Annotated in this window: 52 protein-coding genes and 1 tRNA gene (2 of these 53 cut by a window edge); 24 read left to right on the forward strand and 29 right to left on the reverse strand. The window is 62.2% G+C overall.

Going from position 1 to position 56,513, the window contains the following annotated elements; translation table 11 throughout:
* Positions 1-755: the end of an aminotransferase class III-fold pyridoxal phosphate-dependent enzyme gene (locus tag PXK07_RS13150; RefSeq protein WP_274848779.1), read on the forward strand. Its footprint begins 2,248 nt before the window's first position; 755 of the gene's 3,003 nt are visible here — the last part of the coding sequence; its start codon lies beyond the left edge, outside the window; it ends in the stop codon at positions 753-755.
* A gap of 77 nt (positions 756-832) precedes the next feature.
* On the opposite strand, the gene PXK07_RS13155 is transcribed toward PXK07_RS13150, so the two are convergent.
* A complete protein-coding gene (locus PXK07_RS13155; protein ID WP_274848780.1) occupies positions 833-1,015 on the reverse strand; it encodes a hypothetical protein in 183 nt (60 codons plus the stop codon).
* A 138-nt stretch (positions 1,016-1,153) separates the two neighbouring features.
* Positions 1,154-1,768, reverse strand: coding sequence for a L,D-transpeptidase (locus PXK07_RS13160; RefSeq protein WP_274848781.1), 615 nt, complete (start codon positions 1,766-1,768; stop codon positions 1,154-1,156).
* A gap of 168 nt (positions 1,769-1,936) precedes the next feature.
* Here PXK07_RS13160 and PXK07_RS13165 point away from each other — a divergent pair, with 168 nt between their 5' ends.
* Positions 1,937-2,434, forward strand: a complete 498-nt coding sequence (locus PXK07_RS13165; RefSeq protein ID WP_274848782.1) for a CAP domain-containing protein — start codon at positions 1,937-1,939, stop codon at positions 2,432-2,434.
* A gap of 47 nt (positions 2,435-2,481) precedes the next feature.
* On the opposite strand, the gene PXK07_RS13170 is transcribed toward PXK07_RS13165, so the two are convergent.
* The 8 genes from PXK07_RS13170 to hslO form a co-directional block, all read right to left on the reverse strand.
* Complete coding sequence (locus PXK07_RS13170; RefSeq protein WP_274848783.1) at positions 2,482-3,000, reverse strand: L,D-transpeptidase family protein; 519 nt, start codon at positions 2,998-3,000, stop codon at positions 2,482-2,484.
* 62 nt (positions 3,001-3,062) lie between these two features.
* Positions 3,063-3,848 carry an ion transporter gene (locus PXK07_RS13175; RefSeq protein ID WP_274848784.1) on the reverse strand — a complete coding sequence of 262 codons (786 nt, stop codon included), beginning with the start codon at positions 3,846-3,848 and terminating at the stop codon, positions 3,063-3,065.
* 30 nt (positions 3,849-3,878) lie between these two features.
* A complete protein-coding gene (locus tag PXK07_RS13180) occupies positions 3,879-5,126 on the reverse strand; it encodes a class I SAM-dependent RNA methyltransferase (protein WP_274848785.1) in 1,248 nt (415 codons plus the stop codon).
* Positions 5,127-5,195: 69 nt separating this feature from the next.
* Positions 5,196-7,052, reverse strand: coding sequence for an ABC transporter ATP-binding protein (locus PXK07_RS13185; protein WP_274848786.1), 1,857 nt, complete (start codon positions 7,050-7,052; stop codon positions 5,196-5,198).
* On the reverse strand, positions 7,046-8,890 hold the full coding sequence (locus PXK07_RS13190) for an ABC transporter ATP-binding protein (RefSeq protein WP_274848787.1): 1,845 nt from the start codon (positions 8,888-8,890) through the stop codon (positions 7,046-7,048). Before PXK07_RS13190 ends, PXK07_RS13185 begins: the two co-directional genes overlap by 7 nt.
* A 216-nt stretch (positions 8,891-9,106) precedes the next feature.
* Positions 9,107-10,270 (reverse strand): CCA tRNA nucleotidyltransferase, encoded by a 1,164-nt coding sequence (locus PXK07_RS13195; RefSeq protein WP_274848788.1) that lies wholly within the window; start codon positions 10,268-10,270, stop codon positions 9,107-9,109.
* Positions 10,270-10,881, reverse strand: coding sequence for a CoA pyrophosphatase (locus PXK07_RS13200; RefSeq protein WP_274848789.1), 612 nt, complete (start codon positions 10,879-10,881; stop codon positions 10,270-10,272). The genes PXK07_RS13195 and PXK07_RS13200 overlap by 1 nt, the downstream gene beginning before the upstream one ends.
* 26 nt (positions 10,882-10,907) lie before the next feature.
* Positions 10,908-11,891 carry an Hsp33 family molecular chaperone HslO gene (gene hslO / locus PXK07_RS13205; RefSeq protein ID WP_274848791.1) on the reverse strand — a complete coding sequence of 328 codons (984 nt, stop codon included), beginning with the start codon at positions 11,889-11,891 and terminating at the stop codon, positions 10,908-10,910.
* Positions 11,892-11,967: 76 nt separating this feature from the next.
* On the opposite strand from hslO, the gene PXK07_RS13210 reads away from it, so the two are divergent.
* Positions 11,968-12,405 (forward strand): NUDIX hydrolase, encoded by a 438-nt coding sequence (locus PXK07_RS13210; RefSeq protein WP_274848792.1) that lies wholly within the window; start codon positions 11,968-11,970, stop codon positions 12,403-12,405.
* Positions 12,406-12,721: 316 nt separating this feature from the next.
* Here PXK07_RS13210 and PXK07_RS13215 read toward each other — a convergent pair whose 3' ends face one another.
* On the reverse strand, positions 12,722-13,954 hold the full coding sequence (locus tag PXK07_RS13215; RefSeq protein WP_446728385.1) for a PP2C family protein-serine/threonine phosphatase: 1,233 nt from the start codon (positions 13,952-13,954) through the stop codon (positions 12,722-12,724).
* A 212-nt stretch (positions 13,955-14,166) separates the two neighbouring features.
* Between PXK07_RS13215 and PXK07_RS13220 the strand changes: the two genes are divergently transcribed.
* Positions 14,167-14,490, forward strand: a complete 324-nt coding sequence (locus PXK07_RS13220; protein ID WP_274848794.1) for an Hpt domain-containing protein — start codon at positions 14,167-14,169, stop codon at positions 14,488-14,490.
* 30 nt (positions 14,491-14,520) lie between these two features.
* Here the strand turns inward: PXK07_RS13220 and ilvA are convergent, their stop codons facing one another.
* Both ilvA and PXK07_RS13230 read right to left on the reverse strand, forming a co-directional pair.
* A complete protein-coding gene (gene ilvA / locus PXK07_RS13225; protein WP_274848795.1) occupies positions 14,521-15,759 on the reverse strand; it encodes a threonine ammonia-lyase IlvA in 1,239 nt (412 codons plus the stop codon).
* 71 nt (positions 15,760-15,830) lie between these two features.
* Positions 15,831-16,571, reverse strand: coding sequence for a hypothetical protein (locus PXK07_RS13230; protein ID WP_274848796.1), 741 nt, complete (start codon positions 16,569-16,571; stop codon positions 15,831-15,833).
* Positions 16,572-16,709: 138 nt separating this feature from the next.
* Between PXK07_RS13230 and PXK07_RS13235 the strand changes: the two genes are divergently transcribed.
* The 3 genes from PXK07_RS13235 to PXK07_RS13245 all read left to right on the forward strand — a co-directional run bounded on the left by PXK07_RS13235 (position 16,710) and on the right by PXK07_RS13245 (position 18,762).
* Positions 16,710-17,936 carry an argininosuccinate synthase gene (locus tag PXK07_RS13235; protein WP_192964801.1) on the forward strand — a complete coding sequence of 409 codons (1,227 nt, stop codon included), beginning with the start codon at positions 16,710-16,712 and terminating at the stop codon, positions 17,934-17,936.
* On the forward strand, positions 17,933-18,397 hold the full coding sequence (locus PXK07_RS13240) for a DUF1810 domain-containing protein (protein WP_274848797.1): 465 nt from the start codon (positions 17,933-17,935) through the stop codon (positions 18,395-18,397). The genes PXK07_RS13235 and PXK07_RS13240 overlap by 4 nt, the downstream gene beginning before the upstream one ends.
* A gap of 80 nt (positions 18,398-18,477) precedes the next feature.
* Positions 18,478-18,762: an SCP2 sterol-binding domain-containing protein gene (locus PXK07_RS13245; protein ID WP_274848798.1), complete on the forward strand. Its 285-nt coding sequence runs from the start codon at positions 18,478-18,480 to the stop codon at positions 18,760-18,762.
* Between the two features lie 22 nt (positions 18,763-18,784).
* Here the strand turns inward: PXK07_RS13245 and PXK07_RS13250 are convergent, their stop codons facing one another.
* A complete protein-coding gene (locus tag PXK07_RS13250) occupies positions 18,785-19,498 on the reverse strand; it encodes a sulfotransferase-like domain-containing protein (RefSeq protein WP_274848799.1) in 714 nt (237 codons plus the stop codon).
* Positions 19,498-20,406 (reverse strand): D-amino acid aminotransferase, encoded by a 909-nt coding sequence (locus PXK07_RS13255; protein WP_274848800.1) that lies wholly within the window; start codon positions 20,404-20,406, stop codon positions 19,498-19,500. The genes PXK07_RS13250 and PXK07_RS13255 overlap by 1 nt, the downstream gene beginning before the upstream one ends.
* Positions 20,407-20,549: 143 nt before the next feature.
* Here PXK07_RS13255 and msrA point away from each other — a divergent pair, with 143 nt between their 5' ends.
* The 6 genes from msrA (at position 20,550) to PXK07_RS13285 (ending at position 28,834) form a co-directional block, all read left to right on the forward strand.
* Positions 20,550-21,215 (forward strand): peptide-methionine (S)-S-oxide reductase MsrA, encoded by a 666-nt coding sequence (gene msrA / locus PXK07_RS13260; protein ID WP_274848801.1) that lies wholly within the window; start codon positions 20,550-20,552, stop codon positions 21,213-21,215.
* Positions 21,216-21,576: 361 nt separating this feature from the next.
* The gene (locus PXK07_RS13265) at positions 21,577-23,943 is read left to right on the forward strand and encodes a putative bifunctional diguanylate cyclase/phosphodiesterase (RefSeq protein ID WP_274848802.1); all 2,367 of its coding nucleotides are present in this window, start codon (positions 21,577-21,579) and stop codon (positions 23,941-23,943) included.
* A gap of 273 nt (positions 23,944-24,216) precedes the next feature.
* Positions 24,217-24,981, forward strand: a complete 765-nt coding sequence (locus PXK07_RS13270) for an energy-coupling factor ABC transporter ATP-binding protein (RefSeq protein WP_274848803.1) — start codon at positions 24,217-24,219, stop codon at positions 24,979-24,981.
* Entirely contained in the window at positions 24,956-25,555 is a 600-nt protein-coding gene (locus PXK07_RS13275; RefSeq protein ID WP_274848804.1) for an energy-coupling factor transporter transmembrane component T family protein, read from the forward strand. The genes PXK07_RS13270 and PXK07_RS13275 overlap by 26 nt, the downstream gene beginning before the upstream one ends.
* A 50-nt stretch (positions 25,556-25,605) precedes the next feature.
* On the forward strand, positions 25,606-26,154 hold the full coding sequence (locus tag PXK07_RS13280) for a biotin transporter BioY (protein WP_274848805.1): 549 nt from the start codon (positions 25,606-25,608) through the stop codon (positions 26,152-26,154).
* 343 nt (positions 26,155-26,497) lie between these two features.
* The gene (locus PXK07_RS13285) at positions 26,498-28,834 is read left to right on the forward strand and encodes a CHASE3 domain-containing protein (RefSeq protein ID WP_274848806.1); all 2,337 of its coding nucleotides are present in this window, start codon (positions 26,498-26,500) and stop codon (positions 28,832-28,834) included.
* 72 nt (positions 28,835-28,906) lie between these two features.
* Here the strand turns inward: PXK07_RS13285 and PXK07_RS13290 are convergent.
* Positions 28,907-28,993 (reverse strand) — tRNA-Leu (locus tag PXK07_RS13290).
* Positions 28,994-29,234: 241 nt separating this feature from the next.
* Between PXK07_RS13290 and PXK07_RS13295 the strand changes: the two genes are divergently transcribed.
* The gene (locus PXK07_RS13295; protein ID WP_274848807.1) at positions 29,235-30,224 is read left to right on the forward strand and encodes a complex I NDUFA9 subunit family protein; all 990 of its coding nucleotides are present in this window, start codon (positions 29,235-29,237) and stop codon (positions 30,222-30,224) included.
* A gap of 145 nt (positions 30,225-30,369) precedes the next feature.
* Here PXK07_RS13295 and PXK07_RS13300 read toward each other — a convergent pair whose 3' ends face one another.
* The 3 genes from PXK07_RS13300 to PXK07_RS13310 form a co-directional block, all read right to left on the reverse strand.
* Positions 30,370-32,532 (reverse strand): TonB-dependent receptor, encoded by a 2,163-nt coding sequence (locus PXK07_RS13300; RefSeq protein ID WP_274848808.1) that lies wholly within the window; start codon positions 32,530-32,532, stop codon positions 30,370-30,372.
* 42 nt (positions 32,533-32,574) lie between these two features.
* Complete coding sequence (locus PXK07_RS13305) at positions 32,575-33,849, reverse strand: MFS transporter (RefSeq protein WP_274848809.1); 1,275 nt, start codon at positions 33,847-33,849, stop codon at positions 32,575-32,577.
* Between the two features lie 246 nt (positions 33,850-34,095).
* Positions 34,096-34,755 carry a TetR/AcrR family transcriptional regulator gene (locus PXK07_RS13310; protein ID WP_274848838.1) on the reverse strand — a complete coding sequence of 220 codons (660 nt, stop codon included), beginning with the start codon at positions 34,753-34,755 and terminating at the stop codon, positions 34,096-34,098.
* Between the two features lie 228 nt (positions 34,756-34,983).
* Here PXK07_RS13310 and PXK07_RS13315 point away from each other — a divergent pair, with 228 nt between their 5' ends.
* Entirely contained in the window at positions 34,984-36,258 is a 1,275-nt protein-coding gene (locus PXK07_RS13315) for an NAD(P)/FAD-dependent oxidoreductase (RefSeq protein ID WP_274848810.1), read from the forward strand.
* Between the two features lie 44 nt (positions 36,259-36,302).
* On the opposite strand, the gene PXK07_RS13320 is transcribed toward PXK07_RS13315, so the two are convergent.
* Entirely contained in the window at positions 36,303-37,373 is a 1,071-nt protein-coding gene (locus PXK07_RS13320; RefSeq protein ID WP_274848811.1) for a zinc ABC transporter substrate-binding protein, read from the reverse strand.
* 124 nt (positions 37,374-37,497) lie between these two features.
* Here PXK07_RS13320 and PXK07_RS13325 point away from each other — a divergent pair, with 124 nt between their 5' ends.
* The 4 genes from PXK07_RS13325 to PXK07_RS13340 all read left to right on the forward strand — a co-directional run bounded on the left by PXK07_RS13325 (position 37,498) and on the right by PXK07_RS13340 (position 40,528).
* Positions 37,498-37,980, forward strand: a complete 483-nt coding sequence (locus PXK07_RS13325) for a Fur family transcriptional regulator (protein ID WP_274848812.1) — start codon at positions 37,498-37,500, stop codon at positions 37,978-37,980.
* On the forward strand, positions 37,977-38,741 hold the full coding sequence (locus tag PXK07_RS13330; protein ID WP_274848814.1) for an ATP-binding cassette domain-containing protein: 765 nt from the start codon (positions 37,977-37,979) through the stop codon (positions 38,739-38,741). The genes PXK07_RS13325 and PXK07_RS13330 overlap by 4 nt, the downstream gene beginning before the upstream one ends.
* Positions 38,741-39,550, forward strand: a complete 810-nt coding sequence (locus PXK07_RS13335; protein ID WP_274848839.1) for a metal ABC transporter permease — start codon at positions 38,741-38,743, stop codon at positions 39,548-39,550. Before PXK07_RS13330 ends, PXK07_RS13335 begins: the two co-directional genes overlap by 1 nt.
* 66 nt (positions 39,551-39,616) lie before the next feature.
* Positions 39,617-40,528, forward strand: a complete 912-nt coding sequence (locus tag PXK07_RS13340; protein ID WP_274848815.1) for a MurR/RpiR family transcriptional regulator — start codon at positions 39,617-39,619, stop codon at positions 40,526-40,528.
* Here the strand turns inward: PXK07_RS13340 and PXK07_RS13345 are convergent.
* The 3 genes from PXK07_RS13345 to PXK07_RS13355 are packed head-to-tail and all read right to left on the reverse strand — an operon-like array spanning position 40,525 to position 43,957.
* Entirely contained in the window at positions 40,525-42,117 is a 1,593-nt protein-coding gene (locus PXK07_RS13345; RefSeq protein WP_274848816.1) for a 5-guanidino-2-oxopentanoate decarboxylase, read from the reverse strand. The two genes, PXK07_RS13340 and PXK07_RS13345, sit on opposite strands and share 4 nt — an antisense overlap.
* On the reverse strand, positions 42,114-43,301 hold the full coding sequence (locus PXK07_RS13350) for a pyridoxal phosphate-dependent aminotransferase (protein ID WP_274848840.1): 1,188 nt from the start codon (positions 43,299-43,301) through the stop codon (positions 42,114-42,116). Before PXK07_RS13350 ends, PXK07_RS13345 begins: the two co-directional genes overlap by 4 nt.
* A 2-nt stretch (positions 43,302-43,303) precedes the next feature.
* On the reverse strand, positions 43,304-43,957 hold the full coding sequence (locus tag PXK07_RS13355; protein WP_274848817.1) for a TetR family transcriptional regulator C-terminal domain-containing protein: 654 nt from the start codon (positions 43,955-43,957) through the stop codon (positions 43,304-43,306).
* A 266-nt stretch (positions 43,958-44,223) separates the two neighbouring features.
* On the opposite strand from PXK07_RS13355, the gene PXK07_RS13360 reads away from it, so the two are divergent.
* Entirely contained in the window at positions 44,224-45,276 is a 1,053-nt protein-coding gene (locus PXK07_RS13360) for a homocysteine S-methyltransferase family protein (protein ID WP_274848818.1), read from the forward strand.
* Entirely contained in the window at positions 45,273-47,999 is a 2,727-nt protein-coding gene (metH, locus tag PXK07_RS13365; protein ID WP_274848819.1) for a methionine synthase, read from the forward strand. The genes PXK07_RS13360 and metH overlap by 4 nt, the downstream gene beginning before the upstream one ends.
* A gap of 6 nt (positions 48,000-48,005) precedes the next feature.
* Here the strand turns inward: metH and modC are convergent, their stop codons facing one another.
* The 6 genes from modC to PXK07_RS13395 all read right to left on the reverse strand — a co-directional run bounded on the left by modC (position 48,006) and on the right by PXK07_RS13395 (position 54,796).
* Positions 48,006-49,103 carry a molybdenum ABC transporter ATP-binding protein gene (gene modC / locus PXK07_RS13370; RefSeq protein WP_446728393.1) on the reverse strand — a complete coding sequence of 366 codons (1,098 nt, stop codon included), beginning with the start codon at positions 49,101-49,103 and terminating at the stop codon, positions 48,006-48,008.
* On the reverse strand, positions 49,100-49,792 hold the full coding sequence (gene modB / locus PXK07_RS13375) for a molybdate ABC transporter permease subunit (protein ID WP_274848820.1): 693 nt from the start codon (positions 49,790-49,792) through the stop codon (positions 49,100-49,102). The genes modC and modB overlap by 4 nt, the downstream gene beginning before the upstream one ends.
* Before the next feature lie 7 nt (positions 49,793-49,799).
* Positions 49,800-50,582: a molybdate ABC transporter substrate-binding protein gene (gene modA / locus PXK07_RS13380; RefSeq protein WP_274848821.1), complete on the reverse strand. Its 783-nt coding sequence runs from the start codon at positions 50,580-50,582 to the stop codon at positions 49,800-49,802.
* Between the two features lie 199 nt (positions 50,583-50,781).
* The gene (locus tag PXK07_RS13385) at positions 50,782-51,345 is read right to left on the reverse strand and encodes a chemotaxis protein CheD (RefSeq protein ID WP_274861583.1); all 564 of its coding nucleotides are present in this window, start codon (positions 51,343-51,345) and stop codon (positions 50,782-50,784) included.
* 29 nt (positions 51,346-51,374) lie between these two features.
* On the reverse strand, positions 51,375-52,313 hold the full coding sequence (locus tag PXK07_RS13390; RefSeq protein WP_274848823.1) for a CheB methylesterase domain-containing protein: 939 nt from the start codon (positions 52,311-52,313) through the stop codon (positions 51,375-51,377).
* A 152-nt stretch (positions 52,314-52,465) separates the two neighbouring features.
* Positions 52,466-54,796, reverse strand: coding sequence for a methyl-accepting chemotaxis protein (locus PXK07_RS13395; RefSeq protein WP_274848824.1), 2,331 nt, complete (start codon positions 54,794-54,796; stop codon positions 52,466-52,468).
* Positions 54,797-55,218: 422 nt separating this feature from the next.
* Between PXK07_RS13395 and PXK07_RS13400 the strand changes: the two genes are divergently transcribed.
* The 3 genes in view from PXK07_RS13400 to PXK07_RS13410 are tightly spaced (at most 1 nt apart) and all read left to right on the forward strand, a layout consistent with a single transcriptional unit that may run on beyond the window.
* Complete coding sequence (locus tag PXK07_RS13400) at positions 55,219-55,506, forward strand: STAS domain-containing protein (RefSeq protein ID WP_274848825.1); 288 nt, start codon at positions 55,219-55,221, stop codon at positions 55,504-55,506.
* Positions 55,503-55,877: a response regulator gene (locus PXK07_RS13405; protein WP_274848826.1), complete on the forward strand. Its 375-nt coding sequence runs from the start codon at positions 55,503-55,505 to the stop codon at positions 55,875-55,877. Before PXK07_RS13400 ends, PXK07_RS13405 begins: the two co-directional genes overlap by 4 nt.
* Before the next feature lies 1 nt (position 55,878).
* On the forward strand, positions 55,879-56,513 hold the start of the coding sequence (locus PXK07_RS13410; protein WP_274848827.1) for a chemotaxis protein CheA. It continues 1,528 nt past the right edge of the window; only the first 635 of its 2,163 coding nucleotides appear in the window; its start codon is at positions 55,879-55,881; its stop codon lies beyond the right edge, outside the window.

Below are 56,513 nucleotides of genomic sequence, written 5' to 3' on the forward strand. Positions count from 1 at the left end.
ATCGCGCGCAGAAGTTCGCGGATCTGGTGGACCCGGCGATCAAGCGCCTGCAGGACAAGGGCCACGGGCTGGCCGGGTTCATCGCCGAAACCTTCCCCTCGGTCGGCGGTCAGATCATCCCGCCCAAGGGATACCTGCCAGCGGTCTATGAAAAGATCCGCGCCGCCGGTGGCGTCTGCATTGCCGATGAGGTGCAGACCGGTCTGGGGCGCCTTGGCGATTATTACTTCGGCTTTGAACACCAGGGGGCGTTGCCCGATATCGTGGTCATGGGCAAACCCATTGGCAACGGGCACCCCCTGGGCGTGCTGGTCACCAGTCGCGCCATTGCGGACAGCTTTGCCAAGGGGCCCGAGTTCTTCTCCACCTTCGGCGGCTCCACCCTGTCCTGCCGCATCGGCAAGGAGGTGCTGGATATCGTCGATGACGAAGCACTGCAGCAGAACGCCAAGCTGATGGGCGAGCGCCTGCTGGCCGGTCTGAAAGCACTGGAAGAAAAACATCCCTGCGTCGGGGATGTGCGCGGCATGGGGCTGTTCCTGGGGGTCGAGCTGATCGAGGCAGATGGCAGTGAAGCCAGCGCGATCTGTTCCTACGTCAAGAATCGGATGCGCGATCAGCGGATCCTGATCGGCAGCGAAGGCCCAAAGGACAACATCCTGAAGATCCGCCCGCCTCTGACCATCGACGCCGAGGACGTGGAGATGCTTCTTCACAGCCTGGACCTGATTCTGGACGAGGTTGCGCTGTCCTAAAGGGATCTGCGCCGGGTAGGGGACAAATAAAAAAGGCGGTGGAAACCCACCGCCTTTTTAAATCTTGTAAGAAGCAATTAGTTGCTTGCGACAGCTGCGCCAACCAGAAGCAGCAGCAGCAGCGGCAGCAGGACGCCGGAAGACGAGCTTTCGGCCTGCTCAACGATCACCGGTGCTTCGATGACGGGCTCTGCCAGGTTGCCGGCAGAAGCAGTGGAAGCAGCAGCGGTCAGAGCAGCAGCGATAACGAGTTTTTTCATGTTAACCTCCAGAATTCGCGCCAAGCATACCTATGCCCAACGCACCCAAGACATATCTCGTATTTTTTTCTAAACAGCTAACCTCTGGGAATGCAAATGCTTGTTTCCACAGGACGCCGCGCAGGTGCAGAAATGTCGTCAAATAAGCAACACTTGGGTGCCCACCTTGGTCATTTCGAACAGTTGAGCGATGTGCTCGTTGTAAAGACCGATGCAGCCATTGGACGACTTGCGGCCAATCTTGCGCGTATCGTGGGTGCCGTGAATGCGGTAAAACTTCCAGCTCAGGTACAAGGCATGTGAGCCCAGCGGGTTGTCCGGGCCGGGCGGGATGTACTTGGGCCATTCGGGATTTCGCTTGAGCATGTTCGGCGTTGGCGCCCAGCTGGGGCCATCGACCTTGCGAATGACCTGGGTACGGCCGCGGCGGGTCAGATCGTCGGACAGGGGTACGGAGGAGGGAAACAGCCGATAGACCGATTCATCTTCGGACCAATAGTGCAAAGCGCGGCTGTCGATATCGACGAGAATCGCCCCCTTGCGCAGATTGTCGAAATAGGGCCGCCAGTCCTTGGCCCGGAAAGAAGAGATATTGCGCTTGACCGGGGGTTCGGGCTCTGGCGGCGGGCGCAGGGGATCATAGGCAACCTCCTGATCTTCCGCCTTCTCCTCTGCCAGGGCCGGAGACGACAGCAGCGCGGCCGAACCGGCCAGAAATGCGCGCCGGGATGGGTTATCAAACAGATGACTCATGGAATTCTATCCTGCACAGAACATCAAAACTTGCGCCATAATATGGCTGGAAAGCCTCAGTCGCAAATCAAACCAGCGGATCGGGGCACCGAATGCCGCGCTCAGGTTTGCACCCATGCCACAGGAGCGCTAAGTGACATGGCACTGTGACTTTGAGCGAGAAGCATGATGACGCGCGTATTTCTGATCCTGGCCGCTGCCCTAGTGACACTTGCCGCCGCCTGTACTCCGGTCCCGCAAAGCGGAGAAGGCGGAAGTGGACAGATCTACCGCATCCGCAACGCCGACAAGGTGCAGGTTCGCATGCTCGATTCGATCAATGCCCTGCGGCAGGCCGCCTCTGCCGCGCCGGTCCAGTTGAACGCCCAGTTGAACGCCGCCGCCGCGACACATTCCCGCGACATGTCCGTGCAGAATCGCCCCTGGCATTTCGGGTCGGATGGATCCTCGCCCCTGGACCGGGTGGCGCGCACGGGATATCCCGGCACGCTTCTGGGAGAGGCGATTTCAGAAACCTATGAGAACGAGCTGCAGACCCTGACCGCCTGGATGGAAGACCGTGGCACACGGGCGGTGATTCTGGATCCCAAGGCCACCAACATGGGCTTTTCCTGGTTCCAGGAGTCCAATGGCAAGCTGTGGTGGACGCTGGTGATGGGCAACTGACAGGCCTTCACCCAGACCCCCTACCCCAAGGCCATGCCGAATAGGCGTCAGGGCCGCAAGGAAATCAGCGTGCCGGTCTGCACCATGGCATAGACCTCTTCGATCTCGTGATTCTTCACCGCGATGCATCCCGCGGTCCAGTCCCTTACCCGTTCGGCCCGCTTGCGGTCCTTGCGGTCGTTTGGCTCTCCGTGAATGAAGATCTCGCCGCCCGGCTTTTTCCCCAGTGACTGGGCATGGGCCATATCGGCCCTGTTCGGATAAGATATGCCCACCGACAGATGGAAACTGCTGTTGGGATTGCGGCGGTCGATCAGGTAGGTGCCTTCGGGCGTTTTACCGTCGCCCTCGATCTGCTTTGGGCCTTCCGGGGCAAAACCCAGATCCACCTCATATTCGCGCAGCACCTCTTCATTGTTCAGAAGGTACATCCTGCGCGCGCCCTTGTTGACCACGATCGAGGTCACTTCCGGCCCATTATAGGTTTTGAACTTGCTGTCGGTCTGACTGCATCCCGCCAAAGCGAAGGTAGATGCCGCCCCAAGGCCAAATTGACGCCTGTCCATGTCCGATTCCGCTCTTATGCCTGCCTGCGTCGAAAATAACCCGATTCACGGCCTTGGCAAAATCACTTATTTGCATGCCGGTCTGCGGAGGTTTCCGTCAGCCGCCGTTCGATCGCCTCCAACCGGGACAGCACCTCGTCCCGATAGGCGTCGGTGCGCACGTTGTCTTCTTCCGCATGGGCATCCTGCATCGAGTTGACAATGAGACCGACCAGAAGGTTCACCACCGCAAAGGTGGTAACCATGATGAAGGGCACGAAGAAGGCCCAGGCGTAGGGGTAGACCTCCATCACCGGGCGCACGATCCCCATCGACCAGCTTTCCAGCGTCATGATCTGGAACAGGGAATAGGCGCTTTGGCCAAGGTTGCCGAACCATTCCGGGAAGCTGTCTCCGAACAGTTTCGTCGCCATCACCGCGCCGATGTAGAAGATAATCGCCATCAGAAGGAAGACCGACCCCATCCCCGGCAGGGCGGTGATAAAGCCTTCGACCACCCGGCGCAGGCGCGGCGCGACCGAAATCACCCGCAAGACCCGCAGGATCCTGAGCGCCCGCAAGACAGAGACACCCTGCGCCGACGGGATCAGCGCAATGCCGACGATCACGAAATCAAAGATGTTCCAGCCGCTGAGGAAAAACCGATGCCGCGCCACGATCAGCTTGGCCAGGATCTCGGCCACAAAGATCGACAGGCAGATCTTGTCGATCAGCAGAATCAGCGCACCCACCCGCTCCATGATCGCCGGAGAGGTCTCCATGCCCAGCGTCACGGCATTGATCAGGATGACCGCCGTGATGAACCGGCTGAAACGAGCGCTGTCGAGGATCTTGCGAAGGGTATCCATTGCGGTGGTCACTCCACGTGCATTTGCTATTCAGGAATTGAGGGTGAAGCTGGCGGCCAGCTCCGTATGGGCGGACCAGCGGAACTGATCCACAACCTGCACCCAGTTCAGCCGATATCCGGCCTCCACCAGCGCCTTGGCATCGCGCGCAAAGGTCACCGGATTGCAGGACACATAGGCGATCACCGGCGTTCTGGCCTTGGCCAGTTCTGCCACCTGCGCCTCACCGCCCGCGCGGGGCGGGTCGATCACCGCGGCCTCGAAATGGGCTCCAAAGGGGTTGAGATCTTCCGGCAATAGCGGGTTTCGGAACAGATCCCGCACCTCGCTGGTGACCTTCTTCAGCCCCTGCGCCCGTCGCCAGCCCGCATCCAGTGCCGCGATCATCTCGCGCTCGCCCTCGACCGCATGCACCTCGGCCTCCTTGGCAAGCGGCAGCGAAAAGGTGCCACAGCCTGCAAAAAGATCGACGATGCGTTTGGCCCCCTTGGTGATTTCCTGCACAGCCGCCAACAGGGCTGCCTCGCCATCCCTGGTCGCCTGTAGAAACGATCCCGGCGGCGGGCAGACGCGCGCCATGCCAAAGGCCTGCACCGGGGGCTGTTCCATCGCGACCTGTTCGTCTTCCCAGGTGAGGCGCGCAACGCCGTTCTGCCCGGCAATGCGCGCCAGCTCCACCCGCAGGGGGCCATCCAGCGGCTTGCCATCGCGCACCATCACATCAAGACCCACCTCGGAGGTGGTCAGCGTCACCGACAGGGGCGTCTTGCGGCTGGCCCCGGCAAGGGCAAGCTCCTCGGCCAGGGGGATCGCGCGGATCAGCGCAGGATCCAGCAGGTGACAGTCGGGGATCGGGGTGATCACGTCGGATGCGCGGCCATGAAAGCCCGCCATCGCGCCCTTCTTGGTGCGGCGCACGGTCAGGGTGGCGCGGCGGCGGCTCTGGGCAGGCGAGGTATGGATGGGGCGGAAGTCGGCCTCCAGCCCCTGCGCCTTCAGCGCGTTTCGAACCACCTCGACCTTCCAACCCGCGACGAAGCCATCGCTTGCGTGCTGCAACTGGCAGCCACCGCAGGATTTGTAGTGGCGGCAGGGCGCCTGCACGCGCGCCTCGGACGGGGTTTCGATACGGATGTCGGTCAGCTGGCTGCCGCTGGCAACACCGCTGATGACCTCACCCGGCAGGGTGCGGGGGGCAAAAAGCGGGCCTTCGGCGACCCCGTCCCCCTGCGCACCAAGGCGCAGGATCGTAGCTGTGGTTCTGGCTGCGTCTGTCATGGGGCCTAGATAGACTGCGCCTGCCCTTTGCAAAAGGGACAAACCACGCGAAACTTTCGCAGGGCCGCACTATTCCGCAGCCTGCGTGGCCTCATCGTCATCGGTGCCGATAAAGCCACCGGACTGGCGCGCCCAGAACTGCGCGTAACGCCCGCCCAGCGCCAGAAGCTCCTCATGGCTGCCGGTCTCGACCATCTCGCCCTGTTCCATGACGATGATCCGGTCCATCTCGCTGAGGGTGGACAGGCGGTGCGCGATGGCCAGCACCGTCTTGCCGTCCATCACCCGTTCCAGCGCGGTCTGGATCGCAGCTTCGACCTCGGAATCCAGCGCCGATGTCGCCTCGTCCAGCACCAGGATCGGCGCGTCTTTCAGAATGGCGCGGGCCAGGGCAATCCGCTGGCGCTGCCCGCCCGAGAGCTTCACGCCCCGCTCGCCCAGATGCGCGTCATAGCCCGAGCGCCCCTGCCCATCGGCCAGATCCTGGATGAACTCATGCGCCTCGGCCTTTTTCGCGGCGGCGATCAGCTCTGCCTCGCTGGCATCCGGGCGTCCATAGAGGATGTTTTCGCGGGCCGAGCGGTTGAACATCGCCGTTTCCTGCGTGACCATGCCGATCTGACGGCGCAAGGAGTCCTGCGTGACATGGGCCACGTCCTGCCCGTCGATCAGCACGCGGCCGCCTTCGGGGTCGTAAAGGCGCAGAAGCAGCGACACCAGCGTGGATTTCCCCGCTCCCGATGCGCCGACGATGCCCAGTTTCTCACCGGGGTGGATGGTCAGGTCGATCCCGCGCACGCCGCCAATGTCACGGCCATAGGAGAAGCTGACATCATCGAATTGCACCTGCCCTTCGCCAACGGTGAGATCGCGGGCCCCCTCCGTATCGGTGATCCGGTCGAACCGCGCCAGCGTCTTGATGCCGTTTTCGACCTCGCCCACGTTGGCGTAGATCCCCATCAGGGCAAAGCTGAGCCAGCCGGTCATCTGCGCCAGGCGAATGGCGATGGTGCCCGCGGCGACGATATCACCCTCGGTGGCCTGCCCCGCCTGCCACAGCATCAACGAGGCGCCGATCATCATCACCGGCAGCACCCCGGCGCAGCCCATCAGGAAGAACCGGAAGCTGGCCGACAGGGTGCCCAGATGCAGCCGCGCCTCGCGGTAGTTCGCCATGGCGCCCTTGGCGCTTTCCTCCTCGTTGTCGGCATGGGCAAACAGTTTCACCGTCTTGATATTGGTGATGGTGTCGACCACCTGCCCCGAGACCATCGCCCGCGCGCCCGCCATCTTGCCCGAGCGTTTGCGGACACGCGGCAGAAAGTAGCGGATCAGCGCGAAATACCCGATGAGCCAGAGTGCAAACAGCAGGGTGATCCGCCAGTCGATCGACCCCAGCAGGACAAAGGTAGAGGCAAGGGCCGCCAGGCCGAAGATCACCACGTTGATGCCTTCGACCGCGACATTGGTCATGGCATTGGCGGTCTGCATCTGCTTCTGGGCAATGCGGCCTGCAAAATCATCGTCGAAATAGCTGACCGATTGCCCCAGCACCCAGGTGTTGAGCCGCGACAGGATCAAGGGAGAGATGAAGGGCTGCACCAGCACCGCATTGGCAAAGGCACCCAGCCCAAGGATCGCCGGGCGGAACAGCAGGAAGAAGGCGACAAAGGCGATGACCACCGGCATGTGCTGGGTGAAGAACGCTGCCGGTCCCGCCTCTACCGCTGTATCGATGATATAGCCCAGCAGGAAGGCGTTGAGCGTATCCATGCCCCCCGCCAGCACCGACAGGATCACGAAAACTCCCAGCACCGGCCAGGCCCCCGCCAGCGCCCAGCGCGTGAACCCCATCAGCGTGGAGGGCGGCGGGCCAGAGGCCGGGCGGAAGGGATCAAGCCGCCGGTCGAGAAAGGATTTCAGCATTGCTCTGTCGCCTCTGCATTGAGGAACCCGCCCGATTGGCGCGCCCAGAACTGAGCATATAGGCCGCCCTTTTGCAAAAGCGCGTCATGGCTGCCTTCTTCGACGATGTGACCCTGATCCAGCACCAGAATGCGGTCCATCTGGGCGATGGTGGACAGCCGGTGGGCAATGGCGATCACGGTCTTCCCTTCCATCATCCCATACAGGGTTTCCTGGATGGCGGCCTCCACTTCGGAATCCAGCGCCGATGTCGCCTCGTCCAGCAGAAGGATCGGTGCGTCCTTCAGGATCACCCGCGCCAGGGTGATCCGCTGCCGCTGGCCACCCGAGAGTTTCACGCCACGTTCCCCCACATGGGCATCATAGCCCCTGCGGCCCTGCGGATCCTCAAGATCGAGGATGAACTCATGCGCCTGAGCCTGACGGGCGGCGGCGATCATCTCGTCCTCGCTGGCATCCGGGCGCCCATAGAGAAGGTTATCCCGCACCGAACGATGTAAGAGCGCGCTGTCCTGCTGCACCATGCCGATATGGCTGCGCACACTATCCTGCGTCACTGCGGCAATGTCCTGACCGTCGATCAGGATCTGCCCCTTGTCCGGGTCATAGAACCGCAGCAAGAGCTTCACCAAGGTCGATTTGCCCGCGCCGGACCGTCCGATCAGGCCAATCTTTTCGCCGGGGTGGATGGTCAGGTTGATGGCCTCCAGCCCGCCCGCCTCGCGCCCGTAGTGATGCGACAGATCATTCAGCTCGATCTCGCCCTTGGTCAGTTGCAAGGGCGCTGCATCCGGGCGGTCCACCAGGGCAATCGGCTGGGCAATGGTGCGCATGCCCTCAGCCACCACGCCAAGCTGACGGAAGAAGGAGGTCAGCGCCCACATGATCCAGCCGGTCATCGCATTGAGCCGCAAGGTCAGCGCCGTGGCCGCCGCCACCGCCCCGACCGAAGCCGAACCCTGCATCCACAACAGGAAGGCCCAGCCGACAACGCCCACGATCAACAGCCCGTTCAGCGTGACCAGAACGCCGTCCATCACGGTGAAGATGCGCATCTCCACCTGGAAGGTGCGGCGTGTTTCCTCGATGGCCTCTTTGGCATAAGACAGCTCACGGCTGTCATGGGCGAACATCTTGACCGAATGGATGTTGGAATAGCTGTCCACCACCCGCCCCGTGACGGTGGAGCGCGCATCCGAGGCGGCCTCGCTCGCCGGGCCGACACGCAGGATCGTCCAGCGCACCAACAGGCCATACAGGACGAACCAGATCGCCAGCGGCAGCATCAGGCGCACATCCGCCGCCATCAGCATGACCCCCGCCCCCACCAGATAGGCCAGCGAAAAGGTGATGGCGTCAAACACCTGGAACACCACTTCGCCCGCCGCCGGAGGCGTCTGCATGATCCGGTTGGCGATACGGCCGGCAAAGTCATTCTCGAACCAGCTGACAGACTGGCGCAGCACATGGCGATGCGCCCGCCAGCGGATCAGCGTGCCGAAATTGGGCAGGATGCTGTTGTTCAGCAGCAGCACGTCCAACAGCTGCAGGACGGGTCTCAGCAACAGGATGAAAAGGGCAACGGTGATCAGCTCGGTTCCGTGATCCTGCCAGACCTGCGCCGGTGATCCCCCCAGAAGATCGACAATCCGGCCCATGTAGTAGATCAGCCCAATCTCGATCGAGGCGACCACAACCGACATCAGGCCAGTCAGCACAAACACGGTTTTGAAGGGCCGCGCATAGTCACGCAGGAACGGCCACAGACGGGTCGGAGGCGCATCCCGTTCAGGATAGTCGCAATAGGGATCAATGAGGTTTTCGAAGAAACGAAACATGGCGGGTGCTCCAATCGCTTGAGCAAATTCAGAATGCAATACATGCGTCAGATGGGTGCCGTACGACCCCTGACAAACGGGCGGTATCGGCGTTAGCTGTACCAGATCCCGTAATACATGAGCATTCCTCCCGGTGCCTTTCGTTCGGGCATAGGGATAGCGGTGCAGATCGGTTTTGTCACCCCTGCAATGTCTCAAAATGTGACTGGGATGCCTTCAGTGTCCCGAAAGAGCCAGAAGCTGGGCGCGATCCAGGACAAACCCCGAGGCGATCCAGGCCACCTTCAGCCGCTTCAATTCGGCGCCCAGCGCAGCACCGCTCAGGCCCGGCATAAGGTCGCCCGCCACCACCGGGAAGCTCTGCGCGGCACCATGCTCTGCCTCTTCCAGCGCCTTTGGCGCCAGGGGCTGCTCCATAAAGGCCGCGCGCAGGATCAACGCATCGCGCCCCTGTTCTGCCCCCAATTGATAGCCCAGTTCTCCTGGCCCCTTGGTGCCGCTTGCCGCCTCGTAAAGACGGTCCAGCCTGCGCGCCTGCTCCTTGCTGAGCCGCAAGGGATCCTGCAGATCCAAACCTGCGCTGATGCTGGCCAAACGCCGGATCGGATCGGATGCCAGCCCAGCCTGCCCTTCCAGATGGAGGAGCGGTGCCAGCGCGCGGTCCTCCGCCCCCGGCAGGATCTGCGCCAAGACCCCCGTCTGCCGCATCACCGCAATCGCGGGTGCCGGGTCAGGCGCGGCAAGGAGTTTCAGCAGTTCCGCCCCCACGCGCTCCCGAGAGAGCCGTTCCAGCCCATCCAGATTGGCCGCAATCGCCGCCAGTGCATCCGGGTCAAAGCCCGCCGCCTGATCGCCATACCAGGCATGAAAGCGGAAATACCGCAGCGAGCGCAGGTAATCCTCGCGGATACGATCTTCGGCTGTGCCAATAAATCGGATGCGCCGCGTCTCAAGATCCGGCATGCCGCCCAGGGGATCGACGATACTACCATCGGGACGGGCATAAAGCGCATTGACGGTGAAATCGCGCCGTGCGGCGTCTTCGGCGATATCGGTCGCAAAGGCCACGACCGCGCGGCGACCATCGGTGGCCACATCCTTGCGGAAGGTGGTGACCTCATGCGGGATGCCGCCTTGGATCAGGGTCACGGTGCCATGATCAATCCCGGTCGGCACCGCGCGGATCCCGGCCTTTTTCGCCAGTTCCAGCACCACTTCGGGCGTTGCATCCGTTGCAATGTCGATGTCCGAAACCGGAGCCCCCAGCAGCGCATTGCGCACACAGCCCCCCACGAAGAATGCCTCTGCCCCCTCGGCCGTCAGAGCGGCACAGACCGCTTGGGTCTCAGGTGCGGTCAGCCAGTCTTCGGTGATCCGCATCACGTCCCCATCCGATCCGCAAACTGGCGCAGCATCCGGGCCGTGGCTCCCCAGATGTAATAGGGGCCAAAGGGCACCGTGTAATAGCGCCTGTGTGTCCCCATCCAGCGGCGGGATTCAACGATGTAGTTCCTCGGATCAAGCACATGGGTGAGGGGCACCGAGAAGACCTCGTCCACCTCGCCCGCCTCGGGGCGGATCTCAAACCCCGAACGCAGGATGGCAACCACAGGTGTTACCTGGAAACTGGTCACCGTTTCATGGGTGGGCAGATGGCCGATCACCTCGGGCAGGTCCTGGGGCAGGCCGATCTCTTCCCAGGCTTCGCGCAGGGCGGCATGAGTCACATCCCGGTCGCCCTCATCCACCTTGCCGCCGGGAAAGGCGATCTGCCCCGGATGGTGCTTCAGGGCAGAGGAGCGTTTCGTCAGGATCACGCGCGGCTCGACTCCCGCCAGCGAGATGGGAACCAGCACCCCCGCAGGACGCAGTTTGCGCCCCGGCGGCAGGGTGAAATCGGGGTTGAGATCGAAGTCCGAAGAGCCATCCCCCGGCCCCACCTCAACGGCACGGCGGAGGCGGTCTGTCAGCTCCTCGGGAGTGTCATACATCTGTGGGCCTGTTCAGTTTTGCAGCACTAGGATGGCGGGTTCTCGGCGTCAAAACCCAGCGTCTTTGGGTCCAGATCGTAATGGGCGCCGCAGAATTGGCAATCCGCCGTGACGCGACCTTCCTCGGTGGTCATCTTTTCCAGATCCTTGGCCGAGTAGATCGACAGGCTGTTGCGCACGCGCTCCTCGGAACAGGTGCAGCCGAATTGCACCTGCTGCGCATCAAAGACCCGCGGGCCTTCCTCGTGGAACAGACGCACCAGCAGATCAGTCGGCGTCACGCTCGGGCCGATCAGCTCCAGATCCTCGACCGTCTCCAAGAGCATGTTGACGCGATTCCAGTTCTCCTGCGTGTCACCAGAAACCAGATCATCGGCGTTCAGGATATCGCCGCGCCCCTGCAGTTCGGCTGCAAAGGGCGATGCCTTGGGCATATGCTGCAGCATCACCCCGCCCGCGCGCCAGTGCTCGGACACGCCCGGCTCGGAAGACTTGCCAAAGCTGAGGCTGAACCGCGTCGGCAACTGTTCGGACTGGGCAAAATAGGCCTCGGCGCAGGCACAAAGCGATCCGCCCGCCAGCGGGGTGATCCCCTGGTAGGGCTGCATGTTCTGGCCCTGGTCGATCATGATGGCAAAATAGCCCTCGCCCACCTGATCAAAGGGCAGACCCGGCGTGAGCCGCGCCGCATCATAGCTGGCGTAGGCGCGGATCTTGGCAGGCTCTCCCTCGGCCTGGGGCGCATAGTAGTCGGTCGCGATCATGCGCACGGCGCCCTTGGACTGCACCTGCAGCGACAGCTTCCACTGCAGCTTGATCGTCTGACCGATCAGCGCGGTCAGCAAGGCCATCTCGGCCACCAGCGCCTCGACCTGGGGCGGGTAGTCGTGCTGCTTCAGAATGCCATCAAGCACACCATCAAGACGCGCCACGCGGCCCCGCATGTCGGAGGCATCAAGCTGGAAGGGCAGGACCGTATCGTCCCACGCGATTTTCGAACCAAGTGTCATGGGGTTTCCTTACACGCCGGAGGTTGGCATATCGAGCCTATATAGGGTTTTCCCATTTGGAGTGAAGGGGGCGCAAGTGATCAGGCGTTTTGGTGAGCCGCCAGAGACCGGGCGGGACTACAGGATCAGGCCGGGGATCTACGCACTGTTGCCGCGGGACGGTAAGTTGCTGTTGACCTGCCAGATGGATCCGGAGCCGGACATCCAACTGCCGGGCGGCGGCATTGATCCGGGCGAGGCCCCCATTCCCGCCCTGCACCGCGAGGTTTTCGAGGAAACCGGCTGGAGCATCGGTCGTCCCCGCAGGCTCGGCGCCTTTCGCCGCTTCGTCTTTATGCCGGAATACGATCTCTGGGCGGAAAAACTGTGCCAGATCTACATGGCCCGCCCCCTGCGTCGGTTGGGCCCCCCGAAAGAACCGGGTCACGAAGCACTGTGGATGACGGGGCAAGAGGCGATGAAACACCTCGGCAACCCCGGTGATCGGCATTTTGCAGCCCGGTTCTGTGGCTGAACACCGATCACGGCACGTCCATCGTAGCGCCCGAAATACGGCAGCCGGTGCCCTCCCGCGCCCGACCTGATCGGCCCCTGGGGCCTCGGGTCGAGGCTTGGGCCCGGCAGCGCGCAAGCGCGCTGCGCGCGTGACAGATTGATCCCTGTGCACAGCAGAGCAACCGCTGCACGCGACGGCGTGCAGCCCGGCCCAACAAGAGCTGGTGATCTGTGATCATCGCGCGATTGGCGGGAGTGCGACCGGGCAGCAGTTGCGGCCGTCCGGATACATCATGGATGTGAGGCGAGTGGCGTGGGATGAATGGATCCTGCGCCTAGGGGCCTTCGTATTCGAACAGGGTCGCGGAGACGTCATCTTCCAGCCCATGCTCCTGCGACAGGATCTGGGTCAGGTTCCAGTAGAGATCGTCCAGGAATTCCTTGCCGCTTTGGCTGCCGTCGCATTTCTTGATCAACTCAAGCAGCCCCTCGGCCTCCAGCATCTCGCCATTCTCCAGGCGTGCCTCGGTGAACCCGTCGGAGTAAAGCAGCAGACGGTCGCCCTTTTCCAGGACCAGCTCTTCCTGCGTATAGCCAATATCGGGCACCAAGCCGACGGGCACACCGCCCTTGCCAATGAATTCCGCGGTGCCGTCCTTGCGCAGGAGCAGCGGGTGCGGATGCCCGGCCTGCACCATCTTCAACACGCCGCTGCGCAGATCGACGATGCAATAGGCCATGGTGAAGTATTCTTCGATACCGGTATCCGCGATCAGACGCGCGTTCAGCAGGCTGGCGACCTCTTCCGGTTGTCGCAGGGCATAAAACCGGTTGAACCGCTTTTCCATGCCGACATTCTGATCGAAATAGGTCGAAGAGAGATACCCGCCAAGACGCGCGGTCATCATTGCCGAGGTGATGCCGTGGCCCGACACATCGATGGAATAAAAGCCGATTCGGTTCACACCCGGGCAGAACATACCCACAAGATCGCCACCGATATGGCCACAGGGTTTGAGCAGCAGGCTGACCGTCGAGGAGCCAAAGCTTTTCGAGAGTTCCGGTACAAGTGATTCCTGGATCTTCCGCGCCTGGATCAGATCCTTGTCGATCGCATCATAGACCCGCTGCAATTCGCCCAGGGTTTCCGAGACGATGCGGTTCTTCTCTGACAGCTCCCGCTGCATGCGCAGGATTCGCTCTCCGGCCGAGATCCGCGCGCGCAGCTCATCCGAACTGACCGGTTTGGTCAGGAAGTCATCGGCGCCCGCATCCAGCCCTTCGGCCACCTCGTTCTTTTCGCTCTTCGAGGTCAGAAGGATAAAATAGCTATAGTTTTCAGTCGATTGCCTGCGGAACTCGCGACAGAACTCGATGCCGTTCATCCCCGGCATCATCCAGTCGCTGAGGATCAGATCGGGCGGATCCTGCAAGCAGATCTCCATAGCCTCTTCGCCGCCCTCAGCCTCTAGGACGTCAAATCCCCACTTCTTCAGGGACGCCACAAGGATTCGACGCTGCAGCCGACTGTCATCGACAACCAGAACACGGTTGATCGAACCGCTCATGGCGTTTTCCTCATGGTCCACTGGACTGTCTGGCAACAACTATCGATACCTCATACACTAGCAACGAATAGGCCCGCAATGGGCGCAGTATCCGGCCAGTTCTTTAACGGCGCGTGAAATCTAAAATTCGATCCACGCAATCTTTCATCCAAAATTTACTGGTTGGACCTTATGAAATACTTACCAAGGAAAAAGAAGCGGGAACTTTTGCCATGATCAACTGGCCGCGCGTCAAGGAGCTTCGCGAGGAAGTCGGCGCAGAAGACTTTGATGAAGTTGTCGAACTGTTCCTGGAAGAGGTGGAAGGCGTGATCAGCAAGCTGCGCACGAACGACCGCAGCGCCCTGGAACAGGATCTGCACTTTCTCAAGGGCAGCGCCATGAACCTCGGCTTTGATGACTTCTCGAGCCTCTGCATGACGGGCGAGCGTCAATCGGCCGAGGGCGCCGCCGCTTCCGTGGATCTGGCGGCCGTCGTCACCTCCTATGAACAGTCCAAGGCAGATTTCCTGTCGAAACTGCCGGCCCTGGCCTGACACCCAGGCCTGCCGACAGACCGGCAACCGTCAGATTAGAAACTGAGCCAGGGTCTCGTCACTGGTGATATCCGTGTAGGTCATGCCTGCCGCATCCAGGCGGGCAAAGAGCGCCGAGAAATTCTCCGGCCGTTTCGTCTCGATCCCGATCAGCACCGAGCCGAAGTTGCGCGCCGATTTCTTCAGATACTCGAACCGGGCGATGTCATCCTCGGGGCCAAGGATATTGAGGAATTCCTTCAGTGCGCCGGGCCGCTGGGGCAGGCGCAGCAGGAAGTATTTCTTGATCCCCGAATAGCGCAGCGCGCGTTCCTTGACCTCTGGCAGGCGCTCGAAATCGAAATTGCCGCCCGAGGTGACGCAAACCACGCTTTTGCCGCGGATCCAGGAGCGCACATCATTGAGCGCCTCCACCGCCAGCGCACCGGCGGGTTCCAGCACGATGCCCTCGACGTTCAGCATCTCGATGATGGTGGAGCAGATCCGGTCCTCTGAAATGGTGATCACATCCGGCAGCGGGATGTGTTTCAACAGATCAAAAGGCTGCGCCCCGATGGTGCCCACCGCCGCGCCATCAACGAAGGTATCGACCTTATCAAGCGCCACCGGATGCCCGGCCGCGATGGCTGCGCGCAGACAGGCGCCGCCGTTGGGCTCGACAAACAGGCAATGCACCGCATCGCCAAAGAAGGTCGCAACGCCCGAGGACATACCACCCCCGCCCACCGGCAGAATCACATGGTCCGGCGTGCCGCCAAACTGCTCCTCGATCTCCACCGCGATGGAGGCCTGACCTTCAATCACATCCGTATCGTCAAAGGGCGACAGGAAATGCCCGCCCTCGCGCGCGCACCACTCCTGCGCGGCGGCCAGCGTATCATCGAAGTAGTCGCCGGTCAGATGCACCTCGATATTGTCACCGCCGAACATGCGGGTTTTCTGGATCTTCTGCTGCGGGGTGGTGACCGGCATGAAGATCACACCGCGTTTGTCCATGTGCTTGCACATGAAGGCGACGCCCTGCGCGTGGTTCCCAGCTGAGGCGCAGACGAACAGCGCCTGATCGGGCTGCTTGCGCATGGCGTTCAAGGCACCGCGGATCTTGTAGGAGCGGACCGGGCTCAGGTCCTCGCGTTTGAGGTAGATATCCGCCTCGAAGCGTTCGGAGAGGTGGACATTGCGCTGCAGGGGTGTTGCGGGAAACACCTCGCGCATGGCCGCCTCGGCGGCGCGGGCGGCATCTTTGAACCGGGTCTGAAAATCGCTCATACCCTTTCAGTGACCCAAGCCCGCCCCCAAGGCAAGGGGCAGGCGCAAAGCATGCAAAAGAATACCGGAAATCAGATCTCACGGCTTTCTACCGCGACGCCGTAGATCGTGGTCAGGATGCTGATACCCGCCATCGTGGCGGCCCATTGCACCACACCAAGCGTCAAAATGCCGATCAACGCACTTACTTGCATCACAATGAACACAGCAGCTGCGCCGCCCACCACCATGAAGATGATCAATAAAATGGCCGCCCACAAAACAGAAACGGAAATAGGGGCGGTCGCATTCCAGGCTGTTTTTGGACCAATTCGTTGGCCCAAGGCCGCCGCTGGCAACATCGGTGACAAACGATAAAAGATCCAAAGGAAGGCAATAAACAGGACAATCATGAGAACGGGCATAAATACCGTGGATGTGCCACCCAGAAGGGCAATCAGGAACCCAAGGCAAAATCCGAGGGAAAATCCGACCACAAAGAGCGCTATGGTTATGAACAGAAAGACAAGAAAATAGCTCACCATCTGCCGCCCGTGGAACGTCGGGACAATCCCTCCCCTCTCCTCAAGAAGCACGAATCTGTGCCAGGCGACAGCAACCCAGAGCCCCGCGATCCCGGTCGCCAGTTGCAGCAGAATATTCGGGGAAGCTTGCGCGTTCGGATTGAGCACGTCGCCCGCTGCAATATCCGCTCCGCCCATCACCATGCTAATGACCATCATCACGATCAGCGGCGAAGAGATGCGCACCGCATCCTTCAGGTTATGGTTCAGCAAGAACACGGAATGTGAAAATATCTTCCAGCCGGTCACGGGGTAATCTCTCCTGTAAATAGTCGTCCCAGCGTTATTGCACGTTTTGCGGGCGGCAAGACAAGGAAAACCCGGCGAACCTTGCCCTTGCCCGCAAAACCCGTTACGCCGCAGACGTTCTGATCAAGAGGAAAACCCATGTCCGCGCCCAAGAAAGTTGTGCTGGCCTACTCTGGCGGCCTTGATACGTCGATCATCCTGAAATGGCTGCAGACCGAATATGGCTGCGAGGTGGTGACCTTTACCGCCGATCTGGGCCAGGGCGAAGAGCTGGAGCCCGCCCGCAAGAAGGCCGAGATGCTGGGCATCAAGCCGGAAAACATCTACATCGAAGACGTGCGCGAAGAGTTCGTGAAGGACTTCGTCTTCCCGATGTTCCGCGCCAATGCTCTGTATGAGGGCGAGTACCTTCTGGGCACCTCGATTGCACGTCCGCTGATCTCGAAACGTCTGGTGGAAATCGCCGCTGAAACCGGCGCGGATGCCGTGGCCCATGGCGCCACCGGCAAGGGTAACGACCAGGTGCGGTTTGAACTGGCCGCCTATGCGCTGAACCCCGATATCAAGGTGATCGCCCCCTGGCGGGAATGGGACCTGACCTCGCGCACGCGCCTGTTGGAGTTTGCCGAGAAGAACCAGATTCCGATCGCCAAGGACAAGCGCGGCGAAGCGCCCTTCTCGGTCGATGCGAACCTTTTGCACACCTCCTCCGAGGGCAAGGTGCTGGAAGATCCCGCCGAACAGGCGCCCGATTACGTCTACCAGCGCACCGTCAGCCCCGAGGATGCGCCGGATACGCCGGAAGTGATCACCATCGGATTCGAGCAGGGCGATGCTGTCTCGATCAACGGCGAGGCGATGAGCCCGGCCACCATCCTGACCGCGCTGAACGAATACGGCCGCAAGCACGGCATCGGCCGCCTCGACTTCGTGGAAAACCGGTTCGTCGGCATGAAGTCCCGCGGCATCTACGAAACCCCCGGCGGCACCATCCTCTTGGCCGCGCACCGCGGCATCGAGCAGATCACCCTCGACAGCGGCGCAGGCCACCTGAAGGATTCGATCATGCCGCGCTATGCCGAGCTGATCTACAACGGCTTCTGGTACAGCCCCGAGCGTGAAATGCTGCAGGCGCTGATCGACAAGAGCCAGGAACATGTCACCGGCACCGTGACCCTGAAGCTTTACAAAGGGTCGGCCTTTGTTGTGGCGCGCGATTCCGAGCATTCGCTTTACTCCGAGGCCCATGTGACCTTTGAAGAGGACGCCGGCGCCTACAACCAGGAAGACGCGGCGGGCTTTATCCAGCTCAACGCCCTGCGCCTGAAGCTGCTGGCCGCGCGTGAGCGCCGCCTGAAGAAGTGAGCGACGACTACGACATAGACGGCGACTTCGAGGATGACTTCGAAGAAGAGCTGGAGATGTTCGTCGAAGCCCAGGACACGGTCTGGTCCGATGTCCTGAGCGAACTTTCCGCGGGTAAAAAGACGAGCCACTGGATGTGGTTCGTCTTCCCGCAACTGGCCGAACTTGGCAAATCCCACATGGCGCAACTGTACGGGATCGAGGATCTGTCCGAGGCCAAGGCCTACCTGGGCCACGAGGTTCTCAGCGCGCGTCTTCTGGAGGTTGCCCGGCTGATGCTGTCGCACGCAGATCAGGACGCCGCCGCGATCCTTGGCAAGGTGGACGCGAAGAAACTGCGCTCCTCCATAACGCTGTTTGCCGCCGTGCCGGATGCGCCGGGGGACTTCAAACAGGTGATCGACACCTTCTATGGCGGCAGCCCCTGCCCGCTCACGATTGAGGCACTCAGCCAGGCCTGAGGCCCCCCTCCCCCTTGGTCATGCTTGCCCGGCGCATCCCCCTTGCTTAACCCGAAGGTCAAGCAAGAGGAGATCCCCCGATGGCCCTTCAAGACATCGCCGCCGGTATCCAGTCCGGCCTGTCCGGCAAAAGCTTTGACGGCTCGCTGAAATTCGACTGCGGCGAGGACGGCGTCATCGTTCTGGCCGATGGCACGGCAACCACCGAAGACAGCGAAACAGACTGCACCCTGCGCCTGTCGCAGGAGAACCTGAAGAAGCTGCTGACCGGCAAGCTGAACCCGATGACCGCCGTGATGATGGGCAAGATCAAGATCACCGGCGACATGGGCGTGGCGATGAAACTGGGCAAGCTGATCGGCTGACCAGCCTGCCACGGTTTTCGGTTCAGATCTTCACTGCCTTCAACTGCTCGTAATAGGGCATCGCCGCCTCCAACACCGGTTGCAGATGATCGGGCACCTCGGGCAGATCGCCCTCGGGGCCAGCAAATCCGGTCGAGGTCCAGACCGCGCCGTACCAGACCGCAGCCCAGACACCGTCGTCCTTGTGGCCCCCCTTGGGCCAGGACAGCATCTTGGGCGAATAGGGCAGATCGATCGCCTCGCACATCTGTTCCAGCTTTTCGCCCGGGTTCTGGCGAATGTCGTAGCTATCGACCACCACCGGCGACTGGCCCCAGCTGCGGCAAAGGTCATAAAGCTCGGCCTGCTGACGGAAGCCGATATCGTCCAGCGTCGGGTTCTCGCGTTTCGCCGCATAAGAGGCGATAACCCGCGCCGGGTGACGGATCAGGAAGACATTGGTCACCTCCCGCATCCAGTCACGCGGCATGCCGGGGATCATGTGCTGGCTCATGTGTTTCTGGTAGTAGACCGGTTTCGCCGCAGGGATGTCGCCCAACAGCATATCGGCCACCGCTGCCGGATCCTGGTTCTGGCTCTCCAGGATCTCCTCGCGCATGGGATGATCGAGGCCCGTCATCTTCAGATAGGCCGCATAGAACGGCTCATCCACCACCGCGCAATCGCCCCGGTTTCCAAAGGCATACATCATCGCCGTCGACAGGTTCCGCGGCCCCGACCACATTGCAATCCGCATCAGGCGCACTCCTTTTCGATCAATGCCTTGTAAAGCGCGCGGATCCGTTTGGTCATCGGACCCATCTCGCCCGTGCCGATCTGGCGCCCGTCAATCATGCCAACCGGAGTCTGCGCCCCGAAGGTGCCGGTCAGAAACGCCTCATCCGCACCATAGGTGTCCACCAGCGAGTAGTTGCGCTCAAACACCGGGATATCATTGGCGCGGCACAGATCGATCACCTTCTGCCGGGTGATGCCGTTCATGCAGTAGTCCCCGGTCGAGGTCCAAACCTCCCCGCCGCGCACGATAAAGAAGTTGCAGGCGTTGGTGGTGTTCACAAAGCCATTCACATCCAGCATCAGCCCCTCGTCCGCGCCTGCCTTTTCGGCGGCGATACAGGCGAGGATGCAGTTCAGTTTCGAATGGGAGTTCAGCTTGGGATCCTGGCTCATCGGCAGACCCCGGATATGCGGCACCGTGGCCAGATTGATCGGACGCGGCAGGTTGGGGCGGGAATGCTCCATGATGATCACCATAGTCGGCCCCTGCTGCGACAGGCTCGGGTGCTGGAAGGGCCGCGTTTTCGGGCCGCGCGTCACCATCAGCCGGGCGTGGGCGTCCGTGGTCATGCCATTGGCCTTTTGCGTGTCCAGCACCGCCTGTTTCACGCCTTTCTTCGTCAGGCCAATGTCCAGATCGATGGCCTTGGCCGCCTCGAACAGACGGTTGAGGTGCTCGTCGATGAAGGCCCAGGTGCCGTTATACAGGCGCAAGCCTTCCCAGACGCCATCGCCCAGCATGAAACCGCTGTCATAGACGCTGACGGTGGCCTCGGCCTTGGGCACGATCTTCCCGTTCAGATAGATGAGGATCTCTTCGTTGCGCTGGTCTTCTTCCGCCTGATGGGTGCTCATTTTTTCAGTCATCGGACCCTCCTTTTGCGGCACGCTAGCCAGATTGGATCCAATTTCCAAGCGGTAACTTGCGCTCACCTGTGCGTGACATTTGATGACAGCCGGTTGAGCAAAAATGAGGCAGCCGTCAGGGTGTTTGCAAAACGGAGGCACCGATGAAGACATTGCATCACATCAAACAGGTTTCCCTGGCCATCCTCATCCTGACGGCGGGCCTGTTGCGCGGCCATGAAGCCCATGCCGCAAGCCCCCAGGTGCTGACCGTTGCGGGCGGCTGCTTCTGGTGCGTCGAAAGCGATTTCGAATCCGTACCCGGCGTGGTCGAGGCGGTCTCGGGCTATGCTGGTGGCAGCACGAAGAACCCCACCTACAAGGAGGTCACCCGCGGCGGCACCGGCCATTACGAGGCGGTCCAGATCCATTTTGACCCCGCCAAAGTCAGCCGCGCGACGCTGCTGGATATGTTCTTCCGCTCGGTCGATCCCACGGATGCAGGCGGGCAGTTCTGTGATCGTGGCGACAGCTATCGCACCGCCGTTTTCGTGAAGGGCGGCGATGAACGGAGCCTCGCGGAACAGGCAAAGGCCAAGGCACAACGTGAGCTGGGACAGGCCGTGGTGACACCGATCCTGGATGCCGGTCCCTTCTACGCGGCCGAAGACTACCATCAGGACTATTACAAGGGTGACAGCCTGGTCTTTACCCGCTTTGGCCCCAAACGGCAGGCCGCAGCCTACAAACGCTACCGCCAGGCCTGCGGACGCGATGCCCGTGTGCGGCAGCTCTGGGGAGATGCAGCCCCCTTTGCCAGCCATCCGTAAGCTGCATCCGCATGCACTCAGGCCGATTGAATAACATGATTTCAACTAAAGTTTTCCAGACAAAACCCCTGTCAAAACGGGGTTTTTACGTGGTTTTCCGCCTCATGCAGAGATTCAATTAACCCGAATTCGGCACCTTTGGATCCGTCCGGTTTTAAAAGGTGCAGACTAAATGTGGAGTTCCGGCCTCGTTGAGTTCCTCTTGGTGATGAGTGCAGTGGCAGTTCTGTCATCGCTGGCCCGTGCCGCACGTCCGGACCATACCCCCGCCAGAGTGACACGCAGTACGCGGCTGCACCCCCTCTTGCAACGCTCCCGCAAGACCTCAAAGCCTTACAAGCTGTTGGGGTAGGTGGGTATGATGTCCTTCAAACCCAAAACCCTGCGAAGGCAGATATTGCTGGGCGTTCTGGTCCCGGTATTTCTGATTCTGGCCGTTGGGTTGCTATTTGAAAGCTACGATCACCGCGAACACCTGACCGACAGCATGAACAGGCGGGCGGATCTGTTGGCACGCCTGGCGGCAACCGCAATGTCGCAACCTCTGTCGGAGTTTGACATACCCAGGGTGGAAGAAGCGCTGCAACAGCTTGCACACACGGGGCAGGTGGGTATCGCACAGGTGACCTGGCCGAACGGCGAAGACATCACGACGATCATCGCGCCGGACTACGTGCCAAATGCCGACGACGTGGTAAACACCCATACGATTACCCTTGTTCGCAATGGCCATGCAGAGGTTCTTGGCTATCTGCATCTCACTCTGCCCATAGAAACCATTACCGACCAGCTGATGGAGGCAACGCTCCATCACGCGCTGATCTCGGCCATCGTGTTTGTGCTGGTCACTGGCAGCGCCATTTTTGCCCTGTCCCGGATCTCTAAACCCCTGACCACCATTGGCCGCGCGATCGTCGATCTGCGCAATGGTCGATTGGATACCCGCATCCCCCACCAGCACCGCACGGACGAAATCGGGATGCTGGCACAGGCGCTGGAACAGATGCGGCGCAGCGAGATCGAAATGGAGGATCTTCGCGCGCAAAGCACCGAGACCGACCGACGGGAACGCAAAAGGATCCACCGCGCCCTGAAATCCACGCGCGACGGGGTCATCCTGACGGACGAAACCGGCAATGTCGTCTTCTCCAACGCCAATGCCGGTATCTTCTTTGCCGACGCCCGCGAGGGGGAGCGGCTGAACTTCCGATCCTGGCTCCCCGAGGAGGTGGCCGAACAGATCGAAGAACGAGTCGCCGCCGGGCAGGACTTTGCCGCGGAAGCCTGTGTGACCCATTTCAACAGCGGCGAGGAGCTGAACCTGCTGGTGCGCGGTGGTCCCATCCGCGACGAAGACGGGCTTTACCTGGGAACACTGCTGCTTGCGACCGACCACAGCGATCAGGCGCGACAGGCGGCACGGGTGAAATACCTGGCCGAACATGACAGCCTGACCGGGCTTGCCAACCGGCGCCTGCTGGAGCAGACCCTGGCAGACTGGCTGGATACCGGCGCGCAGGTCTCGCTCCTGTTGGCGGATCTGGATCACTTCAAGACCATCAACGACACTCTGGGTCATCCCACCGGGGATGCCCTGCTGAAAGTGGTCGCGGATAAATTCCAGGCCAGCAGCAGCAGTACCAACGCTCTGGCCGCGCGACTGGGCGGCGACGAATTCGCCATTGTCGTCAAAGGTGCAGACAGCGAAGACCGGCTGACCAATATCGCCAATTCCCTCGTCTATGACCTGTCCAAACCGCTGACCGTCAGCGGCAACGTCCTGCACACCGGCATGAGCGCAGGCATCGCCACCCTGGCCGGGCACGATGCCCGCGCCGCCGATGGGATTCGCTGTGCCGATCTGGCGCTTTACGAGGCCAAGAACAGCGGCCGCGGCCGGGTCGAGATCTTCCACAGGGATCTGGAAACCGCCATCAAGCGCAAGGCACTGTTGGAGCGCGAGTTGCGCGCGGCCCTGAAGGAAGACGGCATTCGCCCGGTTTTCCAGGTACAGACCTGCCTGAAAACCGGTGAAATCGTGGGGTTTGAAACCCTGGCACGCTGGCACCACCGGCACCTTGGCAGCATCTCTCCGGGCGAGTTCATCCCGGTTGCCGAGGAATGCGGTCTCATCCGCGAGCTGACCTATCAGATCATGACCCATGCCTTCCGCGCAGCGGCACGCTGGCATGACCTGGGCTTCAAGGGCCGGGTCGCGGTCAACCTGTCGCCAAAACTGTTCGGCTCGCAGGTGGATGAATTCGTCAACGATTGCCTCTATGAAACCGGTTGCCCCGCAAGCGCGGTAGAGGCCGAGATCACCGAAACCGTGGTTCTGTCCAGCGGCCAGTCCGCCCTGCGTGAAATCGAAGCCCTGCAACGGCTTGGCATCACCGTCGCCCTTGATGATTTTGGCATGGGCTATTCATCGCTCAGCTACCTGCAGAAATTCCCGGTGAACAAGATCAAAGTGGACGCGGCCTTTGTCTCGAAGCTGCCCGAGTCGGATGAAACCAAGGCCATTGTCGTGGCCATCGCCGAGCTGGGTCATGCCCTGGGCATGAGCGTCACAGGAGAGGGCGCTGAGACCGAAGAGCACCGTACCCTGCTGCAGGAATGCAATGTCGACTACCTGCAAGGCTACTTTGACGGCCCGCCCCTGGCCGAGCGCGCCGCGACCGCGCGGCTGTTTCCGGGCGCAGGGCTGCACCTGCAGATATCGGGCTGATCCGCAGGTCATCACCGGGTGATCATCACGCGATTGCCGTGCAGATCTATGTGATCTGATGTGACGGATGGCCCGGGCGGTATTTCCCTGAGACTTCCTGACCCTGATTCAAGGCCAAGGACCAGATTTCCGCCTCTTTGAGGTCGGAACACGTTGCCAGACGCAAAAAATCCGCTATCACCAGCCGGATCGTTTTTTGACCTCCCCGTCTGAACAGGCCCGTGTGAACAGGCCAGTCTGGACGGACCCGGCTCAACAGGAAGGAGTCCGCCTGTGAAATCTGCCACAGCGGATCAAAGCTTGGCCCCTTCGCCTCTCGGGGCCCTGGTGGAGTTGAAGGGCGTGACCCTGACCGCAGGCGCCAGACACGTCTTGCAGGATATCTCTTTTTCAGCAGCGGAGCCGCGGGTCGGGATCGTCGGGCGAAATGGATCCGGAAAGACCACGCTGGCGCGGGTCATCAGCGGCCTCGTCGCCCCCGACCAGGGCACTGCGCGCATTGAAGGCACGGATGTTTTCCGAGACCGCAAGGCCGCGCTTGGTCTTGTCGGCATCCTGTTTCAGAACCCGGATCGGCAGATCATCTTTCCCACCGTGGAAGAAGAGCTTGGATTTGGGCTGCGGCAGATGGGTCTCGACAAGGCAGATGCCGATGACCGCGTCAGCCAGATCCTTGCACGGTTCGGAAAATCCCATTGGGCAAAGGCGCCGACGCATCTGCTGTCACAGGGGCAGAAACAGCTGGTCTGCCTGATGGCGATCCTGTCCATGGCGCCGCGTGTCATCATCCTGGACGAACCTTTTGCGGGGCTGGACATTTCCACCCGCATGCAGCTGCAGAGAAGCCTAGACAGGGTGGATGCGCAGCTGTTTCACATATCGCACGACCCGCAGCACCTGGAAAGTTACGACAGGGTGCTCTGGATCGAGGCCGGCCAACTTAAGGCCGATGGCCCGGCACCGGAGGTGCTGCCCGCCTTTACCAGCCAGATGACCAAATGGGGGACGCAGGATGATCTCTCTGACCTCCCCGCTTGAAACCTGGGCCCATCGGGTTCCGGTCGGCTGGAAACTTGCCGCGCTCTCTGGCGCGACCCTCATGCTGTTCTCGCTGCAGTCGATCATCCTGCAGGTCGCCGCGCTGACCCTGGCCTTGATGCTTTATCTCAGTGCAGGTTCTCTGTTTGCGCGCAGCGGGCTGAAGACCCTGCGCATCCTCTGGCCCTTCTTCGCCGTTATCGTGGTATGGCACCTAATCGAAGGCACACCTCAGAAAGGTCTGATGATCGCCCTGCGCCTTGCCAATACGGTGGCGCTGGCCAACTTCGTCACCATGACCAGCCGCCTGTCGGACATGATCGATGTAGCCGCCTGGCTGCTGACCCCGTTTCGGCACATCGGGCTGAAGACCCGCGCCCTGGAGATCGCAATCGCGCTGGTCATCCGGTTTACCCCGCTGCTGGGTCGGCGCGGCGCGCAACTGATCGAGGCCTGGCGGGCCAGATCGGCGCGCCACCCGTCCTGGCGCATTGCCCTGCCTATGACCGTTCTGGCGCTGGATGACGCCGATCACGTTGCCGAAGCGCTGAAGGCACGGGGCGGCATTCACTGACATTCCCGCCTTGGCACAGTGACCGAGGCGCAAGAAAGGATCACAACACCATGGAACGTTCCGTTGCCTATATCGCTCTTTTTGCAGCGCTGACCGCCGCATTGGGTCTTGTCCCGCAGATTACCCTCGCCTTTGGGGTGCCGGTCACCGCGCAAAGCCTTGGCATCATGCTGTGCGGCACGGTTCTGGGCGCCCGCCGCGGGTTTCTTGCGGTGCTGCTGTTCCTGCTGCTGGTGGCTCTGGGCCTGCCGCTGTTGTCCGGCGGGCGCGGCGGCCTTGGCGTCTTTGCCTCGCCCACCGCGGGCTTCCTGTTTGGCTTTCCGGTCGCGGCCTTTGTCACCGGCCTGATCATGGAGCGCATGCGGTCGCTGCCGCTGCTGCCCATCGCCATCCTGGCATCGCTCCTGGGAGGGATCCTTGTGCTCTATCTGTTCGGAGTGAGCGGCATGGCCATCACGCTCGACAAATCCTTCACCGAAGCCGCCGCCCTGATCCTGATCTTTATCCCCGGTGACATCCTGAAAGCGGTGATTGCCGGTGTCCTGACAGCCGGTCTGGCCCGTGCCCGCCCAGGCAGCCTTCTGTCGCGCCCGGCCTGACCGATCCATCACAGCACACGGAGCGGGCTTTGCCGCCTGTTCCGTGTCGCGCCCGGGGGCCGCGCGACGGATCAAACCTGGGCGCGGCTCTCATCCCCTGTTTCAGATCCATATCTGCTGAAGTCCCGCCTGCGAGGGGTGATTTCAGACCTGCAGACTGTCGCTGAACGCGGCACTTTGTCCCCGATTTGCGCGCGACCATAAAGTCTTTGCAAAGGTTTCGATTCGATACTTACGCAGACGCGAACGGAACAGAGGCACTACAATTATGAATGGTGGAGCTCCCACTGGCGCAAAGACGCGCTTCCTTTCAATCGCCAATATGCGCATGAAGACAAAGGTCATGCTGGTTGCAGCCGGACCCTTGATCCTGACATTGTCGATCGGCGTGATCGCCAGCCTGAATCTCCATCGCATGGCTGACACGGACCGCTGGGTCACTCATGCCCATCACGTCCTGTCCGAAGCCGATACGGTTGTCTCCGCCGCGGTTGACATGGAAACCGGCATGCGCGGCTATCTTCTGGCCGGGCAGGCAGAGTTTCTGGCCCCCTATGAAACCGGCAGCACCGTCGCCCATGACACCCTGGCCAGGCTCCAGGACACCGTGAGCGACAACCCCGCGCAGGTCGCCCGCCTGAAAGAGGCTGAAGCGGTCTTGACCGAGTGGCAGGCCAAGATTGCCGAAACGCAGATCCAGCTGCGCCGCGATATCGGCGATGCGCCCACCATGAACGACATGGCTGCAGAAGTGAAAAAGGGCGCCGGGAAAGCCTATTTCGACAGGTTCCGAGAGTTGATCTCCAGCTTCATCGCCTTCGAAGAGGACTTGCTGGTAGACCGGTCGCGCGCCTTTGCGGATCTTACCAGCTTTGGCGATGTCAGCGGCAGTGCCGCCAATGATGCCATGAAATGGGTCGATCACACCCATCGGGTCATTGCCACGGCCAAAGATATCCTTGCCGCAGCCGTGGATATGGAAACCGGCATGCGCGGCTTCCTCCTGGCCGGGGATGAGGCCTTCATGACCCCCTTGAACACGGGCGCCGAGACATTCGACCGACTGGTCGCAGAGCTGTCCGAAACCGTCAAGGACGACCCGGAACAGGTCGCGCGTCTGGCGCAAATCAGCACGATCATCACCGAGTGGCGCGCAAATGCCGTTGCGCCAATCATCGACCTGCGCCGCGACATCGGGGACGCCAAGACCATGGATGACATGGCCGATCTGATCGGCGAGGCCCGCGGCAAGGTCTTTTTCGATCAGTTCCGCGCCATCATGGAAGACTTCATGGCCGTCGAAGAAGAGCTGATGGCAGAGCGCGAGGCCGCGAAGGCCGAGACATCCGCCATGACCGAAACCATGATCCTGGGCGCCGTGGCCACAGCCGTTATCGTCGGCGGTCTTCTGGCCTGGCTGATCGGCTCGAACATTGCTGCGGCTATCGTCTCTCTGACCCGCGCCATGACCGGCCTGGCGGATGGCGACAACACCGTGGAAATCTCCGGCAAGCGCCGCGGCGATGAAGTTGGCCAGATGGCCCGGTCGCTGGACATTTTCCGCCAGAAGCTGATCCGCGAAAAGGAACTGGAAGCGGAGCAGAAGAAACGCGACGCGGAACAGGGTGTGGTTGTCACCAAGCTGACCGAGCGCCTGTCGTTGCTGGCTCAGGGGGATCTGACCATCACCATCGACAGTGCCTTCCCTGAAGACTACGAACAGCTGCGGCTCGATTTCAACAAGACGGTCGAGAACCTCAACGGTACCGTTTCTCAGGTGGTCGAGTCCGCCGCCAGCATCCGCAATGGCGCGGCCGAGATCAGCCAGTCCTCGGACGACCTGTCGCACCGCACCGAAAGCCAGGCCGCAACCCTGGAGGAAACCGCCGCCGCCCTCGATGAGCTGACCGCAAGCGTGAAATCCGCCGCCGAAGGTGCGCGCAGCGTCGAGAACATCATGGACGAGGCCAAGCAGGAAGCCGAAAACAGCGGCACCGTGGTGCAAAGCGCGGTCTCGGCGATGACCGAGATCGAGCAGTCCTCGACCCATATCGCCCAGATCATCGGCGTGATCGACGACATCGCCTTCCAGACCAACCTCCTGGCGCTGAACGCCGGGGTCGAGGCTGCCCGAGCAGGCGAAGCAGGCCGTGGTTTTGCGGTGGTGGCCTCCGAAGTGCGCGCCCTGGCGCAGCGCTCCTCGGATGCGGCGATGGAGATCAAGACGCTGATCAGCGATTCCTCGCGCCAGGTGGAGCGCGGTGTGGATCTGGTCGGCAAGGCGGGCGAGGCGCTCAATAGCATCGTCGAGCGGGTGAACCATATCTCGAAACTGGTGACCGACATTGCCGAGGGCGCGGTGGAGCAGTCCACCGGCCTGGGCGAGATCAACACCGGCGTGGTGCAGCTGGACCAGGTGACCCAGCAGAACGCGGCGATGGTGGAACAGGCGACGGCGGCGGGTCACATGCTGAACAGCGACGCGACCAAACTGGCCGAGCTGGTGGCCCACTTCAAGATCTCGGGCGGTGGCGGCATCACGCAGCTGAGCGCGCCGAAAGCCGCCCCGAGCGCCCCGACGGCCCATGGCGACGACGACTGGGATTTCAGCGACGTCACCCCGGCCGCCGCAACCGGCACCGACGGCAATGCCGCCTTGGACAAGTGGCAGGATTTCTGATCCGGCGATACGTCCGACGCAAAGCAAGAGGGCGACCTTCGGGTCGTCTTCTGTCGTTCAAGCTGAGGGGAATGGTGCCCAGGAGAGGACTCGAACCTCCACGTCCATACGGACACTAGCACCTGAAGCTAGCGCGTCTACCAATTCCGCCACCTGGGCAGGTGTCGTGAAGCGGCGTATACGCATCGGCGGCAGGGGCGTCAAACGGATTCTTGCACCCATAGGTCGCGATGGCTCAGGATCGGCCTGACTGGGTCCTGCCACGCAGGGCAGATCGGTCAAACACCCGGTTGAATGGCTGTCATTTATGATGAAACTGCGGTTCGAGTCGAGATTTGCGCCTTGTTTGAAATGATCCGGGCCGCTAGATCGGATCTGGAGCAACTGTAGGAGCCAAAAGATGTCCAAGCTGGTTACGATCTATGGCGGATCCGGTTTTGTCGGTCGCTACATTGCGCGCCGCATGGCCAAGGAAGGCTGGCGCGTGCGCGTGGCGGTGCGCCGTCCCAATGAAGCGATGCACGTAAAGCCCTACGGGGTGCCGGGGCAGGTCGAACCGGTTTTCTGCAACATTCGCGATGATGCCTCTGTCGCTGCGGTCATGCAGGGCGCGGATGCGGTGGTGAACTGCGTCGGCGTGCTGAACGAGCTGGGCAAGAACACCTTTGACGCGGTTCAGGCCGAAGGCGCCGGGCGCATCGCACGGATCGCAGCCGACCAGGGTGTGGATCAGCTGGTGCATCTGTCGGCCATCGGTGCCGATGCCGAAAGCGACAGCGATTACGCCCGCAGCAAGGCCGAAGGCGAAGCAGCCGTGCAGGCGGCCTTCCCGTCCGCGGTGATCCTGCGCCCCTCGATCATCTTTGGCACCGAGGATCAGTTCTTCAACCGCTTTGCCGGGATGACCCGCCTGTCGCCGATCCTGCCGATCGCTGGCGGCGCAACCCGCTTCCAGCCGGTCTATGTGGACGATGTGGCACGGGCCGCGGTCGCCGGTGTTCTGGGCCAGGCCGAACCGGGCGTCTACGAGCTGGGCGGCCCCGAGGTGAAGACATTTGCCGAATTGATGCAGGACATGCTGCAGGTGATCCACCGCCGCCGTATCGTCCTGTCGCTGCCGCGTTTCGTGGCCGGGATCGTGGCGCTTGGCTTTGACATCCTGCAGTTCGTGAGCTTCCAGCTGATCGAGAACAAGGTGCTGACCCGCGATCAGCTGAAGAACCTCGGCCGTGACAATGTGGTCTCTGACGGTGCCAAGGGCTTTGCCGATCTGGGGATCAAACCGTCGCTGATGGGGCCGGTCCTGCCGGATTACCTGTGGAAATTCCGCCCCTCTGGCCAATATGACGAGATGACCGCCTCGGCCCGCAACCTGCGGGGCGACGCCTGAGGTCCGGCATGGATCACGGCAGGTAAAAAGACGAAGATAGATGGGCGCGGAGTTTCGGCTCCGCGCTTTTTCTTTCTCCGCATGCGGACGTGATCGCCTGGATCCGGGACGGCTGTTTGCGTCGCCCCGGCTGTCTGGCCTGTGATCAGAAGGTCATGGAGTAGCCGATCCAGAACCTCCGCCCTTCATCGGCGACCGGAATGAGCTGCCCAGTCAGGGGGTTGGTGCGCACGGATGTGCCGGTCGGGTTCAGCTGGTCGGTGTTGAACAGGTTGTCCACGGCAAAGCTGAATTCCCCCGGGCCGATGTTCTTGGCCATGCGGAGGTTCACGCGGGTGGTCTCCTCCAGTACCTGAACACCGGGCTTGCCGCGTTCGCCGGTATAGACCACCTCACCGGCAAGGCGCAGGCCGTTGGCAAAGATGTAGTCGCCATAGAGCGTGGCCTTGATCGGAGCGCCGATCCGGTTGTTCGGCAGCCAACTGTCGGTGCTGCCATCACCCGTGGTATCGGTGCGCCCTTCAGTGAAGGAGGCGGCGATCCCGAGGTTCAGCGCATCATTGACCGCGAAATCGGCAATGGCCTCGGCACCCCAGGTCTCTTCCCGTTGCTGGGTGATGGTATTGGTGGCGGAGTCGAAGACGGTGCCCTCGTCGGATTCGGCATAAAAGGCCGAGGCCTCGATCTGGAAGCGGTTGCCGCTGTGGCGCAGGCCCAGTTCAAAGGTATCCACGATCTGCGCATCCGGCCCGATCGAGGCAAAGGACACGGTCTGCCCCGGCAGGAAGGGGTTCGCCGCCATGGCGCGGCGGGTGAAGGCGCCCACATCCGGGAGCGAGAAGCCCTGCGAGAAACCGGCGAATAGGCTGGTGGCCGGGGTCAGGTGGTAGACAGCGCCCAGGTTGAACACCACGGCGTCATACTCGAAATCGCCTCCGACGACAGTGACGGCAGGCAGCACGGCCGGGCCGCCCGCGGTCAGCTGCACCGCATCCGGGCGGGTGAAATTGTCGACGCTGAGGTCAAAACGTTCATAGCGCAGCCCGCCGGAGAGTTCGAAATCGCCCAGCTCTGCGTCGACCTGGGCAAACAGGGCGACGCTGTTCTGGGTCATCGGTGCGATCACGTCCTGACCGTCCAGCAGGGTCTGGCGGACATCGTCGCGGCCCAGATCCAGTCCCCAGGTGAGCTGGGTTCCGGCGCCGATCTGCGACCGGACGGTCGAGCGCAGACCATAGGTTTCGGTGTTGAGCTGGCTTTGTGCCAGCGGGTTCTGCGCGGGGTTGACTGTGCTCACCGGGTAATAGAGCGGGTTGGCGATGCCTGCGGGCACAAAGGCGGCCTGACGGCTGTTGTCGGTGGCATAGGCCTGCACTTCCAACTCACCGATGGCCAGGGCAGAGTTCTGGTACTTCAGCGTCAGCGCATTGGTTTCATCCTTTACGGGCGCACCGCTATAGGGCTGCGTCGTGTCGACGCTGACCGGGTTGGTCAGGTAGTTGGAGAAGAACTCCGGCGTCTGCTCGTAGCGGTTCACATCCAGGCTCAGGTCAAAGCGATGGGCATCGACGGTATAGTCGGCGGCAATGCCCAGGGCGTAGTTCCGGTTGTTGTCACCGCCGCCCTGGCCCACCAGCGGGTCAGAGGGCAACTGGCGCCCTGCGCCGTCGTAACGGTCTCCCATGCCCTTGGTGTTGAGTTCCAGCCGCAGGCCCAGGTTATCAAGGCGCCGGTCATGGGCCAGGAACAGCTCATATCCAAGGCTGCCCGAAGGATCCTCATCCTGGGCCGACAGGCGGGTGATCACCTGGGTCTGGTTCACGTCGCCCGCCTGTTTGGTGACGATATTGATGGTACCGCCGGTGGCACCATTGCCGAACTGGGCGTTGGATCCCTTGATGATCTCGATCCGCTCGACCGAGTTGGGGTTGATCAGGGCCAACTCGCGGTCAAAGCCACGCAGCTCGCTGGTGCGGGCCACGCCGTTGATCAGGATCTGGATGTTGCGGCCGCGCAGGGTCTGGCTGGCGCCAGAAACCGTCCCGTTGGAGACCGACAGGCCCGGGACCAGGTCCGACAGCAGCTTTTCCAGGGTGTCGCTGGTGGCGATCCGGTCCTCCAGATCGGCGCTGGTGATGACCTGGACCGTGCCGGGAATGGCCGAGGCTTCGGAGTTGCTGCGATACGCCGTCACCACGATCGGGTCCAATACGACCACCGATCCATCGGCCTCCTGGGCTGCCAGCGGTGCCGCAGCAAAAAGGGTGGTCAGCGCACTGCCAGCCAGCAGCAGGTTATTCGTTCTCATTGACGTTTCCTTTGGTTGGTGTCCTCCGGAGTGGCTGGCCGATCAGGCTGGCTTGTGCAGCTTGGTGCGCTCCGGGTGTGATTTTGCGAGAAGAACCAGCGCTGCCATGCCGGTGACGAGCGACAGGGCGCAGGCCGTCCAGAACACGAGCGCATATCCCAGGGCCTGTGCCATCACCCCGGCCGCCATCGACCCGGTCATATAGACCAGCAGGTTTGCGCTGGAGAGAATGGTGAAATCGGTCCCGGCCTGGGACAGGGAGGAGACCCGCATGAAGGCGGTGTAAAGCCCGGTGATCTCCATATAGCGACAAAAGGTATTGGCCATGGATAGGGCGACCAGCACCTCATGCGGCATCCCCTGCATGGCAGCCAGGGCAAAAAGGGCAAAGATCAGGGTGCGCAGCGCAACCAGCATGGCAAAGAACAGGCCCAAGCCCCAGCGATTGATGACCAGCATGCCAAGGCCGGCACCCACCAGCCCGACCACAGCCGCCGAGCCGCCGGAAATCAGGCCGATCAGCGACAGGGAAAACCCGGCATCCACCAGGAAGCTCTGCTCCAGCGCCTTGATCAGCCCTTCGGGCAGGCGAAAGATCAGGGCAAACCCCAGGGCCGCCCAGGCACCGGGGCGGGCAAAGAAGCGGCGCAGCCGGGGGCGCTGCTGCTGTTGGGCAAGATCGGTGTCGATCCTGCGTCCCAGATGTTCGGGGACGGTCAGAAAGGCGGTGACGGCAATCATCGAACATATGCCTGCGGTCAGGACGGCCGTCTGCCAGCCTGCAAGTTCATACAGGACCAACGTGCCGGAGCCGCCGAAAAGAACCCCTGCGGCCACGGCGCTGCTTTGGATGGCATTGCCGCCCGATTGCGCCTGCGGCGGCAGATGTTCGACCGCGTAGCCGTCTGAGGCGATATCCTGCGTGGCCGAGGCCAGTGACATCACGAACAGAAGCGGAAAGAACAACCCGATATCGGCAATCGGATCCAACAGGGCCAGGCGCGCGACCACGGCAAGAATTGTCAGCTGGGCCGCCAGGATCACCCCCTTGCGGCCAATTCGCGGATGTTGCGACAGCCGGTCGATCCAGGGCGCCCAGAACGCCTTGACCACCCAGGGCAGCATCAGAATGCCGAGGCCCCCGATCACCGACAAGTCAGCGCCGCGTGCCCGCAGAATGGGCGGCAGGGCTGCGGCCACCAGGTAAAGCGGAATGGCCTGCGCCACATAGAGCCCGGTCAGCGCCGCATAGACCCGCGCAACGGGTTTGTGGCGCTGCGCGCCGCTGCCGCGCAGATCCGTCCTGGTTTCCAACATGCCTGTTTGCCTTGCGTCCAATATTCGAAATCAGGCTGATACTAGAGTGATTTAATCAGGAACTTCAACTAAAATGAGCATATGCTCACAAAAACGAAAACATTCATTAAATACAATAATATAATTACACGCTCCCAGCGGCCTAGGGCTGGATCTTGAATGACAGAGGGGTGGTGGAATCAAATCGGCTCGTCACGGGCCTGCCGGTGATGGCACTGTCAGACGAGGCGAGGAGAGATCACAAGTCTAGGACAGCTCTTGGTAATCAAAGGCCAGCAGCAGCAATTTGCGGCACCATCCGCGGACCTGCTCCTGGTTTCCGGAAGTGACCGTTTGCGCCAGGACCTGCAGGCAGGCAATGGCGGTCTGATTTTGCAGCAGGGCCAGATCGTCGGCAAGTTCCGCGGGCGGAAAACAGCCCAGCTTGGTCTGCATTGCCTTGATCCGCTCTACGATCTGCCGCAGGTGCGATTGCTCCAGATCCGCCAGCTCGGGAGAGCTGCCCATGGCGCGGCGCAATTGCCAATGTCCCGGAGAGTTGATCTCGGCCGATCCCGAAAGCGCGTCCAGGATCGCGTCCACGCATTTCTCTTTGGGGTCTCCTGCCTCCATCCGCAGGGTTGCGGCATCCAGGGCATCCAGTGTTTGCACCAGCCAGCGCTGAAACAGCTCGTAGAAAATCGCCTCCTTGTTCGGGAAGAACTGGTAGAGGCTGCCGATGCTGATGCCCGCGCGTTTGGCGATTGCATTGGTGGTGATCTTGTCGGCGGATCCTTCCGAAAGCATGGTCAGCGCCGTATCCAGGATCTTTTCGACTTTGACACGGGAGCGGCGCTGTTTGGCCTCCTTGCGCGGGGAAACTGTTGTCTCGCAGGCGGGGGCAATGGTGTCACTGGCGGTGGTCATGAGATCCAAGCTACGTGTCTTTCCGGCGTCAGCGACCTTAGCAGAGAAAATCCAAGAGCTCCACGATAGAGCACGATATGCCCGGTCTGGCCGCAGGCCTGCACGGAATCCGGCTCTGCATTGCCCATGGGCCTTGGCCGGCGCGGGGACGATGTTTTTCCTCTCGGCAGCGGTGGCGGAATGGGGTATCGCCGATATGAGATCGGCATCCGGAACGGGGGAGCGCATTTGACATCTGATCTGTCGTCAAGCCTTTGGCACGATACTTGCCGGGAGCAGGTCTCTGCCCCTCCTTTGAGCGAAGACGTGAGCGCCGATTTGGTGGTCATCGGTGGCGGCTACACGGGCTGTTCCGCCGCGCTGGAGGCGGCGGCCATGGGCGCCGAGGTCAGGCTGATCGAGGCAGGCAGCTTCGGCGGGGGCGGGTCGGGTCGCAATGTGGGTCTGGCCAATGCCGGGCTTTGGCTGCCGCCCGAGGATATCAACGCCGAAATCGGTGAAGCGGGTGGGCGGCGCCTGTCGGCTCTTTTGGCGGCAGCGCCGGATATGGTCTACGGGCTGATCGAAAAGTATCAGATCGCCTGTGAGCCGGTCCAAAAGGGCACCCTGCATTGTGCCCATGCGCCATCGGGCATGAAGGATCTGGAGCGCCGTTTCGCGCAGCTGACCGCCATCGGTGCGCCGGTGCGTCTGCTCGATGCCGAGGAGGCGCAGGCGCGGGTGGGATCGCAGCGGGTCTACGGGGCGCTGTTCGATCCGCGCGCAGGCACCATCCAGCCGCTCTCCTATGCGCGCGGTCTGGCGCGCGCGGCCTCTGCCGCAGGGGCGAGGCTCCATTGTGATACACCTGCCCTCAGTGCGACGCGAAGCGGAGATAGCTGGCAGATCACCACGCCACAGGGGCGGATCCGCGCGCGTCATATGATCCTGGCCACCAATGGCTATGCGCTGCAGATCGAGGGGCTGCAAACGCCGGATGTGATCCCGGTGCATTACTTCCAGGCGACGACCGATCCATTGCCGGATGCAGTCCTGGCGCGGATCTTGCCGGGGCTGGAAGGGTGCTGGGATTCGGCGCTGGTGATGTCCTCCTGGCGGCGCGATCAGGCGGGGCGTTTGATTATCGGTGCCATGGGGGCCCTGGATCACATCGGCAAGGGCATTCACCTGAACTGGTTACGGCGCAAGCTTGATAGCCTGTTTCCGGACCTTGCCGACACGCCCCTGCGACAGACCTGGTTTGGCCGTATCGCCATGACCACCGAGCACCTGCCAAAGATCCAAGCGCTGGACGGCGGGTATGCCTGTTTCGGCTATTCGGGGCGTGGGATCGGGCCGGGCACCCTGTTCGGGGCCCGTATGGCGCAGGCCTTGGTGTCGGGGGACGATAGCTGTCTCCCCGTGCGTCCGGTTCAGAGTCATAGCCTGCCCTTTGCCGGGCTACGGCAAGCCTATTACGAGACCGGCGCCACCCTGACCCATCTGGTCAAGGATCGGGTCTGAAAGGAAACAGGCCAGAGCATCTCTGACCTGTTTCATGTCCTGGCTTATTTGCAGCTGGCCATCGCATTGCCCAGGCCGGTGATCAGATCCGTGTAAAAGGTCGGCCCCAGCGGGATCTTGGTTCCGATCGGATCGATCACCACGGTCTTGGCGCCGGTGCTATCCAGAACAGTGGCGACCAGTCCCGGGTTGAATTGCGGCTCTGAGAAGACGCAGGTCACGCCATGGTCTGCCACCGCGTCCCGGATTTCCGCAATCCGCGCCGGGCTGGGATCCGATGCATCGCCTAAGGAAATCGCTCCCGCCGAGGACAGTCCGAAGCTGTGCTCGAAATACTGATAGGCGTCGTGGAACACGATAAAGTTCTGTGTGCGGAAGGGCTCAAGCGTTGCATTCACCTGCTGCACCGCCGCTTCGATCTCGGCCTTGCCTGCATCAGCGTTGCCCCGGTAGGCGTCGGCGTTGTCCGGGTCCAGCTCGGCCAGTTCCTCGGCAATCACCGTCAGCCAGGCCTGGGCGTTCGCCGGTGCCAGCCAGATGTGGGGATCGGTGCCGTCGTGGGAATGCCCCTCGTGATCGTCATGACCGGCGTGATCATCATGCTTTTGATGATCATGGTCGTCGTGCCCGTCATGATCCGCGTGGTCATCGTGGCCGTGCTCGTCTTCATGCGCGTGATGATCATCGTGATCGTCATGGGTTTCGTGGTCGTCGTCGTGATGCTCTTCATGATCATCACCGTGGTCGTGCTGTTCGAAGGTCGCGCCGCTGCGGAACTCCAGCTTCAGGGTTCCTTTGGCCTCAAGCAGCTCGATCACATGAGCATCCGAGGCAAGTGTTTCCAGCGGGCCTTCCAGCCAGGGTGTCAGGGCTTCACCCACCCAGACCACCAGATCCGCCTGATCCAGCGCCTGCGCCTCGGAGGGGCGCATGGAGTAGCCATGGGGCGAGGCGCCGGGCTGCACCACCAAATCCGGTTCGCCGACGCCCTGCATCACGCGCGCCACCAGCCCATGCACAGGCGCGATATCGGTCGCAACCCGAGGAACATCCGCCAAGGCCATGCTGCCACCGAACACGAGCGGAAGCGCCGCTGCGTATGATTTGCCTTTCATTCCCACAGTCCTCTTGCTGGAAATATGTAATCATATAACATCACGTGGCTTGATAAGCGTCATAACATTACATATCAAGTGCAAAACGACGCCCTGCAATCCAGCCCGCGCGGAGACGGTCCCGATGGAAACGATCGGTTTTGAAACCCATGATCACAGCAGTTGTATCCACGACTGCATTGCCACCGTGGATGCGGATTGCAAGGCGCGGGGGTTGCAGTTCACACCGGTGCGCCGCCGGGTGCTGGAAATCCTGTTGCAGGAGCATCGCGCGCTGGGCGCCTATGAAATCCTGGATCGCCTGCGCGAAGAGGGGCTGGGTTCGCAGCCGCCGGTGGCTTACCGGGCACTGGATTTCCTCGTGAAGAACCGCTTTGCCCATAAGATCGAACGCCTGAACGCCTTTATTGCCTGCACCCATCCCGGCGACAAACACGCGCCCATTTTCATGATCTGCCGGATCTGCAACGCCGTGGCCGAGGTGCACACCGATCCGACCCAGGGCCAGTTGGGCGATGCGGCACGGGCGGCCGGCTTTGTGATCGAGCGTACGGTGGTCGAAGCTGAAGGCATCTGCCCCAAGTGCCAGAAGGCAGAGGCTGCATGAGCCTTGTGGCGCTGAAGGGCCTGTCGGTGCAATACGGCGGCAATACGGTCCTGTCCAATGTGAACTTCTGCATCGAACCGGGCGAGATCGTGACCGTGGTCGGCCCCAATGGATCGGGCAAGTCAACGCTGTTGCGCAGCATCATCGGTGCCTTGAAGCCCAGCCGGGGCGATGTCACCCGCGCGCCGGGCCTGCGCATCGGATACGTGCCGCAAAAGCTGCATATCGATGCCACCCTGCCGCTGACCGTGCGCCGGTTTCTGAGCCTGCCGAACCGGGTCAGCGACGCCCGTGCCGACGCTGCCCTGCATCAGGCGGGCGCTGGACCCTTGGCAAAGCGGCAGATGTCGGGCCTGTCCGGTGGCCAGTTCCAACGCGTGCTGCTGGCGCGTGCCTTGCTCAGCGATCCGCAACTCTTGATCCTGGATGAGGCGACGCAAGGTCTGGATCAGCCGGGCTCTGCCGCCTTCTATCAACAAATCGCCGAAGTGCGCGCCGAACTGGGCTGTGCGGTGCTGATGGTCAGCCATGAATTGCACGTGGTGATGGCCGCCTCGGACCGGGTGATCTGTCTCAATGGTCATATCTGCTGCGAGGGTGAGCCCGAGCATGTCGCCTCGGCGCCCGAATATCGGGCCCTGTTCGGAACCGGAACGCAGGGCGCGCTTGCGTTGTACCGGCACGAGCACAATCACACCCACGATCATGGCCCGGACTGCGATCACGATCACGGTCCTGCCCAGAAGGACAGGGCGTCATGATGAGCCTCCTCGACAGTTTCCTGATCCGCGCGGCGCTGGCCGGGATCGGTGTTGCCCTGGCCGCGGCACCCTTGGGCTGTTTCGTGGTCTGGCGCCGCATGGCCTATTTCGGCGATGCCACTGCCCATGCCTCGATCCTGGGGGTGGCGCTGGCACTGTCCTTTGACACCTCGATCTTTGCGGGCGTTCTGGTCACTTCGCTGGTGATGGCAACCACGGTTTCGACGCTCAGCAACCGCGGCTATGCCATGGATACGCTGTTGGGGGTGCTGGCGCATTCTTCGCTGGCCTTCGGCCTGGTGGCAGTCTCCTTCCTGCAAGGGGTGCGGGTCGATCTGATGGCCTATCTCTTTGGCGATATCCTGGCGGTGGGCCGGGTCGATCTGGCGGTGATCTGGGGCGGCGCGGCACTGGTTCTGCTGCTCTTGTGGGCGCGCTGGTCGGCGCTGCTGACGGCAACGCTGAACCCGGATCTTGCCTATGCGGCCGGCATTGATCCGAAACGAGAGCAGATGGTGCTGACCATCGCACTGGCCCTTGTGGTGGCTGTCGCGATCAAGGTGGTCGGGGTTTTGCTGATCGCGGCGCTTTTGCTGATCCCCGCGGCCACGGCGCGTCCCTTTGCTTCCACGCCCGAACGCATGGCGCTGATCGCCGCCTGCATCGGAGGTCTGTCTGCCCTCGGAGGGCTGCAGCTGGCCTTCACCTTTGACACGCCGACCGGACCGACGATTGTCTGCCTGGCGGCGGTGCTCTTTGCCGCCTCCAGCCTGGGGGATGTGTTGCGGCGGACGGCCTCGCGCGGATAAGGGTCATTGCGCTGGAACAAATGATTTTTTGTTGCCATTGGGCACACCTTTGGTCTTAGTCATGCCATGGATCCGCAGCTTGACCCGAAACAGACCACTCGGCTGATTGCCACGCTGAAGGCGGGGATCTCCGAGATGCCGCCGAAACTGGCGACGGCGGCGAAATACATCATCGACAACCCCGGCGATTTTGCGCTCGACCCTGTCCGTGTGACGGCCCAGAAGGCCGGGATCAGCGCCAACACCTTGGTGCGGCTGGCCGAATTCCTTGGCTTTGACAGTTTCGAGGCGCTGCGCAGCCCCTTTCGTGCCGACCTTGTCACCGGGCAGGAGGCGGGCCTTGGCGAAGACTGGCTGACCCAGATGCAGAGTTCAGGCGCGCCCGCCGCCGCGCTGCAGGCGCGCGCCGCGCGCAATGAAATCAATATCGTCGCGCGCTCTTTGCGCCTTATGACGCCCGAACGCACCGCTGCCATCGTCAAGACCCTGACCGGGGCGCGCAGATGCTATGTGACGGCAACGCGCGCCTCTTATGCCTTGGCGCATTATTTTCACTACGTGGGGCGCATGGCACTGCCGGATCTTGATCTTGTGCCGCGCCACATGGGCTCGGCCATCGATGATCTGATCGATCTGTCGGACCAGGACTGCCTGATCGCGATCACCTTTGCGCCCTATTCATCCGGCACCATCCAGGCGCTCCGCATGGCGGCAGAGCGCAAGGCCAAGGTGGTGCTGATCTCGGATAGCGAAGTCATTGCACCCGGCATTCACGCCGATCACGTGCTGGCGGTCTCCTCCAACTCGATCCATGCCTTTGGCGCCTATGGCGGCGCCATGGCAGTGCTGGAGTGTCTTCTGACCCACCTGATCGAGGCGGGTGGCGAGGAGGCGCGCCGCCGCATCGAATCATACGAAGACCTGCGCCAGGACAGCGGCGCCTATTGGAGCGCGAAACTGCCCCGCGCGCGGCGTTAGGGCGCGAGTATCTCGATCATCGACGGGCCGCCATCCCCCGGCATTGCCTTCAGCGCCGCGGCCACCAGCGCGGGGTCTGGGCCGACCGCCCGATGGGGGATGCCAAAGGATCTGGCCGTGACGGCGAAATCCGGCGGGGTCGGATCGCAGCCCACCACCGTGACGCCGACATCCTGCATCGAGGTGGCAATTTCGCGGTAGCCGTGGTTGTTCCAGATCACGAAGGTGACCGGCAGGCGCTCTTCCACCGCCACCATGATTTCCGGCAGGGTGAACTGGGCGCCACCATCGCCAAGGATCGAGAGGACCCGCTGCCCCGCTGCGCCGATTGCGGCGCCGATGGCCGCGGGGATGCCATAGCCAAGCGCGCCATATCCGGTCGCCGCATTGAACCAGCCACCGGGGCGGTCGTGATCGTAGTAGAGGTTGCCCGCATAGATCGGCTGGGTGGAGTCCCCGACCATGATCGACCCCGGCAGCGCATCGCGCATGGCGTTCAGGATTTCGACCTGCGCGCGGTAGTCCGGGCCGAGTTCCTCTATCGCCGCCACGCGGGTCTTGGCCGCGCGATCTGCGCCGCCTGTCTCAGCGCTCCCGTCAGGAAGGGCCGCAAGCAGAGCATCGGTAAAGACCCCTGCCGCGCAGTGAACGGCGATGTCCGCCGGATGGCGCGCCAGTTGCTGCGCACAGAGATCGACACGGATCAGATGGGCCATCTTCGGCATGCTGCCGGTGGCGTACATATCGTAGTCCGTGGGCCCCAGTTCAGTGCCAAGGGCCAGCACCACGTCGGCCTCTGCGATCAGGGCGCGGGTTGCTGACAGGCTGGGGCTGGCCGGAACCGACAGGGGATGGGCATGGAGCAATCCGCGCGCATTGACCGTTTGCACCACAGGCGCGTTCAGCCGTTCCGCAAGGGTGCGCAGTCCCTCGCCAGCTTCCCTGGCACCGCCGCCGACAAGGATCAGCGGGCGCTGTGCCTCTTGCAGCTGCTCTGCCGCTTGGGTGACAAGATCGGGGTCGGGACGGTTCTGTTGAGAGCGGGTCGGCGCGGCCACTTCATCGGCCGCCAGTCCGGCGACATCCAGCGGGATCTGGATATGGGTCGGCCCGGGGCGTCCTGTTGAAAATGGCTCAAAAACCTTGTTTAGAGCCGTATTCAGCGCCTTTGGATCGTCCAGATGCTCAGACACCAACGCCACGGTCGAGGCCAGAGCGTGCTGGTCGGGCAGCTCGTGCAGGTGGCCCATCCCCCGGCCCAGCGAAGGGCGTGCATTGACACCCGAAACGACCAGCATCGGCACCGAATCCGCCCGCGCCTGCGCCATCGGAGTCAGCGTGTTGGTCAGCCCCGGCCCCGTGATGACAAAGGCAACACCGGGCTTGCCCGTGACGCGGGCATAGCCATCGGCCATGAAGCCTGCGCCCTGTTCATGGCGCGGCGTGACATGGCGCAGCCCCGAGGCTGCCAGTCCCCGGTAAAGCTCCACCGTGTGAACGCCCGGTATCCCGAAGACGCAGGTTACCCCGCGCGCCTTCAGACCGGCGACCAGCTGTTCGCCAAGGGTGCTAGTGTGATGGGTGCTCATGCGACGGCCTGTTTGGCGGCTTGCGCATGGGCAATGATGCGGGCAATCGCGCTGTCAAAGCGGTCATCCTCGATGGTGAGCGCCACCCGCACCCAGGCGTTCAGGCGCTCCCCGAAGGAGGCACCCGGCATCACGGCCACCCCGCCGTTTTGCAACAGATCCAGGGCATAGGTCTCTCCGTCCTGTCCCAGGGCCGAGACATCGATCATTGCGAACATGCCGGCCTCGGGGCGGTGCACACGCAGCGCGGTTTGCGCATGCAGCTGATCCGCCAGACGCGCGGCCCGCGCCGCGAAACGCGCCGCCATGCCCGGTGCCACCGGCGATCCTTCGCGGATTGCCTGTTCCGTCATATCGGCAATGAAGGGCTGGTTGCCGAACAGCATGGTCTCGGCAAAGGGCAACAGCGCATCGCAGAAGGCCTTGGAGGCCACGCACCAGCCGCTGCGAAAACCGGGGGCGGCATGGGATTTCGACAGCGAGGACACCGCGATCACACGATCGGCGATCTCCTCATGTGCCAGGGGCGAGGTGAACGTGGCGCCTTCGAAGACCAGATCGGCATAGACCTCGTCCGAGATGATCCAGAGGTCATGCTTCAGGGCCAGCGCGCCAATGGCGGCAATATCGTCACGCGTCAGGATCGACCCGGTGGGATTGTGCGGCGTGGTCAGCAGGATTGCGCGGCTCTTCGGGGTGATGCGGGCGGCAATGTCTTCGGCCTGCATGCGAAACCCATGCTCGGGGCGCAGGGGAACGGGCACCATATCGGCGCCGGTGGCGCGAATGACGCCTTCATAGGTGGCATACATGGGATCGCCCACCAGCACCTCGTCGCCGTGCTGCGCGACACCGGCCATGACCGCAAAAAGCGCGGTCTGGGTGCCGGGAAAACACATGATATTGTCCGGCTCAAACCGGCGCCCCATGCGGGAGGTGTAATTCTCCGCCAAAGCGCTGCGCAGGTTGATCTCACCGCGCCCGTCGGAATAGCCGGTCCGGCCTGTCTGCATGGCCTGGGTGGCCGTATCCAGCAGGGATTGAGGCACCGGCACGTCCGGCTCTCCGATGGTCATCTCGATCACATCGGTGCCTGCCTCGGCCAGCGCCCGCGCCTTGAAATGCACGTCCCATTTGGCGCCACCCAGCCCGGCCAGGCGGGTCATCACATCGGTTGTCTTCATGGTCATTCCATCTGTTCCTGAGCAATGCTGTGCAAATTCAATCCGGTTATGGCGCCGACCGAGGTCAGGCCGATCCGCGGCAGCTCTCCGGGTTCAAAGGCCTCGGGCAGGGCGCCGCCTTCCAGCCACAGCCCGTCGATCACCGCGTTCGCGGCGATGGCATGTCGGCGCAGCGTCGCAGCGTCGATCGGGGTGCCAGCCTCCCGCAGGGCATCCGCGATCAGCGCCTCAAGCCGGTCGCGAAAATCCGTGTAGGTCTTGGCATGGATCCTGTGCATGTCCGGATCCTGTTGCACGGTGTTGAGAAACCCGGCCCAGAGCGCGACCGAACGGGCATCGACCACTGGCGGCGTCAGCGAGGCCGTGACAAAGGCCGCCAGCCGTTCAAGCGCCGAGCCGCCATTGCGATTGGCAAGCCTTGCGGCCAATTCGGTCAGGCCGGTCATGTGGTGGTCATAGGCGGCACTGATCAGCTCTTCCTTGGAGCTGAAATAGTGCCGGATCAGACCCTGTGTCACATCGGCGCGCTCGGCGATGGCCCGTACCGTTGCCCCGCGCAGGCCCTTGTCGGCCACCAGATCCAGGGTGGCTTCGATCAGGGCGGTCTTGCGGGCTTCAGGCGCCTCGCGGGTGAATTTGCGGCGGTCTTCGCTCATGGCTCTCTGGCAGGAAGTAATTATACGTCTGTATAAATACCATTGCCCGGGCGCAATGCAAGGCCAATGAATGGCGCTGGTGCAGGCTTTGCCCAAGCCGCAGCGGTCTTTCCGCCGGGCAGGCAAAGGGGGCGATCGCCAAGGGTCAGGGAGCACGCGCCCGACAACATGAGCGTTCCTCATAAAGTATAGAAGATAAATTCAGTGGTATGCATGTTTCCGCTCCCCTACATAGGCGGTTCAACCGATGACGGGATTGCGTACCCATGCTCCATTTCTCCTTGCCCGAAGATCCTTGCCTTGCCGAATTGCGCGCGCTTGCCGCCGAGCGCATCCTGATCCTGGATGGGGCGATGGGCACGATGATCCAGACCCTGCACATGACCGAGGAAGATTTCACCGGTAACGGTCACATCCACGGGCCGGGGTGTCGCCATCACTACCACCCGGATCACCCGCAGAAAGGCAACAACGACCTGCTGGTTCTGACCCAGCCCCAGGCGGTGGAGGATATCCAGTTCACCTTTGCCATGGCCGGGGCGGATATACTCGAGACCAACACGTTTTCCTCCACCTCGATCGCCCAGGCCGATTACGGGCTGGAGGCGGCGGTGCATGACCTCAACGTCGCCGGTGCCCAGGTTGCGCGGCGGGCAGCGGATCGCGCTCAGGCCGAAGACGGGCGCCGCCGTTTCGTGGCCGGCGCCGTGGGACCGACCAACCGCACCGCCAGCATCAGCCCCGATGTGAACGATCCCGGATACCGTGCCACCAGTTTTGACGAGCTGCGCCAGGCCTATGGCGCGCAGATCGACGGGTTGATCGAGGGCGGCTCCGACCTGATCCTGATCGAGACGATCTTTGATACGCTCAATGCCAAGGCCGCGATCTTTGCGGCCTATGAAAGCTTTGCCAAGGTCGGGCGGCGCCTGCCGATCATGATTTCGGGCACCATTACGGACGCCTCGGGGCGCACCTTGTCGGGGCAGACCCCGACCGCTTTCTGGCATTCGGTGTCCCATGCGCGGCCCTTTACCGTGGGCCTCAACTGTGCCCTGGGGGCCGCGGCCATGCGCCCGCACCTGGCTGAACTTGCAGGCGTGGCAAACTGCCTGATCTGCGCCTATCCAAACGCCGGGCTGCCCAATGCCTTTGGCCAATATGACGAAACTCCGGACCAGACCGCCGCGCAGGTGGCGGACTTCGCCCGCGAGGGGCTGGTGAACGTCGTAGGCGGCTGCTGTGGCACCACCCCCGACCACATTCGCGCGATTGCCGAGGCGGTCGCCCCCTTCGATCCACGGAAGGTCTCCGCATGACCCGCTATCTGTGCCTGTCTGGCCTCGAACCCTTTGTCCTGACCCCTGACATTCCCTTCGTGAACGTCGGCGAGCGGACCAATGTCACCGGCTCGGCCCGCTTTCGCAAGCTGATCGTCAACCGTGACTATGCCACCGCCCTGGATGTGGCCCGCGATCAGGTCGAGAACGGCGCCCAGATCATCGACATCAACATGGATGAGGGGCTGATCGATTCCAAACAGGCGATGATCGAGTTCCTGAACCTTGTCGCCTCGGAGCCCGATATCGCCCGGGTGCCGATCATGATCGACAGCTCCAAATGGGAGGTGATCGAGGCCGGCCTGCAATGCGTGCAGGGCAAATCGGTGGTCAACTCCATCAGCCTGAAAGAAGGCGAAGAGGCCTTCCGCCATCACGCGGGCCTGTGCCTGGCTTATGGTGCGGCTGTGGTGGTCATGGCCTTTGACGAACAGGGTCAGGCCGACACGTTCGAACGCAAGACCGAGATCTGCGCCCGCGCCTATCGCATCCTGGTCGACGAAGTGGGCTTCCCGCCCGAGGATATCATCTTTGATCCCAATGTCTTTGCCGTGGCGACGGGGATCGAGGAGCATGACAATTACGGCGTCGACTTCATCGAGGCGACCCGCTGGATCCGCGCCAACCTGCCCCATGCCCATGTTTCGGGCGGGGTGTCCAACCTGTCCTTCAGCTTCCGCGGCAACGAACCCGTGCGCGAGGCGATGCATGCGGTGTTCCTTTATCATGCGATCAAGGTCGGCATGGATATGGGCATCGTCAACGCCGGGCAGCTGGCGGTCTATGACCAGATCGATCCCGAATTGCGCGAGGCCTGCGAGGACGTGGTGCTGAACCGCCAGCCGAAATCGGGCGGCACCGCCACCGAACGCCTGCTGGAGGTTGCCGAACGCTTCCGGGGCGGCGCCCGCGAGGAAAAGCAGCGCGATCTGGCCTGGCGCGACTGGCCGGTGGAAAAGCGGCTGGAACATGCGCTGGTCAATGGCATTACCGAATTCATCGAAGAAGACACCGAAGCCGCCCGGCAGATGGCGGAACGCCCCCTGCATGTGATCGAGGGCCCGCTGATGGCCGGGATGAACGTGGTGGGCGATCTCTTTGGCGCGGGCAAGATGTTCCTGCCGCAGGTGGTGAAATCCGCGCGCGTGATGAAACAGGCGGTGGCGGTTCTGCTGCCTTACATGGAAGAGGAAAAGCGCCAGAATGGCGGCGAGGGGCGGCAGTCGGCGGGCAAGGTGCTGATGGCGACGGTCAAGGGTGATGTGCATGACATCGGCAAGAACATCGTCGGCGTCGTTCTGGCCTGCAACAACTACGAAATCGTCGATCTGGGCGTGATGGTGCCGCCGCAGAAGATCCTGGAAGTCGCCCGCGAGGAAAAGGTCGATGCGATCGGTCTGTCCGGCCTGATCACCCCGTCCTTGGATGAAATGGTGCATCTCGCCTCCGAGATGGAGCGGGAGGGGTTCGATATTCCCCTGCTGATTGGCGGCGCCACCACGTCGAAGGTGCATACCGCCGTGAAGATCGCGCCGAACTACTCCGGCCCTGCGGTCTATGTGCTGGACGCCAGCCGCGCCGTGGGTGTGGTCGGTAATCTCCTGTCCGAAACCAATAAGGCAGATTACGTCGCGGGCCTTCGCGAGGAATACGCTGAAGTGGCCGAGCGGCACGAAAGGGCCGAACGCGCCAAGGAACGCTTGCCGTTGGCCACCGCGCGGGCCAATCCGGCGCAGATCGACTGGTCCGGCTATTCCGTTCCTGCCCCTTCCTTCACCGGCCATCGCGTGATCGAAGATTGGGATCTTGCCGAAATCGCTCGTTATATCGACTGGACGCCGTTCTTCCGCACCTGGGAGCTGAAGGGCGTCTACCCAAAGATCCTGGAAGACGAAAAACAGGGCGAGGCGGCGCGCGGGCTTTTTGCCGATGCGCAGGAGATGCTGAAGCGGATCATCGCGGAACGCTGGTTCGCGCCGCGCGCCGTGGTGGGATTCTGGCCCGCCAATGCCACGGGCGACGACATCCGCCTTTACGAGGGGGAGGACAGATCTGAGGTTCTCGCCACGCTGCACACGCTGCGCCAGCAACACGCCAAACGCGCAGGCAGGCCCAATGTGGCGCTGTCGGATTTTGTCGCGCCCGAAGGCACGGTGCCCGATTATGTCGGCGGCTTTGTCGTGACCGCAGGCCCCGAAGAGGCAGAGATCGCCGCGCGGTTCGAGCGTGAGAATGACAATTACGCCTCGATCATGGTCAAGGCGCTTGCCGACCGGTTTGCCGAGGCGATGGCCGAGATGCTGCACGAAAGGGTGCGGCGCGAGCTGTGGGCCTATGCGCCGGAGGAAGGGTTTGATCCGCAGGAGCTGATCGGCGAGCCTTACCGTGGTATCCGCCCGGCCCCCGGCTATCCGGCGCAGCCGGACCACACCGAGAAGCTGACCCTGTTCCGCCTGCTGGATGCCGAGGCAACAACCGGTGTGGAGCTGACCGAAAGCATGGCGATGTGGCCGGGTTCCTCCGTTTCGGGTCTCTATATCGGCCATCCCGACAGCTATTATTTCGGCGTTGCCAAGGTCGAGCGCGATCAGGTGGCCGATTATGCCGCCCGCAAGGGGCTGGAGATGGCAGAGGCAGAGCGCTGGCTGGCGCCGATCCTGAACTATGTGCCGAAGGCTGGGAAATCAGTGGCGGCCGAGTAATAGCTCTCAAGACGCGGCGGCAGGGCCGCCGACATCGCCGGGTGCGATGGCCACCGATTTCACCACGGCGTAGCAACTGCCGCCCTCCTGCAGGTCCAGTGCCTGCGCCGAGCGTTTGGTGACGCGTGCCAAAATGCGCCCGGCCGGCGTTGCCAAAGACACCATGGCGCCGGGGCCTTCGCCGGTGCGGATCTGCTCGATGGTGCCGGGCAGGATGTTCAGCGCCGAAAGGCCAGTGGGTTTCTGCCGCGACAGGATCACCTCATGGGCGGCGATGCGGACCCGGACCCGTTCGCCCGGCGCCTGAGGGATCCTTGGAAGGAACAGCGCAATGCCGCCTGCGTCCAGCTCGCTGAGGCCATCGGCGTGATGGGCGGTGACGCGGGTTTCCAGCAAGGCGCCGACCGCGCGCACGCCTGCAGGCATCACCGTGGGATCGCTCAGGATCTCGGCGGCGGGTCCCTGTTTCACCGTCTTGCCGTCCTGCAGCACCACGACCGTGGTGGCCAGGCGGGCCACTTCCGCGGCCGAGTGGCTGACATAAAGCACCGGCACGCCGGTCTCATCCCGGAGCCGTTCGAAGTAGGGCAGGATCTCGGCCTTGCGGGCCTCGTCCAGCGCGGCCAGAGGTTCATCCGCCAGGATCATGTCCGGCGCGGACAGGAGCGCCCGGCCAATGGCAACCCGTTGCTTTTCCCCGCCCGACAGCCCGCCGGGGCGCCGATCCAGTAGCGGCCCGATCCCCAGCATGTCGACAATCCGCTCCAACTCGGCGCGGGGGGCGTTGCGGGGGGCGAACCAGCGGCCAAACAGCAGGTTCTGCCGCACGGTCAGATGGGGAAACAGTCGGCCCTCCTGAAAGACATAGCCAATCCGGCGGCGGTTCGGGGGCAGGCAGACGCCGTTTTTGGTATCGCAGAGAACCCGGTGCTTCAGCGCCACGCGACCCGCATCCGGGCGCAGCAGGCCTGCGACCGCATTGACCACCGTCGTCTTGCCCGAACCGGAGCGACCGAAGAGCACGGTGATGCCCGGTGGCGCCTCAAAGGCCACATCCAGGTTAAATCCATCCCGTGCGTGTTTCACCTCGACCGACAGCATCATGCCCCTCCGATCCGTTTGGCGGCCTTGCGGGCCAGCAGCTCGGACAGGAGAAGGGCTGCCATGGCAATGGCGATGGAGATCAGCACCAGCCGGGTCGCAGGACCTTCTCCGCCAGGAGTCTGGAGGAAGGCGTAGATCGCCGATGGCAGCGTCTGGGTCTGGCCCGGAATGTTCGACACAAAGGTGATGGTGGCGCCAAATTCCCCCATCGCCTTGGCAAAGGCGAGGATGGCACCGGCGATCAGCCCCGGCAGGATCAGGGGCAGGGTCACGGTCAGAAACACCCAAAGACGCGATGCGCCGAGGGTGGCCGCGGCCTGCTCCAGCTTGGGATCAACCGCCTCGATCGACAGCCGGATGGCGCGCACCATCAGGGGAAATCCCATGATTGCAGCGGCGAGGGCGGCGCCGGTCCAGCGAAAGGCCAGCACAATCCCGAAATCCTGCAACAGCCCGCCGACCGGGCCCTGGGTGCCAAAGGTCAGAAGCAGCAGATATCCGGTCACCACCGGCGGCAGGATCAGCGGCAGATGCACCAGGCCGTTGAGCAGCTGCTTGCCGGGGAAGGCCCAGCGTGCCAGTGCAAAGGCGATCAGTAGGGCAAGGGGCAATGCGATCAGCGTGGCCCAGAAGGAGACCCTCAGCGACAGGGCGACCGCTTGCCATTCTTCCGGACCAAGCCCCTCCATCCCGGCGTCAGTCCACTAGGGTGGAAAACCCCTGTTCCGCCAGAAGGGCCTGCGCGGCGGGGGTTTTCAGGTAATCAAGAAACGACAGCGCTGCGGGGTTTCCCCCCGGAGCGATGGCGGCGGCGGGGTAGATGATCTTGGGATGGCTGTCTTTGGGAAAGGTGGCGATCACGCTGACCGCATCGCTGGCTCTTGCGTCTGTTGCGTAGACAATGCCAAGCGGGGCCTCTCCGGTAGCCACCAGTGCCAGCGCGGCCCGGACGTTGTCGGTCTGGGCCACCTGTGCGGCCACATCTCCCCATAAACCCAGGGATGTCAGCGCAGCCTTGCCATAGATCCCGGCGGGGACCGCCTCGGTCAGCGCCATGGCCAGCCGCCCGTCCCCAAGGGCTGCGACCAGGTCAAAATCCGGCGACAGGGTGATCGGGGGCTGCGTTCCATGGGCGATCAGAACCAGCCTGTTGCCGGTCAGATCAAAACGCGTTTTCGGCAGGATCCGCCCCTTGGCCTCCAGATGGTCCATCCAGGCGGGATTGGCCGAGATATAGACATCCGCCGGCGCGCCGCGTTCGATCTGACGGGCCAGAACCGAGGATCCCGCCAGCGAAAGAACCACCCGGTCGCCCGCGGCGGTTTCAAACTCCGAGGCAATGCGCTGCACGGCGTTGGTCAGGCTGGCCGGGGCAAAGACGGTCACCTGCCCGGCCTGCACGATGGTGGGGAAAAGGGCTGCCAGACAATATCCCAGCATGGCAGCCAGAAACCGGCGGCGAATGCGGGACAGGATCATGGGCGGCCTCGCGGATCTGTTGCGTGTCCATCCGGGGTACCCCTGCCCCCGGAGCGGAGCAAGGACTAATTCTCGTTTCACGCGTGCGCAACCAGTGTCAAAACTCTCCAGTTCCACCACAGGCAAAGACCGACAGCGCAGGGCGGCCGGTCCAGGTGTTGTGTCGACTTCAAGGCGTTTTGGACGCCCGCATGTATTGTCAGAACAGGGTCAGATCGCCTGCGCCAGCGGGGGCTGCTGCGGGTGCCGGTGTCGGTGCCGCGCGGGCTGCCGCCACTTCCTGCTCGCCCAGACGGCGATCATTTGCCACCCGTGTCTGCTGCGCGCTGCCGCTGGTGGGATGAAACCGCACCCGGCGGGCAGAGGTGCCGCCAACGCTGGAGGAGATGCAGGGAATGCCTTCATCCTTCAGAAACTGCTGCACGAATTGCGCGTTCGAGGCGCCAATGTCCGAGAGATTCACCGACATCTTGGCGCCACCAAAGACCTTGGCCTTCAGATTGCGACGCTCGGCGCCCTTTTTCATGATTCCGTTGATCAGAAGCTCCATGGCGTGGATGCCATAGCGCGCGCTTACAGCACCGCCATTGGCATTGGCAAGCAGGAAATGATTCATTCCACCCACACCATTTTCCGCATCATAAATGCAAGCTGCAATACAGGATCCCAGAACGGTCGAGAATACGACCGAGGGATCTTTGGACACACGGTATTCCCCCTGCAGGATCGTAACCGAGGTGGTGTTAGCGAATACTGAGGTCACAGCAGTGGTCTCCTTGTTAAAATACCTGCTCAGGCTTTGGCGGCCTGAAGAACGGCTCCGGCCATGCGAGCAAGCGATACTTGTTTTTCTGCGGCCCCAGTTTCCCACGCAACTCTTGGCATTCCATAAACGACCGAGGATTTTTCATCCTGTGCAAAAGTTCTTGCACCCGCATTGCGCAATGCCAAAAGTCCTTTTGCGCCGTCCTGGCCCATGCCGGTCAGGATTGTTGCAACCACATCCTTTCCATATGGCACTGCAGATGTGAACAAAGCGTCAACGGAGGGCGTGTGGCCGGAAATTGGCGGTCCGTCCTTCATGCGCAGACGGATAGGTTTGCGGGGGGACAGACCCATATGCCGTGATTGACCGGCAGCCACATAGACGTGACCCGGCTGTATCTGCACCCCGTCCTCTGCCGCGACAACCTTTGCCGCACAGATGCGATCCAGCAGGGATACCAGGCCGGGGCCGAAATTCTTGCCGGTGTGTTGTACGATCAGCGTGGGCGGACAATCCTGGCTGAAACCGACCAGAACGCTACGCAGCGCTTCAACACCGCCGGTGGAAGAGCCAATCAGGATGAGCTTCTTGAAGTCCCGTACCGCAGGGGCCGGTCTGGCTGCGGGGGATCGGCTCGGAGCGCCGCGCCGCGGCGCCTTGACCATCATGTCGTAGTATTGTGCGAAATCGCGCGGGCTGTCGGCCTTTGTCAGTTCGAAAATCCCGGCGCCAACGTTCAGAAGCGGGGAGGACGTGCGCGCAGGCGTGGCGCCGGGGCTGTCCATGACCGAGACCCAGCGCGTATCGACCGCGGAAAACAATGCAAGCATCATTTCGAATTCGGGAAGCCGGGTGAAGCCGTCTTCCACAAAGGCAAACGTAGGCTGTGCCGCCTCGGCCTGATTGCATGCCATCATCAGGTTGTTGGCCAAAAGAACCTTCATCCCGGGATAGGCGGATTCCATGTGGCTCTGCAAAGACCTGGCAAATGTTCGATCAGTTGTGATGATGAGAAGATTCTGAGACGTCAATGCTGCACCCAGTTACGTTTGTCCGGCTTTCACCGAATAGTTTCACAATAATCGGGGCGCAGGAGAGCGCCCCGGAGAGTTGGTCGTTAAAAATCCTGCCATTTGTCCAGGGCCGCGTTGCCGTCGGTGCCGGTTGCGGCGGCCGGGGTGACCTCGCTGAAATCCCAGTCGTCGCCATGGGCCGTCGGGGCACTCGGGGCGGCTTTCGGGGCGCTCAGCTGCGTGATGCCGCCGCCGCCCGAGATCTTGAAGTGAGCCACCAGCTCGGCCAGCTTGGTCGCGTCGCTGTTCAGCATGTGACCCGCTGCCGTCGCCTGCTCCACCATCGCCGCGTTCTGCTGGGTCACCTGATCCAGCTGCACCACGCCGGTGTTGATCTCGCCCAGACCGGTGGATTGCTCCACCGCGCCCTCGGCAATGTCGGTCACCAGTTTCGAGATATGGTTCACCCGCTCGACGATGCTGTTCAGCGCCTCACCCGCCTTGCCGACCAGATCGACGCCGCGCTCCACCTGGCGGGAGGAATCGCTGATCAGCGTCTTGATCTCCATCGCCGCATCCGAGGAGCGCTGCGCCAGGGCGCGCACTTCGGAGGCCACGACCGCAAAGCCACGGCCTGCTTCGCCTGCTCGGGCAGCCTCGACCCCGGCGTTCAGGGCCAGGAGGTTGGTCTGGAAGGCGATGTCGTCGATCACGCCGATGATCTGGGCGATATGGGTCGAGGACTGCTCGATCTCGGTCATCGCCGAGACCGCGCTTTGCACCACGGTGCCGCTGTTCTCGGCCTCCTGCTTGGCCTCGTCCATGATGTTCTCGACGCTGCGCGCACCTTCGGCGGCGGATTTCACGCTTGCGGTCAGCTCATCGAGAGCGGCGGCGGTCTCTTCCAGGGTTGCGGCCTGGCTTTCGGTGCGATGCGAGAGGTCGTCCGAGGACTGGCTGATCTCGGCGGCGCCATTGCGGATGCTGGCGGCGGATTCGACCACCTGCGAGACGGTAGCACTGAGATTTTCCACCGTCTTGTTGAAGTCGGAGCGCAGCTGTTCGTGTTCGCCGCTAAACGGTTCAGTGATCGTCTGGGAGAAATCGCCCTGCGCCAGGCGCAGCAGGCCGGAGCTGAGTTGTTCCACGACGCGCTCTTGTTCCTGCTGCTGAGTCGCGCGCTCTTCCTGGGCGCTGCGGGCATGGCGCAGGTCTTCCTGCATGGAGACCAGAGTTTTGCCGATTTTGCCGATTTCATCGCTGCGCTTGGCTTCGGTGACTTCGGTGCTGAGATTGCCGGAGGCGACTGATTCCATGTTTATGCTGATGCGATCCAGGGGCCGGGTAATGGTGCGCGCAAAGAGCCAGCCCAGCACCGACAGACCAGCGGCACAGGCCACCGACACCAGCAGCAAGAAGGTCATGGAGCGATTCACCGGTGCCATCAGTTCGGCGCGATCCTGTTCGATCACGATCGCCATATCCGCGCCCATCATGTGGAACGGTTCGGAGAAGGCCGCGACCTCCTGACCATCGTGGCCCTCAACGGAGGGGTAGAAGGCGCTGACGCCATTCAACGCTGCGGTGATGAAGTCGTGGGCGGGAACCGGATCAAGGGTCTGGTGTCCGCCTTCGAAACGGGAGGAGGAGCGTGTCAGCATGTCTGGGCCGACCAGGTAGGCCTCGACGCTTTCGCCGACACCGCGCGAATCGTTCATGAACGCATTGATCATACCGACGGGGATCTGCAGGATCAGAACGCCGACCATCTGGCCCGAGTTGGACACCAGCTGCGTCCCCACAAAGGCCGCGGGTACATTGCCGCTGGGCGCATAGGGGGCGAAATCCGAGAACATCACCTGCCCCGGTTCCGCGTCAACAATTCGGCGGTACAGATCGCCGATGCCAGATTCCTTGTAGGGACCGTCGAAGAGGTTGGTGGCGTAATCGTCTTCCTTGTAGACCGTGTAGATGATGTTCCCGGTCAGGTTCACCAGGAAGGCATCATAATAGCCCTTGGCGGTCAGCAAGGTGCGGAAGGCCGGGTGAAACTTCGCATGATGAATGTTGTAGGGAATCGTCGCCTTGGCACGATCCAGCAGGTGGCGTTCGCCAAGCGGGTTCGGGTTGTTGTCGATATAGGCGTCACGCACCGTGGTCGCAGCGTCATCGCCGAGGTTGGCCCAGGCGCCGGACAGGCGCTGCAAGGCGGTTTCGGTCGACGGCATGGCGGCGAGCGTCAAGAGATCGGCCTCAATCCCCCGCATCAGGGCCTCAACGGCGGTTTCACGGCCTGCCACGAGTGATTCGAAGTGTTCTTCGGCTTGCTGGGCTGCGCTGTTGCGCGCTGTCAACGTGCTGATCGTGACAATCACCGCTGCCATAAAGGCGCCGAATGCAACAACAAACAATGGGAGCTTGTGGGCAATCTTCATGGTACTGAGAGCCTTCCAATCTGTGTGTTTCCGAGAGGTCCGGCTGGGACCGGGTTAGGATCGATGAATGCCCACAAGGGGTTAATTTGCCGCTTAAATTGGCGGTGCTCCTTCAAATTTTAGAAACGTGCCGCGCCTCACGCGGTCTGGCATCGCTGTCTGGATCCGATCTGGGTGCGGCGCTCGGGCGTGCATTCGGGCGCGTATATGGATTCAAACTGTGTGGCGGCCCGCGCCCGGGGGTCGCGATGGGAATCGGGCGCATAAAATTTTCCGGAATTGGCGGGCTCAAGAGCGGGGCGGAGTAGGTCAAAACGGCGTTCTGCCAGGCCTCCGGCAATCAATTATTAAGTCCCCGGCCCTAAGAATGGCCCTATCGAACTCTAACATGTGACCGACAACGGGGGTGCGACTCGCGGAAGATGACCACGGAAACGCAAAAACACCTTTTGGAATTGCCAAATGCCTTCGCGGAACTTGATCCGCTGATTGCATTTCTGCGCGGGGCGCGCACCTCAGCGGTTGAAGTCGACTGCACTGGGGTGGTCGCGATGCCGTCGCGCTGCCTGCAACTCCTACTTAGTGCTGAACAGCAATGGCGCTCGGAAGAGCTGGGCTTTGCGGTCACAAACATCAGTGAATCGTGCCGAAAGTCTCTGTCGCTTTTGGGTTTAGAGTCCAACCGGTTTGAAGACGAGGTAACAGCATGAAAACCAAAGTTCTTGCAATTGACGATTCCCGGACAATTCGGAATCTGCTTGCGGCCACCCTGGAAGAGGCCGGTTTTGAATACCACTGCGCGGTGGATGGCCGCGAGGGCGTGGATATGTATCCCGATGTTGCCCCCGATGTGGTGATCACCGACATCAACATGCCCAACCTGGACGGTTTCGGCGTGATCGAAGAGCTGCGCGGCGAGGGTATCAACTCCAAGGTGCCGATCCTCGTGCTGACCACCGAAAGCGCTGCCGAGATGAAGGCGCGCGCTCGCAATGCCGGTGCCACCGGCTGGATCACCAAGCCCTTTGACGATGCATCGCTGATCTTTGCGCTCAAGCGAGTGACTGGAGCTGCGGCATAAGATGTCGGGGTCGATTCAAGATACCTTCTTCGAGGAGTGCGAAGAGCTCCTTGAGGCAACGGATGAGGGTCTGACTGCCATCGAGGGTGGCAATCACGATCCGGAGGTGGTCAATGCCGTCTTCCGTGCCGTCCACTCGATCAAGGGTGGCGCCGGGGCATTTGGCCTGGACGAGTTGGTGGCGTTTGCCCATAGGTTTGAGACCGTTTTCGACGAGGTGCGGGCCAACCGCCTGGAGCTTGAACAGAAGCTGGTTCAGCTTCTGCTGCGGTCCAGTGATCACCTGTGTGATCTGGTGGCCACCGCCCGCGATGGCGGCGAAACCGACGAAGCGCATCACAACATGCTGATCGCGGCGCTGGATGAGTATATTCCCGAAGAGGAAGAAGATCTCACCTTCGAGCCGATGGGCCTGGGTGGTGGTGGTTTTGCCCCCGCGGCAATCGATTTGCCCACCGCGCCGACCGAGGAAACCTATCGGATCCGGTTCCATCCCATGAAAGAGATGTATGGAACCGGGAACGAGCCGTTCTTCCTGTTTCAGGCGCTCAAGGAACTGGGTGATCTCGAGATCAAGCTGGACGACACCGAGCTGCCGGGATTTGACGCGATCGACGTCGCCGAAAGCTACCTGGC

Origin of the sequence: Phaeobacter sp. QD34_24, from assembly GCF_028890115.1 — a bacterium.
GTDB lineage: Bacteria > Pseudomonadota > Alphaproteobacteria > Rhodobacterales > Rhodobacteraceae > Phycobacter.

What these genes read in the sequence shown, in the direction of transcription:
- PXK07_RS13200 (WP_274848789.1), bottom strand. Translation starts at nt 10,881, where the DNA reads ATGTATGACACTCCCGAGGAGCTGACAGACCGCCTCCGCCGTGCCGTT.
- PXK07_RS13165 (WP_274848782.1), top strand. Translation starts at nt 1,937, where the DNA reads ATGACGCGCGTATTTCTGATCCTGGCCGCTGCCCTAGTGACACTTGCC.
- PXK07_RS13235 (WP_192964801.1), top strand. Translation starts at nt 16,710, where the DNA reads ATGTCCGCGCCCAAGAAAGTTGTGCTGGCCTACTCTGGCGGCCTTGAT.
- PXK07_RS13335 (WP_274848839.1), top strand. Translation starts at nt 38,741, where the DNA reads ATGAGCCTCCTCGACAGTTTCCTGATCCGCGCGGCGCTGGCCGGGATC.
- PXK07_RS13220 (WP_274848794.1), top strand. Translation starts at nt 14,167, where the DNA reads ATGATCAACTGGCCGCGCGTCAAGGAGCTTCGCGAGGAAGTCGGCGCA.
- PXK07_RS13275 (WP_274848804.1), top strand. Translation starts at nt 24,956, where the DNA reads ATGATCTCTCTGACCTCCCCGCTTGAAACCTGGGCCCATCGGGTTCCG.
- PXK07_RS13395 (WP_274848824.1), bottom strand. Translation starts at nt 54,796, where the DNA reads ATGAAGATTGCCCACAAGCTCCCATTGTTTGTTGTTGCATTCGGCGCC.
- PXK07_RS13405 (WP_274848826.1), top strand. Translation starts at nt 55,503, where the DNA reads ATGAAAACCAAAGTTCTTGCAATTGACGATTCCCGGACAATTCGGAAT.
- PXK07_RS13250 (WP_274848799.1), bottom strand. Translation starts at nt 19,498, where the DNA reads ATGCGGATTGCAATGTGGTCGGGGCCGCGGAACCTGTCGACGGCGATG.
- PXK07_RS13295 (WP_274848807.1), top strand. Translation starts at nt 29,235, where the DNA reads ATGTCCAAGCTGGTTACGATCTATGGCGGATCCGGTTTTGTCGGTCGC.
- PXK07_RS13195 (WP_274848788.1), bottom strand. Translation starts at nt 10,270, where the DNA reads ATGCGGATCACCGAAGACTGGCTGACCGCACCTGAGACCCAAGCGGTC.
- PXK07_RS13320 (WP_274848811.1), bottom strand. Translation starts at nt 37,373, where the DNA reads ATGAAAGGCAAATCATACGCAGCGGCGCTTCCGCTCGTGTTCGGTGGC.
- PXK07_RS13330 (WP_274848814.1), top strand. Translation starts at nt 37,977, where the DNA reads ATGAGCCTTGTGGCGCTGAAGGGCCTGTCGGTGCAATACGGCGGCAAT.
- PXK07_RS13400 (WP_274848825.1), top strand. Translation starts at nt 55,219, where the DNA reads ATGACCACGGAAACGCAAAAACACCTTTTGGAATTGCCAAATGCCTTC.
- metH (WP_274848819.1), top strand. Translation starts at nt 45,273, where the DNA reads ATGACCCGCTATCTGTGCCTGTCTGGCCTCGAACCCTTTGTCCTGACC.
- msrA (WP_274848801.1), top strand. Translation starts at nt 20,550, where the DNA reads ATGAAGACATTGCATCACATCAAACAGGTTTCCCTGGCCATCCTCATC.
- modC (WP_446728393.1), bottom strand. Translation starts at nt 49,103, where the DNA reads ATGATGCTGTCGGTCGAGGTGAAACACGCACGGGATGGATTTAACCTG.
- PXK07_RS13245 (WP_274848798.1), top strand. Translation starts at nt 18,478, where the DNA reads ATGGCCCTTCAAGACATCGCCGCCGGTATCCAGTCCGGCCTGTCCGGC.
- PXK07_RS13390 (WP_274848823.1), bottom strand. Translation starts at nt 52,313, where the DNA reads ATGGAATCCGCCTATCCCGGGATGAAGGTTCTTTTGGCCAACAACCTG.
- PXK07_RS13285 (WP_274848806.1), top strand. Translation starts at nt 26,498, where the DNA reads ATGCTGGTTGCAGCCGGACCCTTGATCCTGACATTGTCGATCGGCGTG.
- PXK07_RS13305 (WP_274848809.1), bottom strand. Translation starts at nt 33,849, where the DNA reads ATGTTGGAAACCAGGACGGATCTGCGCGGCAGCGGCGCGCAGCGCCAC.
- PXK07_RS13355 (WP_274848817.1), bottom strand. Translation starts at nt 43,957, where the DNA reads ATGAGCGAAGACCGCCGCAAATTCACCCGCGAGGCGCCTGAAGCCCGC.
- PXK07_RS13280 (WP_274848805.1), top strand. Translation starts at nt 25,606, where the DNA reads ATGGAACGTTCCGTTGCCTATATCGCTCTTTTTGCAGCGCTGACCGCC.
- PXK07_RS13175 (WP_274848784.1), bottom strand. Translation starts at nt 3,848, where the DNA reads ATGGATACCCTTCGCAAGATCCTCGACAGCGCTCGTTTCAGCCGGTTC.
- PXK07_RS13180 (WP_274848785.1), bottom strand. Translation starts at nt 5,126, where the DNA reads ATGACAGACGCAGCCAGAACCACAGCTACGATCCTGCGCCTTGGTGCG.
- PXK07_RS13325 (WP_274848812.1), top strand. Translation starts at nt 37,498, where the DNA reads ATGGAAACGATCGGTTTTGAAACCCATGATCACAGCAGTTGTATCCAC.
- PXK07_RS13345 (WP_274848816.1), bottom strand. Translation starts at nt 42,117, where the DNA reads ATGAGCACCCATCACACTAGCACCCTTGGCGAACAGCTGGTCGCCGGT.
- PXK07_RS13255 (WP_274848800.1), bottom strand. Translation starts at nt 20,406, where the DNA reads ATGACTGAAAAAATGAGCACCCATCAGGCGGAAGAAGACCAGCGCAAC.
- PXK07_RS13350 (WP_274848840.1), bottom strand. Translation starts at nt 43,301, where the DNA reads ATGAAGACAACCGATGTGATGACCCGCCTGGCCGGGCTGGGTGGCGCC.
- ilvA (WP_274848795.1), bottom strand. Translation starts at nt 15,759, where the DNA reads ATGAGCGATTTTCAGACCCGGTTCAAAGATGCCGCCCGCGCCGCCGAG.
- PXK07_RS13185 (WP_274848786.1), bottom strand. Translation starts at nt 7,052, where the DNA reads ATGCTGAAATCCTTTCTCGACCGGCGGCTTGATCCCTTCCGCCCGGCC.
- PXK07_RS13170 (WP_274848783.1), bottom strand. Translation starts at nt 3,000, where the DNA reads ATGGACAGGCGTCAATTTGGCCTTGGGGCGGCATCTACCTTCGCTTTG.
- PXK07_RS13155 (WP_274848780.1), bottom strand. Translation starts at nt 1,015, where the DNA reads ATGAAAAAACTCGTTATCGCTGCTGCTCTGACCGCTGCTGCTTCCACT.
- modB (WP_274848820.1), bottom strand. Translation starts at nt 49,792, where the DNA reads ATGGAGGGGCTTGGTCCGGAAGAATGGCAAGCGGTCGCCCTGTCGCTG.
- PXK07_RS13340 (WP_274848815.1), top strand. Translation starts at nt 39,617, where the DNA reads ATGGATCCGCAGCTTGACCCGAAACAGACCACTCGGCTGATTGCCACG.
- PXK07_RS13310 (WP_274848838.1), bottom strand. Translation starts at nt 34,755, where the DNA reads ATGACCACCGCCAGTGACACCATTGCCCCCGCCTGCGAGACAACAGTT.
- PXK07_RS13190 (WP_274848787.1), bottom strand. Translation starts at nt 8,890, where the DNA reads ATGTTTCGTTTCTTCGAAAACCTCATTGATCCCTATTGCGACTATCCT.
- PXK07_RS13265 (WP_274848802.1), top strand. Translation starts at nt 21,577, where the DNA reads ATGTCCTTCAAACCCAAAACCCTGCGAAGGCAGATATTGCTGGGCGTT.
- PXK07_RS13360 (WP_274848818.1), top strand. Translation starts at nt 44,224, where the DNA reads ATGCTCCATTTCTCCTTGCCCGAAGATCCTTGCCTTGCCGAATTGCGC.
- PXK07_RS13160 (WP_274848781.1), bottom strand. Translation starts at nt 1,768, where the DNA reads ATGAGTCATCTGTTTGATAACCCATCCCGGCGCGCATTTCTGGCCGGT.
- modA (WP_274848821.1), bottom strand. Translation starts at nt 50,582, where the DNA reads ATGATCCTGTCCCGCATTCGCCGCCGGTTTCTGGCTGCCATGCTGGGA.
- hslO (WP_274848791.1), bottom strand. Translation starts at nt 11,891, where the DNA reads ATGACACTTGGTTCGAAAATCGCGTGGGACGATACGGTCCTGCCCTTC.
- PXK07_RS13215 (WP_446728385.1), bottom strand. Translation starts at nt 13,954, where the DNA reads ATGAGCGGTTCGATCAACCGTGTTCTGGTTGTCGATGACAGTCGGCTG.
- PXK07_RS13300 (WP_274848808.1), bottom strand. Translation starts at nt 32,532, where the DNA reads ATGAGAACGAATAACCTGCTGCTGGCTGGCAGTGCGCTGACCACCCTT.